Genomic DNA, 52,496 nt, shown 5'->3' on the forward strand with positions numbered 1-52,496 from the left:
CATACACCATCAGCTCGGAATCGCGCTGAGTGATGCGTTCGACCTTATAACCTGCGTTGTTTTCCAGTCGTTTGGAAACCTCGGCCCAGTCGACCTGATTGAGCGGCGTAGTCGGCGCGTGTGCCGGAAGGGCTTCGACAGCGGGGTCGTAGCGCTTGACCGGCGCCTTGCGGCTGGCGAAGTTGGTATGAACCGTGATACCGAACAACGCGGTATTGCCGCGCTCCCAACCCGCGGTCAAATCGACAGAGTCACTGAGCTTGTAGACCGCCCCAATGTTAATGGGGGAGTCCTGCACTTGATTATTGCTTTTCGGTTCGTGCTTGTAGTCGTTACCGTCGAACTCGAGTTTCAAGCTCAAGGGGGCCCAGGGTGTTTGATAGGCTACACCGCCAAACAACGAGGGCGAGCCGCGAAAATACGCGTTGGTATTGATGTCGCCCGCAGTCTCGCTGACTGGGCGTGTATCAAAGCGCTTACTGACGTGCCCCAAAGGGTTGTCGAAATCCCCCCGGTTACCGATGTAACCCCAGGCAATGCCCAGGCTGAAATCCAGGTTGTAGTAACGCTTGTTCGCCACAAAGTATTCGCTGGAAAACAGGCCGGTGCCACCGATATCGCGAAAGCCGAGCGCGACCTCGGGCAGCCAATGGCTTTCTTGCCAGAGGCGGGCCTTGGCATCGACCGCTTTGTCTTTATAGCTCTGGTTGCCGCTGAGTGACTCTGACCCGTACTTACGGTTACTGATGGCGGTATAACGGAAACTACCTTCCAGCCAATCGAGGGGCTGTAATGAAATGCTATAGCGAGAATAAGGGGCCGTACGGTTGGCGTTCAGGCTGAATTCGCCGGCTGGCGCCATCCGGGCGGTAGGCGTTTGCAACAAACCCACGCCACCGAAATCATTCTGGGTAAAACGCGGCTCGCCATGAGCCAAACTGCAGGGCAACAACACTACGGCTGCAAAACATAACTTCAAGGGGCCACCTCGACCAGCGGTTGGGTGGCGAGAAACTCGGCCAGCTGTTCATTCAAATCGGGCGTGGGCAGATCGGGACTATCGTTTCGCACAGGCACCAGAATCGTGCTGCCCGCGGCGGCAATCACCCCATCCTCGCGGTTCCAGGCGGCGATACCGACTCGCTTGACCTGGCCATCGGGATGAACCAGCCACAGGTAATCGGCCTCTGCATCGGCGAGTGGCAGACAGCTTTTGAGATATTCATGGGCTTGCTGCAGGGCGCGATAAGGCAGCTTGCAGGGTTTTTCCACCGCGCCCAGGACAGTGACTGTAGTCGGGCGCAGGGGGTAAATCAGCTGGTCGCCGTCATTGAGCGAGTAATTGCGGGCGAACGCGACCTCCAGCGCCACGGGGTCGAGCACCGCGACTTTGCGGCCGGTGACGGGCAGTCGGCTGACATCTTCATACAGGCGCGCAGCCAGGGCTGCCAGGCTGCTTTTTTCTTCCAGCAAGGCGCCGCGCTGGACCATTTTCAAATCGAACAGCACGCCGGCTTTAAGGCGGCTTTGCTGCTCCAACAGTGGCTGGTGCAGCCAGGCGGCGGCCAGCCAGTAACTTTCGGCGTTCGGGCGGGCCTGGCTGACGGCATCGAGCAGGCGTGCGCCTGGCACCAGCGTGAAGGATCCGGCGTTTAGTACATCACCCGTCACCGTGACCGCGGCCTGAGTCATCGCAGAACTGGCCAGCAACAGGCAAGCCGACAGCGTTTTCGAATATCTCACCGGGCCGTCTCCCGGTCAGGGCGCAATTGCACAATCTTCAAGAAAAGCTCCGGCGTGAGATGTTGTTCGCTCTGCAGGATCAAGCCATCGCCAGGCCTGACCCAGAAACGGTTGGTGGCGTGAAATCCGAGCTCAGGTATGTCGATGCGTTCGTCTATGCGCTGCAACGCATAATCCTTGTCCAGGATGGTGACGGTTTCGATGGCCTGTCGACTGAAGCGACTGTTGACCGCCAGTCCGACTCGCTGACCCTGATAGAGATCTATCCAGCGAGTACTGCTGTAACCGTCGGGCAAGCGTTGCAAGCCAAGCTTGAACGGCGACTCGCCGTCGAAGCGTGTGCCATCGAGATTGATATCCAGGCCGACGCTGCGCACAGCCAGGCCGTCGCGCATCAACAACACCTGCTTGCCGGAGGCGACCCAGAACTCCAGGTCGTCCTGCTGGCGAAGCTTTGCCATCACCCCTTCGCTAGCGTTCGTGGTGACCTTGATCTGTGCATAGGGCACAGCCTCCACTTGCGCCGCAGTTACTGCCAGCGGCTGGACGCCCAGTGCGGAGTCTTTGAATGTATCCAGCGACGCCTGCATCAGCGGATTGCAGCCACACAGTAGTAAACCCATCGCCAGGCATGAGCTGTTACGCAAAGTTTTCAACGCTTATCAAACCTTATCGGCTGCTAGCTGCACTGATGTCGTTTTGAGCCGCTGCTCCGGTACCCAGGATGGTCGCGGAGGGTACCAACTGGCTGATCAAGCGGTTCCAGCGGGTCACCCCGGCAGGGCCGACGTAGACAATATCCTGGGGTTGCAGATCGAAGCGACTGGCGAGGGCAAAAGCGGTAGGCGATTCGGCGTCCAGCTGAAAGACTTTTGCCGGCTCGGTTTCAAGGTTTTCGGCACCCCGAATGACATAAAGCGCATTGCCATTAGAGGTGGTCTGGTTCAGTCCACCGACTGATCCGACCGCATCCGCCAGATTCATCCGATTGATTTTGAACGTGAGCGCCCGTGGCTGGTTGACCTCACCCATCACGTAGATCTTTTTACGGTCATTGTAGGGAAGGTACAACTGGTCGCCGTCTTTCAAATAGACGTTTTGCAACTGCGAGCCTTTGCTGTTAAGTGCGTCCAGATCCAGCCGATATTGACGCCCGTCGCGGGTCAGCGTCAGACCGGAAAGGTCGGCATTCAATGGGTCGACATTGGCGGCGCTGATAGCCTCGACGACACTGGCCGGCGAAGTAGTAATGGGCTGTTGAGTGGCGTTTAAAACAGCACCGGAAATAACTACTTTTTGACTGGCAAACCGTAAAACGCTCAAGTCAACCTGGGGGCTGTCGATGTATTGTTTCAGGCGATCAGCAATAAAAGCGCGCAGCTCTTCGATGGTTTTACCCGCTGCCTGAACATTGCCAACATAAGGATAAAACATAGTGCCGTCCGGACGTACAAGACGGCCGTTGGCATCAATTTGTTGTTGTGGCCCCGACGGCGCAGTCAACTCCGGATGATCCCACACAGTGATGTACAGCACATCGTTGGCGCCGATCCGATAAGCCCCCGGATGGAACGCCAACAACTCGGCCGGCACCGAAACGTCCCTTTTTGTCGCCATGTTCTGAGCAATCAGTTTGGGCGTTATCGGAATCAACTCGACCCGACTGCTTTCCGGTGAGCCATCGTTCACTATTCTACTAGTGTCCAGGTGTTGACCGGGTGCGAACATACAGCCTTGCAGGGCAACGCCTGCAAGCACAGCGAGCGACAAACTACGAATCATGATGGGGGACACTTGTGGAGGGAACACATCAAAACTCAACCACCCGGATTGCTCCGGGTGGTCGAAGACTATCGACCTTGGGACGCGCTTAGCGGGTAGTACCGGTGGTTCCGGTAGTGCCGGTGGCGCCGCCATTGTTTCCGCTACCGCCACTCGATGACAGCGCAGAGACCCCGGCTACAACAGCGAGGCCAATACCAACGGCAGTCGATGTGGTGACGCCGCCCAGGACACCTGTCGGGGTGGCCAAAGGAGAGCTTGTCGAGGGCTTTGTCGGTGCGCTTGTAGAAGGAGATACCGCGGGAGGCTCAGCAGCCAAGGCGCAGGTACTTAAAGCAAGCATTAGGGCGGAAGCGAGTAGTTTGGTCATGGAAGATTCCTTTTGATGCATCGTCTGTATTTGCGGTGATACTCAGAAATGTGAGTGCAAGGCAACGAGCTTTGAGCGTCCGGTAGCTTGAAGCATAGTCATGGATTCGGGCCCAATAGAGCGCTGTTCCGGGTCTATCTTCAGTGGCATTCATTTTGCGTTTATTGCCCCTAGAATACCTGTGTAGGACGCCTGACATGTCTGACGTTTTCTAACATGTTCGCTGGTCTGCCTCTCGTTAATGGGTATGTGGTGCAGAACTTTATAGTCTGGTAGAAACCGCCAAAGCCAACAGCAGAAGACTAGGGAGCCTTGCTGCCGTGGAAAGCGCGCTAAATACACACATCGCTTTTTTGCCATGTGTGGTTTATGGATCGCTTACGAAAGAATAATCACTGAGGGTTTTTAGGGGTAGGACGTGTATGAATTGCAAGCTAGAGCTGCTTGAGTAGAGCTGTATCAGGGGCATTCGGATTTTCACAGGATTTCTACTCTATGGAAATCGCCAATGCAGAAACGCTTTCACGCCCTGCCATACTTGTCTTCAAAGCGCACTATATCGTCTTCACCCAGGTAAGAGCCGGACTGGACCTCAATCAGTTCCAGGGGAATGACTCCCGGATTTTCCAAGGCGTGGATCTGGCCAATGGGAATGTAGGTGGACTGGTTTTCCGTGATCAGATAGGTCTTGTCGCCATTGGTTACTTTGGCGGTACCGCTGACAACGATCCAGTGTTCGGCACGATGATGATGCATCTGTACCGATAGCTTGGCGCCTGGCTTTACGGTGATGCGTTTGACCTGGTATCGGTGACCATTGTCGATGGAGTCATATACCCCCCATGGGCGATATACCTCGCGATGGTTGATGTGCTCATTGCGTGAAACCGACTTCAATTGTTCGACGATCTTCTTTACGTCCTGCACATGGTTCTTGTGGGCGACCAGTACGGCATCCTTGGTTTCCACTATCACCAGGTCATCCACGCCGACTGTTGCTACCAGACGGCTATCCGCATGCACATACGTGTTGCGCGAATGCTGGTCGAGCACATCGCCCTTGAAGACATTGCCCTGTTTGTCCTTCTCACTGACCTCCCAGAGTGCCGACCAGGAACCGATATCGCTCCAGCCTGCATCCAGCGGCACCATGACCGCATCGGCGGTCTTTTCCATCACCGCATAGTCGACGGAGTCCTCCGGGCAGGCGGCAAAGGCTGTCTGGTCGACACGTGTGAAGTGCATATCCTGCGAACCACCGGCTAAAGCCTCCCTACAAGCTGCCAGAATGTCCGGTCGGTAAAGCTGCAACTCTTCCAGATAGCGGCTGGCGCGAAACATGAACATCCCGCTATTCCAAAAATAGCTGCCGCTAGCCAGATATTCTTGTGCGGTAAGCAGGTCAGGTTTTTCAAAAAAACGGTTCACCACGAAACCACCGGCATCAACGCTGTCTCCTTTCTCGATATAGCCGTAGCCGGTTTCCGGATGAGTGGGGACAATCCCGAAAGTCACTAGCTTGCCGGCCTCCGCCAGCGGCAAGGCCGTCCGGATACTGGCCTGGAACGCTTGAACATCCTGTATCAGGTGATCTGCCGCCAGCACTAACAGTATCGGGTCTTCAGTTTCGCTGTAGACCTGCAATGCCGCCAAGGCGATGGCCGGTGCGGTATTACGGCCGACTGGTTCGAGCAGGATATTGGTCTGTTCGATACCCAACAGGCGCATTTGTTCGGCGGCGAGGAAACGGTGCTGCTCGTTGCAGATAAGCTGTGGTGCCGCGGCATCGAGTCCCTCAAGACGTTTTATTGTGGCCTGCAGCATGGAAAAATCGGTATCGGCCAGCGGCAAAAACTGTTTCGGGTTAAGTTGGCGCGACAGTGGCCACAGGCGGGAGCCATTGCCACCGGCAATGATGACGGGGGTGATTTGGGCGTTCATTTAGCTGTTCTTCCTGAACTCAAAAAAATCGGCGCACTTGTCATCAACAAATGCTTTGAACTCTGTCTTGAAGCGTTCGGTGGAAAAACGCTCGGCGTGATGACGGATGGCTTCAGGGTTGAATTCGAATTCGGTTTCAAATCTCCTGACTGCCTCCTGTATTGATTGTTCGCTTTGTTCGCTGAAAAAAAGGCCAGTTTTGCCATCGATAACGGTTTCAAGGGCGCCTCCTTTGCCGAATGCAATTACAGGCGTGCCGCAGGCTTGTGCTTCAACCGGTATAATTCCAAAGTCCTCTTCTGCAGCGAAGACAAAGGCTTTGGCCCGTTGCATATAATCACGCAGCACATCAAATGCCTGATAACCCAGTATGGTTACATTGCTGGTCGCAGCCAGTTTAACTTTGTCGTATTGAGGGCCTTCACCGATTACGATCAGTTTCAGGTCAGGCATACCTGCGAACGCTCGAACAATCAGGTCCATTTTCTTATAAGGAACCATTCGAGAGGCCGTTAGGTAGAAGTCCTCCTTGTCTTTCTTTAGAGGGAACTCGCTAATTGCGACATTCGGGTATATGGTTTTTGAATCGCGGCTGTAGACTTTCCGAATGCGACGGCCAATGTAATCGCTATTTGAGACAAAATAATCTACACCGTTCGAGGTCCGGTGATCCCAGTTCCTGATTTTAAAAAGTAACGCGCGCGCTATCCAGCCTTTAATCCCCTTATCAAGGCCTGCTTCACTCAAATATTGATTTTGCATATCCCACGCGTAGCGAATGGGTGAGTGGCAATAACAAATATGTAGTTGGTCGGGGCCGGTAATGACACCCTTGGCAACAGCATGGCTGCTGCTAATTATTAAATCGTAATCGGAAACGTCTAGCTGCTCTATGGCGAACGGCATCATCGGCAAGTAAGACTGATATTTTGTTTTTGCTTTTGGTAGTTTTTGAATTAGCGTTGTTTTAGCGAACTTGCCGTTTATTTTTAATCGGTCCTGGGGGGAGAGAAAGTCGATGACCGATACTAAATCAGCTTGAGGCCAGATATTTATGATCTCGGCGAGCACTCGCTCTGCACCTGCAAAGGTAACTAACCAGTCATGGATAATTGCGACTTTCATATTTTGCCTTTCTGCGGAGTGACTCTGGATTGTTTGAACGCGTGGTTTTTTCAGGTGATCCGGAAGGATTTAGATTGGGTTCGAATTTTTATTAAATTGGTTGTGGTTGCCTAAGGAGGGTCTGAGGTGCCCACCGATTTTTGATGCCCTCTTTGTTTGAGGTTTAAAAATGCTGACTTGCTCGAAAATCAGACCTTTCCTGCCTTTAATCCAGGTTGCTTTTCTTTAATCTCGCTGCTTCAGATCGATTAGTCCGCATTACAGGTGTACCTCTCCTGTATTCAATAATCGTTTTTGCGCTATCCATAGATTCGACAATACGAATAGCGTCGCCTGCCGAGCGATGTTTTTCGACAAACCACGAAAGCATAATTTCCTATAGCCAAACTGACGCTTGATCACTCGAGGCGGATGTTCACCTTGGCCTGTACTTGCGATTTCGCATATTCGATCTTGCATCGCAGATGGCCGATCAAGCTCTTTTTAGCGTCTTTTCATACGTGCGGGGTAGTGCGGCAATCGACCAGATCAACCTTCGATGCTGATGCTCAGGACGCTGTAACCAAACCAGTTCTGCATCAAATGCACCCGCAACATGGCCATAAACAACGGATACGCCGGACCACCGCCTTCACCCCTTGAATAATGCGGCTCGATCAATTCAATCAAGCCCTTCCATGGCACGATCTGATCCATCTCGATCAGGAAACGCTCACGGTGGGTTTGCTTACGTTTGTCAGCTTACTTGGCATCGGCGGGACATCTGTTTCATCGGAGTTCAACCGTTCGATTCGTGAGGGGAGTCTTTTTCAGCGTTTGCTTGGGGCTTTTATTTCGGAGTTTTGTTTTTATCAAAAATGCCAGTGGTAGAGCTGAAATTATTGCGTATTGCCCGCCACCTGAGGTAAATAAATTTACGACAAGTACAAATGGAAGGAAGGCACTAAAGATAAGGTAGAGCGGTGTCCACATTATTTTCCTTCTATAAACTAATCGATGTAGAAAGCCTGTGAGACCTCCAAAAAACAAACTCGCTAACGCTCCACCAATTGGCCCGAAATCATACAGTATCGGCCCGAAAAACGTCGTATATACACCAGGCCTCAGTACGGATTTGGCAATTATTGGTTCAATGTCCGCTCCTCCAAAAATACTGACGATTATTTTGGCAGGTATATATAGGGTTTGAAGTCCGAACGTTGTCATCTCATCCGTGCGTGCTGCTAGATAAAAAAATTCGTACGACCCATGCAGTATGTATTGGCAGAAGTTAACGGCTGAAAATAAAAAACCTGACAGTATGTTTGTGTCTTCATGGGTCAAATAGGTTACTACTGAGTCGCTTGCTGGAGCGAACATAGCGTAACCTGATGTTTGCATTGACTTGATGGGATCAAGTCCAATTTGAATTGTTCTCTCCCAAAATATTGATCCGCCAAACCAAACTAATGCTGCTGAAAGCACGAGGCCTACTATTATTTTCTTTACGTTAATATTTAACGTTCCGGTTGTTATTATTGATATTGTAAATATACTCAGATACATCACCAGGCTACTTCTCGTCCCTTGGAAGGTGACGTCAAATAACGGATTGAGTAGGGAGATGAATATCATTGGATAGTGGGCGCGGTGACGAAGTCCCGCTGAGCGGGACAGAAAAATAAAGAATGGTAAGAAAAAAAGAAATGAAGATAATAACGACCCAATTAGTGCCACGCTGCCTGATCCGCCGGATGAGATCATCTCCCGATTAGCCATGAAGTCTGTACTTATTGCTCCACCGGATCGAATAAAAACTCTTTCAAAGCACCGTACCAATAATCCAAAAAAACCTAGAGCGAAAATTGTGTTGACTAGGCTGTGCATTTTGCTTTTGTTGAACGAGATATAAGAGAAAGACCCGCTTTTTCTTCTGTATCCAGCTATTAGGCCAAGAATAAATAATGCGTTGTATAGCGGAAAGATAATTATTGATTTTCCATCCCCTTGAAAATTAAAATCAATTGGAGCAATAACCCAAAGAAGCAGATAAATTGATAGACCTATAAGGTAGATCTTTAGTGGATGAAGAATTTTGAGTTTTGCCGGAAAATCGTTCATGTTTTTTCGCTTGGGATGACTTAAGGGTTTATGCGGTCTGCTGTTTCTTTCTAAGTACGCAATAGTCAGCCCTCTCGAGGTTGAAGTTTAGAGAAGAAAACGGGGCTGGAGATGAGGCGATTATCGTTGGTGTGGAATTTATGCTCAATCATTGTTGTTTCAGTATATCTGTGGTGCCACATCTCCAGCGTATTAGTGCACTATCTTGTTATTTTTCTTTTACGGTGTTGTCAGCGGTATTGATAGAGTCTGCGTATCTTAAGTTTATACGCATGTTTGAGCTACCTCCAATAGGGTGTTGGCTACTGAGCGGACGTTATCTGTCGCCATAACTGCGGGCATGTTTAATGGGTCCGATATTATGCCCGGGAAGCTCGTTGCATAAAGTCGCTGGATCAATCGCACACGCTCTTCATCATTGGCAAGAGTAAATTGATTCATTTCGATTCGTCGAACTACTTCGGTGATTTCTGTGGGTTTGCCGATCCGTGCACAACCCGGCCCTTCTTCTACAATGCTAGGACCAATTTGTACTAGCGGTTTTCCGGACAATACACATTCCACAGCAACAGTACCTGTGACGGTGCATATGAGATCCACTTTGTCGAATACAACTGCCATGGTTTCATGAAGGGGGATCGGCGATACTTTAGGATGGGTGTGCAGTACTTCGAGCAGTTCGTCACTAAGTTCGTATTTGGCCTTGGGATTGACTTTTACCCATAGATGCCAGCCGATGGGCAAAGCGTCCGCAAGTTGAGCAATGAGTTTGGGTTGATCACGAAACTCTTGCCCCCAGAGGTCAATGTTCGCTTCCGGCTGCAGTTGCAAGGGATAGAGTGCAAGACGTTGTCCCTTGCTCTCCTTCGCCTTGGCGGTAGCAATCCGCTGCCAGGTTTTTAATCGTTGCTGTATCTGCCGGTCAAGTGACCATTTTCGCCATGGGGCCGGTGTATTGAAACGCTCGCCAGACAGATATCCACGCAATATGGTCAAGCGATCTTTCGTTGAACGAGGCAAGGGGAGAGTCCGTTCAGGTTCTAGACCGGAAGGTGGAATCATGTAGTCGGGCACGCGTTCGCGCTTACGAATGGCCTCAGCAAGTGCAAGACAATCGGCTTCGCTCGGCAATTCATTGTTATGCTCAAGCGGTACTTTACTGTCATATGTATAGACTGAGTAACGACCACTTGGATAGCCCAGCATACAGGGGTGGAAATAAGGAATATTTCGGCGGCGACACGCGTCAATGACGATTAACTCATGAAATAGAGTGCTCTCACCGATCACCACCTCTGGTCGCTCATGATCAAGCCATCGATCAATGGCCGTCTTGTAGTAACGATAGTGCCGGTCGTCGCCGCCAAAGTAATTGATATAGCGATCGGCGCGCCTGACTCGATCTAAGCCATTTGTCTGTCCAGCATCGCTCAAGTCGGTACGGCGAGGAAAGGGTATTGTGAGTATGGCATCCCCGGGAGGCATAAATACCGGGTTTTGCACCAACCAAACGACACTGTGCCCTAGCGAACGTAGTTCATGAGCCAGAGCGATCCAAAATACTGTTTTGTAGCGATTTTCGATGAAGGCGAATTTCATTGTCCCTGATCAGCCTTTTTTGTCAGTTGTCCGAACCCATTATTGGGAGTGCAGAATAGGTACAGTGCCAAGCAGCGGTACAAGAGGAGATTTCTAGATAATTTTCTGCAAAAAAGTTTAAGTTAATCTTTCCAGTACGAACACGACAGCTTGGGCGCGTATTATTCTACGTCCTCCATACGTACTGGTGAATTTATGTTAACTGCTATATTTACCCGCTTTCCAAGCACATTTTCTATTTGCTTTGGAGAAGCACCAAAGCCTGGGCGGACACTTCGCACAGCCTCCGGAGTGATCACGTCCCCAGCTTTCAAATTCTTCACGAAATATAGTGACCGTCGGAACTTCACATTTCCCAGTTCGCTGGATTTGCGCCCGTAATCAACTTGGCCCAATGCTGCCCAAGCAGTCTTGCTGTCGCGGCACAGCGCAGCCAACTCCGCCGGTTCGAGCGAGAAGCTGTCATCCGGACCACCGCCACTGCGGTTGAGAGTGAAGTGTTTTTCGATGATGGACGCGCCCATCACTACGCTGGCGATGGCGGTAGTATTGTCCAGCGTGTGGTCGGACAGGCCTGTGACCAAACCGAAGCGGCGCATCATGTCGGGAATGGTACGCAGGTTGTAATCAGCGGCTGGCGCGGGGTAACCACTGACGCAGTGAAGAATGGCCAGTTCCTTACAGCCACCTTCGTGAGCGGCGTCGATGGCTTCCTGGATTTCTTCGGCATCGGCCATACCGGTGGAGATAATCATCGGCTTGCCAGTACTGGCAACGTACTTGATCAAGGGCAGGTCAACTGCCTCAAAGGAAGCAATTTTATAGGCCGGTGCGTTGAGGTTTTCCAGCAGGTCGACAGCGGTGTTATCGAAGGGCGAACTGAAAATGGTGATCCCCAGTTTGCGAGCATGCTCGAACAGTGTCGCATGCCAGTCCCAAGGCATCTGGGCTTCCTTGTAAAGCTGATAGAGCGTCTTGCCATCCCATAGACCACCGCGGATCTGGAAGTCTTCAGAGTCGCAATCGAGGGTGATGGTATCGGCAGTATAGGACTGCAGCTTGACCGCATCAGCACCGGCTTTTTTCGCTTCTTCGATGATCTTTAGCGCGGTTTCAAGCTTGCCGTTATGGTTAGCGGAGAGCTCGGCGATGATGTAAGGAGCGTAATCGGGGCCAATTTTTCGCCCTGCAATTGAAATGTTCGGATTCATGCGCTTCTCCCGGAGAGTTTTACCAATTTATCCAACATGTCGGCACGCTTCTCAGTCCACTCAGATGCAAGCAGGCCCAGCCGATATATATCGATAAGGTCTTCATTGATTTTGTGGTGCTCGCGAAGTATACCTTCTACGCTGAAGCCAAATTTTTGGTGCAGTTTGATGACCGGGGCATTGAAGGCGAGCACTTCACAATGAAGTTTATGAAGGCCAAGTTCACCAAACGCACAGTCCAGAGCAAGGAATTCCATTTTACTGCCGGTGCCTTTCGGTGCCTCGGGAGATGCATAGAACGCCCAGGCTGAGTTTTCGCTGGTTCTGTCGATCCCGTTAAAACCGACAATACCGAGCGGTATCTCATCTGCTTCGTACATGAAATATCGCTGGTCGTCGCGCTGCTGAATTCGTGCCCACCAAGCAAGGTGTTCGTCCATGTTGATTTCGTGGCGGGTATACATATTGGCCCGCACGTTGGGAGCATTACGCCAGCCGAGCATTAGTTCAAGCTCTTGCTGTTTAATACCGCGCAGTTTTCCAAGTAGCTGCATTACATGCTCCATTTTTCAGTATTCAGCTTGTCCAGCGTGCTTGCGACAAATTGACAGCCTGTGCCGTCTGTAATTTGCTTGGCGTGCTCAGTGATGTTCTTCATGCGACACTTGTCATGCCGAAGTACACCGATTATCTGTACCAACTCTGCTATCAGGTGCTTTCCAAGACTTAGCGTTACGACTGCCTGTGCTTTATCCAGAATTGCTGCGGCCATTTTCTGGTTATCCGCCAGAACGACCAACACGGTCGGCAGACCCAGGCAGCAGCGTTCCCAGGTGGTGGCCCCTGCAGCACCGATCGCCAGGTCACTCTCGGCCATCAGCTGGGCCATATCGCTGACGCCTGACTTGACGGTTGTGGACCACGGCATCTGTTCGGCCAGTTGGCGAACTTCGGCAAGCCACGGAGCAGTAGACCCCATGACCACGGTAATCCGGCAGTTGGCTGGCAGTTCAGTGGATTTGAGCGCTTGCAGAACTTGTCCGGTGGTGTTGTCCTTGTCCACGCCGCCCATGGTGATGAGCAGGTGTTTGAGTTGCGGTTTTTTCCGACGCTCCAGGCTGTAGGCGCGTAAGGCCGCGAACTCGGGTCGTAGCAGGGAATATTGCGAGCCGCAGAGCAGGGTGCAAGCGTCAGGGAGCCAAGGTGCGTAGTCCTTGGCGTTGCGACCGAAGGTCTGATCCAGAAGGAGATCGCACTGGTGTGGACGGTCAGCCAGATCGTCGATCACCATCAGTTTGCGGTAATGCGACTTCAGCGCAGTTTCCCAACGAGCATCGAGCGCATAGTGGTCGACGATCAGCCAGTCAGGTATCAACTCGCCGAGAATGACGGTGCATTCGGCGGCGTCTTTTTCCTGAGTGGAGCCAAGCCAGGCGGCATGTGCCAATTGCGGCTCAGCGGTCGGCACATTGACGGCAATCAAGTTCACCCCAGCCGAGTCCGTGAGAGTCAAGGCATGGACCTGGAAGCCTTTGCTGCGGATATGTTCGATCAAATTGCCGGGATGTTCGCGGCAAATAAACCGGCATTCACCGCCTTGCAACTTGAGCGCAGTGGCCAGGGTCAGGCAACGCATGACGTGCCCCGTGCCCATTTGCAGTGAGGCGTCGACGCGGAAGACGACCTTCATTGTCTGCATCTTCACTGCGTTTCAGCCTGCATGGCCTTGAACAACCATTCGGCTCGCACCCAGTCTTCGGGCGTATCGATGTCCTGTACGCGGTGCCGCGGCAGAACTACGGGCATCGAGCCCGGGCTGAAGATCATCCGGCCTTGCAGCCAGGCATCGGCCTGGCCCCAGTAGAACTGCCCGGCGTCGTGCCAAGCGTCTTCAAGATCCTGAGAGCGGGTGTTGAAATGCTCCGGACTGAACATTTCGACCCGACCCTCGGCATTCAGGCGAATCGCCCTCTGGATCGGGAAGGCGTAGCTGGTGACCGAAAAGGCGTAATCGCAGCCGGCATCGTTGAGAGTGCCAAAACCGCGGCGGATATCTTCGGGGCTGACGAAAGGGGCGGTGGCATACAGGCAGCAAGCGTGCTCGACGGGTTGACCTTGGGCATTGAACCATTCAATGGCGTGTTGAATGACCGGAATGGTGCCGGTATGGTCGTCCGACAGTTCCGCGGGGCGCATAAAGGGCACCGTGGCTCCATAGTAACGAGCCACTTCTGCTATCTCTGGATCATCGGTGGAAACAATCACCTGATCGAAGCAGCCGCTTTGCAGCGCTGCATCGATAGACCAGGCGATCATCGGCTTTGCGCAGAACAGCTTGATGTTCTTGCGCGGGATGCGCTTGCTGCCGCCTCGAGCAGGAATTACTGCAATTTTCGTAGTCAACTATTGTTCCTCGGCTTGATGACGAGGTTGGGTGAGCTTCCGAAGACCAAGGAGTTTGCGGGTATATCGGTATCTTTTATATAAGTATTGGCCGAGACCACGACATTGTCGCCGATTAAGCATTTCCCCAAAATCTTCGATCCCGAAAACATTTGGACATTTTTGCCAATCTTCGGGAACACGCCTTGGTTATTGCCCACCGTACACAACTGAGCGAAAGTGAAGTCGTTTCCATAGCTTGCCCGTCCCATCACGCTGCCCACCGGGTGGTCTAAATGGAAAACCTCTGGCATCAAGACCTCATAATACAAGTCCACCCCATTCAGGGTCTTGTTTAAATAATAAATCTTATCGGCCAGCACTGGGTTTGTTGGGTTATCCAAAAAAACTTGGCGGGAGAGGAAGTACAAGAAGATGCAGTATTGCCCGGAGTGATAGATGGAAAAGAAAACCCTTCCGTCTTTCATGTAGTACTTGTTTGAGGACTGACTAAAGCATTTTTCAGTTTTGCTCAGGGCTTCGGCTAGACATCTAGATAAAGAGTCGCTTTCGGCTTCATCCAGCAGAAACAAATTATGAATCTGATGTTGAATCAATCTGTTCAGCACTTCGAGTGATGGCGAAATGATCATCTTATGCCTCTAAAGAGTATTTAAGGGCCTGGAGCACTTCATCTTGCTGAACATCACTCATGGTCTGGAACATTGGGATGCTGATAGCTTCCCGGTAGTAGGTTTGCGCCTGCGGAAAGTCTTCAGGCTGGAAGCCCATGCGTTCATAGTGAGGCTGGGTGTGCACCGGGATGTAGTGAAGATTGACGCCGATACCCAGCTCACGCAGAGACTCAAAGACCTGGCGGTGAGTCTTCTGGATTTGATCCAGCTGCAGGCGGATAACGTACAGGTGCAGGCCGGAGTAGCTGTCCGGGTGCTGCCAGGGTGTACTGACCGGCAGGCTGGCCAGCAGGTCGTCGTAGCGGCGGGCCAGTTGATGGCGGCGAGCCACATACTGATCCAGGCGCTCCATCTGGGTAACTCCCAATGCGGCCTGCAGTTCGGTCATGCGGTAATTGAAGCCCAGATCAATCTGCTGGTAGTACCAGGGGCCATCGGCCTCGTGCGTCATCTGCGCCGGATCACGAGTGATGCCGTGGCTGCGCAGCAGGGCCATTTTGTTCGCCAGTTCGCCATCGTTGGTCAGTGCCATGCCACCTTCGGCGGTGGTAATGATCTTCACAGGATGGAAACTGAATACGGTGATATCGCTGTAGCGGCAGTTGCCGATGAACTCGCCTTGGTACTTGCCACCGATGGCGTGGGAGGCGTCTTCGATGATCTTGAAGCCGTAGCGCTGGGACAGTGCATGAATGGCCTGCATGTCGCATGGCTGGCCACACAAATGCACCGGCACTAGCACTTTGGGCAGCGTGCCCTCGAGTTCGGCCTGTGCCAGCTTGAGCGCGAGCGCTTGCGGGCAGAGGTTGTAGGTACGCGGGTCAATATCGACAAAATCGACCTCGGCGCCGCAGTACAACGCACAGTTGGCCGAGGCCACGAAGGTGATCGGTGTGGTCCACAACCGATCGCCCGGGCCAAGCCCAAGGGCCAGGCAGGCAATGTGCAATGCCGAGGTGGCACTGTTCACTGCCAGGGCATGGCTGGCACCGACGTGCTGCGCGACATCTTGCTCGAAGCGAGGCACCATCGGTCCTTGGGTCAGGAAATCGGATTGCAGTACACCCACGACCGCATCGATATCGGTTTGGGTGATTTCTTGGCGGCCGTAGGGAATCATGTATCAGATGCTCCCGATCTTTTCGCGGTTGATGTCGATCCAGTTTTCCAGATCGGCGTCGCTCATCCACTCGCTGTTGTTATCGCTGGCGTAGACGAAGTCTTCCGGCACTCGAGTACCGTCCTTGATGCGCTTGGCACAGGTGGCCCAGCCATTGATCGTCGGCAGAATCTTGAAATGCTGAGGGTATTCGTAGGTGTAATAGGCGTCTTCGGCGCTGATCATCTGCTCGTGGAGTTTCTCGCCGGGACGGATACCGACGACTTTCTGCTCCGCCTCCGGGGCAACCACTCGAGCGAGATCTGTCACTTTCATGGACGGGATTTTCTTCACATAAATCTCGCCGCCTTCCATGTCTTCAAAGGCATGCCAGACCAGCTTTACCGCTTCCTCGAGCGAGATCATGAAACGTGTCATGCGCTCGTCGGTAATTGGCAGTACACCTTTGTTCTTGATCGACATGAAGAACGGGATTACCGAACCACGTGACCCCATGACGTTGCCATATCGAACCACGGCGAAGCGTGAGTCATGAGCGCCCGAATAGGAGTTGCCTGCGACAAACATTTTGTCTGACGCCAGTTTGGTCGCGCCGTACAAGTTGATTGGGCTGCTGGCTTTATCGGTGGACAGGGCAACAGTGCGACGCACACCTTTATCAATACACGCGTCGATCAGGTTCATTGCCCCATTGATGTTAGTTTTCACACATTCAAACGGGTTGTACTCGGCAGTCGGTACAATTTTGGTTGCGGCGGCGTGCACCACATAGTCGACACCGTCCAGTGCCCGGTACAGGCGGTCCTTGTCACGTACATCGCCGATGAAAAAGCGCACCCGCGAGTCGCCTTCGAACTTCTTGGCCATGTCCCACTGTTTCATCTCGTCACGGGAGAAGATGATGATCTTTTTCGGGTTGTATTTTGCCAGCGTCATGGGCACGAACGTATTACCGAAAGAGCCGGTGCCGCCAGTGACGAGAATAGTTTTGTTAGTAAGCATTCAACGGGTTCCTTTGAAAAGCGTTATAGGTGTAGATGAAATCGATCGGTACTGCGCCGGGGTCAAACGGATAAAAGCCAAGCACTTCCACAACAGGATCAGCAAGAAAGCGGCACACAGACCCAATGGCACCGCTTGTAAGGGCCAGTGTCTGGAAAAGAGCCAGGTTGTTGGAAGAAAGATCAGCAGGCTGGCTATATGGCTATGAATAATCGGCCGGTCGAGCCCTTGTGCATACAGCGCATAGTGCGGAACCATGCCCAGCGAATAGAGCAGCGTGATTAGCAGGGTCCAGGGAAATAGACCTTGGTTTTCAAGGTATAACGGCTTGTTAAGCCAGATCAAAAGTGGATCAATAACCAATAGCGCAATTATCGCAAACGCACCTGAAAACATCAGGGTCTGCAACAGTAATGCACGCAGCTTAAGACGAAAAGAAACAGCGTCCTTGTTGTGATACGCACTGATCAGGCCGGGGTAGATAAAGGCGAATACGCCGGCGTCGAGAAATGACAGAAGCGCACTGCTGATTCCCATAAACAGCACATAAGCGCCCAGGGTTTCCAGGCTCGTCAGGTCCGCAAACCAGTAGCGATCCACTGTAAACACGCCGCGGATAGCCAGAGTGGCTATCAACAAGGGGATGGCGACTTTCAGGCCTTTACCAATCCACTGCCAATCGACCTGCTTATGCCAACCGGAAATATTTAAACGCTTTAAGCGATAGATACCCAGAAACAGTGCTGCCAGGCTGCCAAGCGTCCAGCCGCCAAGCACAAAGTCCAGATCGCGAGTATCAGGCTGAACAAACATGACCGACGTAACGATCACCGCCCAAATGCCAGAACGGAGAAACAACACGACGCTAGCGAGCAATTGCTCCGAGATCGCTATCAGCAGGCGACCCAGCTCCTGCGTCAAATGCTCTAGTACCAGCAATATAAAGAACCAGCCCGCGACGCTCCAGGGCAGGAGTCCCTCTAGGAAAATCAAGCTCAGCAGCGGTAGGACTATGGCGTAAAGTACCAGCGAAAGTGCGCCTTGGTCCTTGAACAGTCCACCCCATTCGTGGCGCTCTCGTTTAAGAATTTCCCGTGTGGTGAACGTGTAGAAGTCGAACCCCAGCAGATAAAGTGCATAGCCGATAGTGACGGTGAGCAAGCCGTAGAGACCCAGCTCCGCCGGCTCGAGAAATTTCGCCAAGAAAAATATCAACAGAAACTTGCTGGCGAGTGTTATACCGCGCAGTGCGATATTAATAACGCGTGTGAGGCTTTGTTTCGGCATTGGATGTTGTGTCTTTTACAATTGGCGAAGGGGGGCTATGGCCAGGCTTAACGGAATTTGCAAGGCTACTTATAAGGCCTTTTTCGACAATCAATCAGTAGCAGTAATAACTATGATTTGGGCACGCTACCGCCCCAGGATTAGACGCTAGTCCCTGAGAGCGGCTTGAGTTATCAGTGGCTCTGCATCTTGTGTTGCTGATGCAGAGAGTACGGTGCTATGGGTGCTGTTAGAGGGTTTGCGCAGCTATCATCAGGGCTACTGTGTAACTTTAAACTTTCTCTGACTTATATTCGTAGTTGTAATAACCATAATCGCTATAGCCATATTTGGCTGAGGCGCGTTTTTCAACGCCATTGAAAATCGCGCCTTTCAAATCAATGCCATTTTGTGCAAAGCGACGCATGGTCAATTCAATTTCACGAGCCGGGTTAAGCGCAAAACGCGCCACAATCAAGCTGGTGCCCGACTGGCGGCCGACAATGGCCGCATCCGTCACCGCCAGCAATGGCGGGGTATCCAGAATCACCAGGTCATACTGGGCGCTGACTTGCTCCAGAAAGGCACTGAAGTTCGAGTGCATTAGCAGCTCTGAAGGATTGGGCGGTATTTGTCCGCGGCCGATAACGTCAAGGTGTTCGAATTCAGTTTTATTGATCGCGGTTGCAAGGTCGCAACGCTTAACCAGTAAGTCAGAAAGCCCATTTTCAGCGGGGACTCCAAATATTTTATGCAGATACCCTTTGCGCATATCCACGTCGACCAGCAATACCCGTTGGCCGGTTTGAGCGATGACGGCGGCAAGGTTGGCGGAAATGAACGTTTTACCGACCTTGGGGCTTGGGCCGGAGATCATCAGGCGATTATTGCCAGCTTCAAGCATGGCGAAGTGCAGGCTGGTGCGCAGGCTGCGCAATCCTTCCATCGCCAGGTCGGTGGGGTGACTGCTGGCCAGTATGGGTGCGGTCTTGTTGGCGCGGCCCCGGGCATGGGGGATTTTGCTTTCTTCAACTTTCTGCAGCGTGCTGAATGGAATAGATGCATACACCGGCAATCCCAACTTTTCAATTTGATCCGGATTTTCCACGCCGCGGTTAAGGGCCTTGCGGAAAAGCACCAATGCAATCGCCAGGCAAGTCCCGAACAGGGTGGCGAGGAGTACGATCAGGGCCTTCTTCGGTTTAATCGGCTTGCGCAGATCCACATCGGCGGTATCGATCAAGCGCACGTTGCCCACGGTGCCGGCACGCATCACATCCAGTTCCTGGGATTTATTCAGGAGCTGGGTATAAATTTCGGTGCTGACTTTTACATCGCGGGTGAGGCTAAGGAGTTCTTGCTGTGTTGAAGGCAGGCCCTCGACTTTTTTGGCCAAGCCATGCTGCTTGCCTGTGAGCTCGGCTAATTGGCTGAGCAAGGCCCGATAGGCGGGATGCTGAGGGGTAAACTTGCGGTCCATTTCCGCTTGCTGCAATTTCAGTGCGGAGATGCTGGTGTCAAGCGCCACGATCTGATCGAGAATGGCTTTGGCTTCCAGGCTGATATCGATGGATTTACTACGAATCTGATACTTGTTCAGGGCGTTTTCGGCTTTCTCCAGATCTTGACGGACCTGGGGCAGTTGATCTTTTAGAAACTCCAGGCTTTGAGCGGCTTCGGCCGACGTCCGCTCAACATTTTGCCGTACATAGAGCCTGGCGATTTCATTGAGGATTTGAATGGCCTCAGTCGGGGCCGTGCTCTCAAGAGCAAGTCCAATCATGCCGGATTCTTTACCACGTTCTGCTACATCCAGCACCTTTTGGTACTTCAAGATACTGGTCAGGCGTGGCTCACGTACAATGCTGAACGTGGTGCCAGGATTAGCCTGCAACACTTCGATCTGCAGTTTGATGCCATCCTGGTCATAGGCTTGACCCACTTGGCTTTGGACCAGGACATTGTCGTCTCCATCCAGCAACCTGAAGTGGCCGTTTTCACCGCTGACCAGCGTCAGCTCCTGACTCAGGAGCGCTTGTGGGAGCTCGAGCTGAAATACTTTCAGCTTTTCACCACCCCAGGCAAAGCTGTTCATGCCAAGCCATGGCGTCGCGACCGTATTTATAGCGTCTGGTTTGAACCGACGAGCAATAAAGTCGCCGATCACCGGAAAGCGGTTCGGCTCGACGCTAAGATCGAGCGTTAGATTATCGACAACTTTGCCGATGATTGCGCGCGACTTGATTAGTTCAATTTCTGTGGCGGAAGGCGACTCTTTACCCAACATGCTGCCGATATCGGAGAAACCAAGCATGTCATTTTTTTTTGCCTCCACCTGTATCAAGGCAGTCGCCTGATAAACAGGAGTGGCCAACACCGCATATGCAGTTCCAACGGCCATAAAGGCAGCAGTGATCCCGCCAATCAACCATTTATGATCGACCACTGTCCCGAGTAGACCCATCAAGTCGATTTCATCATCATCGTCATGTGAGGTTAATGTTGGAGCTTGCTGCATAAGTGGGTTCTTTTTTAACAAGTATTCGAGGAGTGGTTTAGCGTGCGAGACGCCGTGCCCAGGCGTTTACTGCTTCTTCAATCAACGCGTATGCGTGCACAAAGGCCGGTTTGCCTTGACGGTAGGGGTCGTTGATTTCGCGGTCGTTCTGCCACTTGCCCAGCAAGAAGACCTTTCCGCGCGCTTCAGGCGCAAGCTTGAGAACACGGTCTATGTGGTGCTGCTCCATCACCAGGATCAGATCCGATTCGCTGATGGCGGCGGCGGTCAGTTGATTGGCTTTGTGGTCTTTTGGCAGATGGCCATGCTCCTCCAGTACGACCCGGGCAGTGGGTTCGATGGGGCTGTCTTCAAGCGCGTGAAGACCCGCGGAGCTAACTTCGATGTCGGATGGATTAAGTGCGTCTCGCAACAAATTCTCTGCAGTAGGACTGCGGCAAATGTTGCCAATGCAAACGATTAAAATCTTTTTAAACAAGGCAACCTCCATTGTCGCGTCAACTATTTGCAATAGTGTCGAAAATCATAACTGTGAAATTGCGAAGACTTCAACCTTTAAATGCCGAGCGGTGATAGGGCGCTGCACTTAAAAAACTATCCATTGATTAATGCGGACAAAAAATAACATTTTCAGATCTGCGCAGACAAAAAATAACATTTCTTGATTGTATTCAGACAAAAAATAACATTTTCGGATTTTCTTGTGCCGGTCGTTATAAGGTTGTTTTTATAGTTAAAATCCTCAAGCCCGACACCGCGAGCGTAAGAGTCTTGCCCGGCGTTCAGGGTTTTCTAACATTTGGTCGTTGGTTACAGGTTTTGGGTGTTCTGAATAGGCGAAGCTTTCATGATTCGCCTATTCCTTTCCCCTCGGTTGGCTATGGCACTGGTTAGTTGCCTGGCCCCTAAGACCGTACCCAGGGAAATACTGCTGGTGGTTAACAAGTCGCTGATCCAGTACATCAGGCTTTGAAAATGTAAACCCGACGATGTCGTAAGCAGGCGTTATCCGAATGCGCTGACCAGAGCAGTGCTGGGGCTGTTTTTTTGTATGGGCGAAGCCATGATGAGTAATTCGAAGTTTAAGGTAGATGAAGCAGAAGGGGCTCATTGTGTTCGCCCATAATGGAACAGCTGTTCGAAACAGCGAGCGTGAGAACCTCACCGCTAGCGCCTGGTATTTGGTCCAGTGCAAGGCGAGCCAGGACGAACGGGCGGTGACCCATCTGGTGAACCAGGGATATACCTGCTTTCGCCCCACGCACCGGCGCGAGCGTGTTGTACAGGGGCGGCGGCGGATTGTTTGCGAATCGCTGTTTCCAGGTTACCTGTTTATTCAGCTCGGTTCGGATGATAACTGGGCGCCCTTGCGTTCTACCCGCGGCGTATCGCGAATTGTCAGTTTTGGAGGCAAGCCGCTTCCCGTGGAAGATGCCTTGATCGCAGAACTTCGCGAGCACGATAGCGGAGCTCCGGTGGAGGTTCGGTTTGCCTGCGGAGAACGGGTGCGTATCAACGAGGGGCCGTTTGTCGAATTGGAAGCCATCTTCCTGGCGATGGAGGGAGAGGAGCGAGTGGTGCTGCTGATGAAACTCCTGCAACGTGAGCAGAAAATCACGATGCCCTTGGCTGGGGTGAGTAAGCGTTGAGAAGCGCTGTGTTCCGGCACCTGCTGGAAAAACACCCGTTGGCCGCAAAAAATCCTGGCCGTGATCAATGGTTATTTGCAAAAAAAGGTTTTCCCTTCGCCAGGGGACGATCATCGATACCACTCTCCCTCATTGGCGCTTCGATGTTAAAGGGAACGATCCATGTTACTGACTAAACCCGAGCAGGACCTCAAGCGTGACCTTCAGGGCATCGCATCAGACCTGAAATGGTCTGCGGTGGAACTGCTGCGGATTGCCGAACGTCTGGGTATGGCCGGGAATGACGCAGATGCTCAGGCTGTGCTGCGCATGACGGCGGTGCTGCGTGCGGGCGAAAACAAACTGGATGTCTATGCTGAAGAGGTGAGGTCCGGGCGGTTTGGCAGTCTGGCGTCGAGCGGTGAGCGTCTTGAAGCGCTTGGGCATCGCAGCCTATGAGTCGCGCCTGCCTGCGCAGGACGGTGCAGCGACGCCAGTGCTTGAGTTGAACGACAGTGTCACGGGGCAGGAGATTGCCATGTCAGCCATTTTAAAACTGGCAACGGGACTGGTTGTGTTGTTCGTGCTGGCACTGTTGGCTGTTGCGGCTGCTGGCTGGAACAGCAAGGTGATGAGCTCGCTGGAGGGACGATCTGAAGGGCTGAAGCATTGCCCGGAAAGCTCCACCGCAGCCTCCGCGGATTCTTTCGCCAGAACACGACCGTCATGCGGTTCAGATCAGATGGCATCCAGTATTTGAAGGTGTTGCAGGTATGAGGTTGGTGGAAATCGCTCAGTACGCAGGCATCTCAGTGATGATTCCCGCGGCGTTGGTTGTTGCGGGTTGGCTTTGCGTGTCCAGGTCAAGAAAGTCGGCACTGCTATGGGGCGTGATTTTGCTCCTTGCCTACCTCATTGTTGGCGCGAGCAAGATCCTTTTCAAAGGCTGGGGCATTGGCTGGCAAAGCCTCGATATCGCGGTCATTAGCGGTCATGCGACGAATTTCAGCCTGGTCGTGCCGGTCATGCTGAGTCTGCTTGCCGGGCAGATACAACCACGGTTTCGATGGCCGGCAGCCGGTCTGGGCCTGGTGGCCAGCTGGTGGTTCACGGTTAATTGTGTGGCCCCGTATGTACACCCGCTGTCAGAAGCCATTGCAGGCGGGCTGCTCGGATCTTCCGCCGCCTGTGCATTCCTTTATTTCACCAGGAATGTCGATATCAGGAGCATTCACTCTGCGGCATTGGTGGGTGGTCTGCTTTTTATCGGCTTTTGTTCAACGCTCGAGAAGTATTCAGCGGAAACGACGCTGGGTCATATTGCCGTATCGCTTTCTGGAGAGGAAAAAGCCTTTCGCCAACCCTCTTGGCGCGTGCTGCCAAACCGGTCATAGGGTCTGACGTTCAGCCCTTGACCTTCACTCCTGTCGCCCCCTTTGCTGAACGGGTGCCACACTGATAGTCATCGGATGTCATCAGGAGGTTGCAATGCGAACGCTCGATCTGGCAGGCGTATCCGTCCCGGTCATCGGCCAGGGGACCTGGCGCATGGGTGAGGATCCGCACCAGCGCGCTACTGAAGTGGCTGCGTTGCGATCAGGCATTGAACTGGGCATGACGCTGATCGACACCGCGGAAATGTACGCCGAGGGCGGCGCTGAAGACGTCGTCGGTGAAGCGATCCGTGGTCAGCGTGATCGGGTGTTTCTGGTCAGTAAAGTCTACCCGCACAATGCCAGTCGCAAAGGCATCCCCCTGGCGTGTGAGAGGAGTCTGAGGCGTCTGGGCACTGACTATCTCGATGCGTATCTGCTGCATTGGCGCGGTGAATATCCCCTTGAAGAAACGGTCGAGGCCTTCGAGCGCTTGCGCGAGGCGGGCAAGATCGGACGTTGGGGTGTCTCCAATTTCGACCTGGCGGACCTGCAAGAACTGGCTGGTGCGGCCTGTGCAACCAATCAGGTGCTCTACAACGTCGAAGAGCGTGGCATCGAGTTTGATCTGTTGCCCTGGGGGCAGCAGCATCATCTGCCGCTAATGGCGTACTGCCCGATTTCCCAGGGGGGAGAACTGCTCAACAGTCCGACGCTCAAGCATATCGCCAACCTTCATGGCGTGACTCCGGCGCAAGTGGCGCTGGCCTGGGTGCTGCGTCAGGACGGGGTCATCGCCATCCCCAAAGCCGTCAAGCCCGAGCATGTCCGGCTGAATGCCGAAGCAGCGACATTGAAACTGGACACCGAGGACTTGCAGGCGATTGACCGGGTGTTCTGCGCTCCAAAGCGCACGCACCCACTGGCAATGGTTTGAACCCATGCATGATGCCTGAGGTGAGTGTACTGATATGAACAGCACCGACCAGGATGATCCCTTTCACCTGCAGCGCTTTGTCCAGGCGCAGGACCCGGTTTTTGATCGAGTACAGGCCGAGCTGCGCAGCGGGCACAAGCGCAGCCACTGGATGTGGTTTATCTTCCCGCAATACGCTGGCCTGGGGCACAGCGAGGTGTCCCGGCTTTACGCCATCAGCTCCCTTGAGGAGGCCGCGGCGTATCTGCGTCATCCGCTACTTGGTCCACGCCTGGAAGCCTGTACCCGACTAGTCACGCAACTTCAGGGAACATCCATCCGGTTGATATTCGGGACTCCGGATCACCTGAAATTCCACTCTTGCATGACCCTTTTTGAGCTTGTCGCTGCCGACGGCAATATTTTTCGTGCAGCGCTTGAGCAGTATTTCGATGGTCAACCCGATCAGCTCACGTTGTCGCTGATATAGAAAATCGATTTCATTGCCTTTCAGGCTTTGGTTATCAGTTGTCATCCAGAGCGAAGCGGATGAGTTTGTCCTATCCTCAAAACTGACGAGAAATCCTTAAGGACAGGAGGTAGGTATGGCCACTGAAAACAAACCCCGAGAGCCAAATGATCCGTCCATGGAAGAGGATGAAGAAGAAGCTACAGAGGAAGAAAATCCGCCGCCGCAAACCTGGAAGCATCCAGACGATGGTAAAAGCCTGTCGGAACTGGATGAAGAGCGGCCACTCAAGCCCTGATTCGTGCGCCGGGCAAAGCTGCCCCGCCAGTGTGCGGGGCAGGCCGGGAGGTTGCCATGAGATATCAATCGATAACGGAAGAGCAGTGGGCCACGGTCACATCCGCCGCGCAAGATGCGCAGCAGCTTGAAAACTATGCGGTCGGGTTGACGAGAAGGCTCAAGGCGCTTTTCGATGACGAGCACCCCAAAAATAGTTGGGGGGTGACCTTTGAGATGCTTGAGGACGGTACTTCATGGCGTATTGAGTCGCCGTTCGGTGTGGCTAGAGCCCGGCTCGGGATTTTCACCAGTGAAGCCGGGATGTACGGGAAATATGCCATAGAAAGACAGCACAAAAACCCTGAGGATCAGCCAATCTGGCTGCCGGTATGGGCCCTTCATCTCACGCTGCAAGGCATGGTCCACCCAGGGGAAGAAGGTGGAGAGCCGATCAACCTCAGGACTTCGTCTTTCAGCCATTCGGACGATGCAATCGTGCATTTGGGCCTGTCCTTGCTCTATGCGTTAGGACAGGAGTAGGGCTGAACAATCAAGACCGGCTACCCGGGATGTGGGCTTTATTGTCGGCAGGATTTTAAAAGGATCCCGTCATAGCGTTGCCTGCTACGCCATAAGGCACTCGTGGTACACCCGGCAGGCGACTTTCCAGTACCTGGGTCAACGATTCTCCAGGATTGAGGTAGTCATCGCCGAAATCGGCGCCCAGCAGGTTGGGATGGGTGATGACCTCAAGCACGCCGCTGCTCGGTGGTGGGGCATTACGCAGATCGGCCGGGGTGCAGACATGGTCGGCGGTGGTACCGGCGAGGCTGCGAAGACGCCGGTTGAGCAAGGTCTTGAACAGGCGTTTACCGGGCCCGATATTTTGCCCGAGGTTGCGTGCCAGGCGTATCGCGACACCTTGGCTTGCGGCAAAGCGCGCAACGATTTCGCCGATGGGCCAGATATTGTGCACGTGCTGGTGGGAGTCCAGGTGACTGGGTTGCAGGCCCAGCTCCAGACAGCGTTGCCATTGCGCCTCCAGCTCTTGCAGCACGGCCTCGCGGGCGGAGCGGGTAAGCCACAGGCTGCGGCGAGACAGGTCCAGGTCGAACTCACCACTTTCGGTGCAGAAGATCGGTTGTTCGAGTATGGCTTCGCTGAGCGGACGGCCATAGGTGAGGTTGAAGTGCAGGCCGATTCGCCCCAGCAGCAAAGGGTGTTGCGCCATGGAACAGGCGGCGGCAAACGCCGGCATGTTGGCCATCGCGGTGGCGGAGCTGATCAATCCGGTCTGGAAGGCCCGCAGGATCACCGCGTTCTCGCATTCGCTGAGTCCGAAATCGTCAGCGTTGACTATGACGTGCTGAGGCATCGTAGCCCTCCTGTGTGGTTGGGGTACTCGTGTCACGCTTGTCGGGCGCCGCCGCACGTTTGGCCCGCAGCCTTTTCAGATGCGGTTTGAGTGTTTGCCAAAGGCGCAGGGCCAGGCCCATACAGAGGCCGCCGGGACGCCAGGAGTAGAAACTCCAGCGCCAATGTTCCACTTCTCCGGTCATGCGTTCATGCAGTTGATGGCTGGAATTTTCCAGACTGACCCGAGACGCGTCGACCCATTGCCAGCCTTCGTCCAGCCCCCAGCGAATCCACTCATCGAGCAACACCCGGCCACTGCCCAGATCGGCGTACTGCGGCAGGAACGCCAGGTTGTAGTCATAGAGCCGACCTTGTTCCAGCAACCCGAGACGGTAACTGATACAACGCCCATCGAGCTCCAGAACCACTACCCGCACCATGCCTTGGGCGGCGAGGGCGGTAAAGGCCCCGTCCATCCATTGTCGGTGCCGGGCGTCGGAGAAAATCCCGACCCCTTCCTCGCCCTTCCAGCTGACCGCCTCGACCTCGCTAATGACCGCAAGCAACGGCCCCATGCTCGTGGCATCGGGTGAAAACCGTCGCACCACGGCACCACAGGCGGAGATCCGCTTGTGCGCGCGACGCAGTTTGTAGCGTGTATCGCCGCAGACCTCCTGGCGGTCAGCTTCGCTGATCCGGTGCACGGGTGCCCGGCAACTGAGGCGCTGTTCGCCGGTAGAACTCAGGCGCCTCCACTGCGCCAGGACATTGGTCCGGCCTTCGGCTTCCGTCAGCTCGTTAAGTTGTAGCAGAGCGTGCGGCAGTCGGTGACGAATTTCTCGCAGCGCTTGCCGCGCGCTGTCGGCTTGCAGGGTGGCGAGCAGGGCGATACGGTCGCTGAGGGGGAAGCCCAAGTGGTGCAACACCCGAAACGGCAGCCCGGCGAAGCGCTCGCGGGACGCCACCAGCGGCAGACACAAACACAATTCCCCGGCCTGCCACGCCAGCAGCACATGCAGGTGCTCGTCGGTACGCAGTGCACGCTCGGCCGGGCACAGCCAGGCCAGCGTGTTGAACGGCGTACTGTCCGCAACCCGTTTTCGCAAGGCCTCGTAGGCCGCGGTCGGGAAGTCCGCGGCGCATAGCGAGGTGCACCACTGGAAACGCACCGACATGGCGCTCAGACCGCAGGTGCAGCAGCGGTGGGCGTTGCGGGTTTGCGCAAAGCGTCCAGTCGCGAACCGCTGTAGCGGGTTTCGCGGAACAGGTGCCAGCGCCCGAACAGGCCATACACATGCATGACCCGGCCTTGCTCTTGATACCCCATGCGGATGTGCAGTTTCAGGGCCGGGATGTTATGGGTTTCGCAAACATCCACCACCTTCGTACAGCCCTGCGTTTGCATGGCCTGCCACAGATTGAGTTGCAGATCGACCGAGAGGGTGGTGCCCCAGTAAGCGCGAGTCAGTTCACCACCAAATTCGAAAAATTCACCTTTTTTTACCGGGAACCAGCAGCCGTAATAGTGCCGATCATGGTAGTTGCGTGCGCTGCCCCAGATAAAGGACACGGCATCGCCCTGGTCGTCCAGGTACATGTGCCCGGTGTAGCCCTCGCTGGCCAGTTCGCGCATGGTTTCGACACGATCACCGAAGTACTTGGCGAAGGCTTGCGCATTTTGCCTGGTGATGGTTTCCAGGCGTAATGGCGGATAGGGTTTGAGGTTGTGCGGCGGCACCGGGCTGACCAGGTCGCGCTCCATCCACAGCAGTTCCCAATGGAAAAACACATAGCGTTTCCACAGCGTGTTGAGGGTGTGACGCAGGCCTTTTTGTCGGATTCGTTCACCGAGCTTGTGCAATGCACTCATGTTGCCTCCTGATGGAGCTGGCCATGTGAAAGGGCAGTGACGACGGGGCTACGCAAGGCGCGGCAAGATGCCTGCGCGGCAAAACATTCGGGTTCATGAGGCGTTCCAGCTCAGGACGAACAGTGTTTCGCCGGGCAGCTCGAAGCTGACCCGGCCTTCCTGACAGTGAAACGCTGCCGGCCGGCTCTTGCTGTCGGCGCCGAAATACACCAGCGCGCCTGACGACAACGGGCAGGACGCTTCTACGCCTTGCAGGCTGACATGCTGCAGACGCGAGGCCTTGTTGACGCCCAGCAGGCTGCGTTGTTGACCGGTGGTCATGGCCAGTACGTCAACCTCGAAGGCGTCGTTGTCCAGGCGCAGGACCTTTTCCAGCCAGTGCCCGGAGATGAACTGTTGGGCGAGGCCCACTGGTTTGAGTTCGAAACGGTCGTCGCCGAGCACCCGCAGCATGCCCTTGGGGTAGTTCGTCTCGTCGTCGACCTGGAACCAGTTGAGCATGTCGAGCAAACCATCCTGGGCCGAGTTGATGACCACCGAGGCCCACCACAGCGAAGCAAAATGGGTTTCCTGATCGTAGGGACTGAGGCTCGAGCCGCTGGACATGTTGGTCTGATCCAGTAGCAGCGCCTTGCGCGGCCGGCCGTGGGAATCGAGCCCGACCAGTTCGGCGGCCCGGCGCACGCTGTCGCGGTAGACGCGGGTGGCCAGCAAGTCGCGGATCATCCATTCGTGCCAGGCCAGGGCATCGATCTTCTCGCCCGACTCGCTCAGCAGTCGCCGCGCCCAGTCGATGCCGCGCCGATCGGCGGCACTTTCGGCAAACGGCCCGTTGATCAGCCGTGAGCTGGCGGGCATGGCGATGCGTACGCCGGCCTTGAAGTTACCGGGGTCGTTGCGCACCTGCCGCGCCATGCTGTTGAAGAGGCTCTGATAGCTGGCAAAGTCGTTGTAGTTGAGGTTCGGCTCATCGGCGAAGGCAATGTAGTGCACGCCTTTGCCGCCCAGGGCGCGGGTCGCGGCGAGCCAGGCGTCGAGGCCGGCATTGCTGACCGCGTCGGCGTGCAGGTCGGCCCTGCGTCGAGTGTCGGCGAGCAAGGTGATGTCCTGGTTGATCCTGAAACGGTCCTGGTACAGCCGCCGGAAGCGATCCTCGTAGTGCGGGTCGGTGTTCAGTTTGTCGACGAGGCTGTAGTAGGTGCCCGCCCGGGGCTTGAGTGCATCGAGCACCGGGTAACTCGATTCCGGCGGCACTGCGTAGGGCAGGGCGGTTCCCAGATTCGGAGTCGGGCCCAGCACCTCAGGGTGCAGGGTGAGCCGTGCCTGGCCAGCGTCCTGACGCAACGGCTTGAGTTGCTGCACCTGCTGGGCGAACAGGTTGGCCGTACCGTCGAGCCAGAACGCCACTTTGCCGCTGCCTTGCAGGCGCAGGCGCCAGACCTGTTCGACGTTGGCGCTCGGCAGTTCGACCTGATCGAACTGCCAGTACGCGGGGTAAGGGTTGAGCGTCAGCCGGATCTGCTTGCCATCCGCCACCCGCTGCGCTTGCAGGGCGCCGACGCCACCGTGGAATTTTCCGGCAAGTATCGCCTTTTCACCGGCAGCGACCTTGAAATACAGCTCGTCACCGTCCCGGGTTTCGGCGCTGAAGTGAACCTTGGCCGGGGCGAACAGGGCCACCGTACGGTCGTCATGTTCAATTCGATAGCGGCGGAAACTGTAGCCCGGGATCTCCAGTCGATAGCTGGTGACGCTGGGAGGCAATGGCCAGCTCTGACGACCGCTGCTTTCACTGGCGGCGATCAGGCGTTCGCCATGCAATTGTCCCCGACCGTCCAGCAGGTACAGGTGTTCTTCGTTGGCGTCGGCCTGCCAGGCCGGCACCCAACTGACGCTCAAGGTATCGGCTTTGTCCGGTTGCAGGTAAAGGCTGCCGTCGCGAATATCGGCCCAGCGCATGGGCGCGGCGTGCGCGCTCAGGCCCGTGTTCAGACTCAGACCCAGGCTCAACAGCAGCGCCAGGCGTTTCATGCGGACTTCCTTAGCAACATCTCGCGCATCGGCGCCAGATCGCTGGGCAAGATAATCAGGGTTTGCCACACCGGCACACCGCTCAGCCGGCAGTACAGAATCAGCAAGGCGAGGGTCACGGCCAGATAAGCGATGGACGAGGCCAGGGCGGCGCCGACGATTCCATAGGGTGCAATCAGTAGCAGATTCAACGCGAGGTTGAGTACCGCGGCCAGGCCCATCCACAGCGAGATGCTCCCCGGGCGATTTTTGCCCAGCAGGTCCAGACGCAGGATGCTGGCATAGCACAGACCCAGCAGGCCGGGCAGTAAGGCCAGTAGCGCCGGATAGGCAGGCTGGTAGGCCACACCAAACAGCGTCACGATCAACCACTCGCCGATCAGCGCCATGCTCAGGCAGGCGCAGATCATTACCGTGGCGGTCAGGCGCAGGGCCAGTGGCGTCAGGCGTTCGATTCCCTGTTGCTGTTGCAACAGGCGCTTCATCAGCGGCGTGGTCACAGCTTCCGGGACTATCAGCAGCAGCTCGGCGGCCGCACTGGCCATGGCGTAATGGCCCAGGGCGGTGGTGCCGAGGATGGCGCTGATGAACAGGTAGTCCGAGCGCAGAATCACCTGCTGAAACAGCAGATCCGGATGGCTCTTGGCGCTGTAGTGCAACAGTTCCTTTTGCCCGGCACGGTCCCATTGCAACGTCAGTGGTTGATTGCGCCCCAGCCAGAACCAGCCAACCAGCACGACCAGACTGATGCCCGCCAGCCAGCTGATCAACGCCGCTTCCAGCGCCGCGCTTTTCCACATCCAGAACAATGCGAGAAACAGCACCAGCGGCGCCAGCGACTCGATCAGCCGCAGTGCGTTGAACGCCACCACACCGCCGCAGGCATTGTGCAGGGTCAGCAGGCCGCTCTTGAGTACGGTCAAAGGCACCGCCAACAGCAACAACCAGGCGAGTAATCCAAGCTGCGCGGTAACCTCAAGGCTAGTCCCGAGTTCGCGCAACAGGGCAACGCTGATCAAGGTCAGCAGGCCTGCGAGCAAGCAACCGAATACCAGCACCTGGCTGAGCAGCAGGCCCATCGAACGCTGTTGCGCCGCCTGATAACCAACCGCTGAATTCAGCCCGCCGCTGGTGGCGGCGCTGATCAGCTCCGGCAAGGTGCTGAGCAGGGCGAACAGGCCGCGCTCGCTGGGGCCGAGAATGCGCGCCAGCAGCACGTTGCGCAGCAGGCGCAGGGCGATCATCGCCAACCGTGTGCCCACGCTCAGCACCAGGTGGCGCACATAATGATTGCGGTTCATGTGTGGCCGCCCCGGCTGATGCGCCAGGCCAGCAGCGAAGGGCGGCTGGCGTTGCGCTGGCTGACGCCGATGCGCGGCAGTGCCATCGGGTCGCCCTTGCCGCGATAGATGCCGGCGCTGGTGCTCAGGGCGTAGATATAGCGGTACGCGGCAAGACGTTGGCGGACACGCAGGTCATGGGCGCCATTGGGGTAGCAATAGACCGGCAGGGGATGCAGACAACCCTGCAGCAAGGCGTCGTGGCTGCGGCTCAGTTCCTGGTCCAGGTGAATGTCATCGAGCCCGGTGAGGATCGAGTGGCTGGCGCCATGTGGACCGAAGCGGATCAACCCGGTTTTTTCCAGGGTGCGCACCTGCTGCCAATCCAGTGCCTGGGGCAGCGACTCCTTTGGGCAATTGTCGGTGAGGGTGTCGAGGTCCTGCAGCGACAGGCCTTTGAGACTTTCCAGGTAATTGGCCAGGGCCAGGCTGCGCTGTTGTTCGTTGCCGTTGCGCAAGAAAACAGGTGGCAGCGGCCGGCCGATCCGCTCCAGGTGTTCGATCATCCGTTGACGCGGGGCGCAGCCATAGATGCCCCACAAGGTTTCACCCAGGCTTTCCCACCAGAAGCGCTGGTGACTGCCAATGAAGTCGGTGGACAGAAAGATACTCGCCGGCACCTGGTGCTGCAGCAGCAGCGGAAAGGCATTCAAGGCATTGTCACGCCAGCCGTCATCGAAGGTCAGGGCGACTTTCGGGCGCGCCGATGGGGCTGGATGGGCGTCGGCTTGCAGCAGCTCCATCAGGGGCACGCAGTCGAAATGGTGCTTGAGCCAGTGCAGCAGTTGTTCGAAGGCGTGTGGGCCGATACACAGCTCGTTGCGATGAGGCAGCTCGGCACTACGGTCGTCGGCGAGCACCCGATGCAACATCAGGATCACCCCCGCACCGCGCAGCTGGCTGCGTCCCAACGGCGAGTTGAGGTAAAGCCAGCCACGGGTGCGCTTGAACATTTGCTTGATCGACATGGCGCGACACTCTTATCGATTCTGCTCGGGACTCCATTGGCTATAACGCTGGCCACGCAGAAACTGCCACAGACCGACACTCATCCCGGCGAGGGTCACCAGTACAAAGGCGGCAAGGCGAAAGGGTTTGGGTAAACGGTGCTGCACGTCGAGCAGACCGGCGATGGCTATCGCGTAGCCCAGCAGTTGGGCGATCAACGCCAGGTTGTAGACCCCGTGGTCGCCCCACAGCCAGAGACTGCTCAGCAACAGTGGCACCAGCAGTACTGGCGCCAACCGGCGAATCAGTTTGTGGCTGATCAACGCCAGCGCATACAGGCCGTGACGCAACGGATTGAGCAGTTCACTGCGCTGCGCGAGGCTTTGCAGGCCACCGACGGTCACCCGCTGGCGGCGGCGAAATTGTTTGTCGGCCTCATCCACGCCCTGGTCGATCACCTGGGCTGATTCGACATAAACGATACGTTTGCCGGCCACCGGCGCGCAGGTGCTGAGAAAGAAGTCATCGCTGACTTGCGCCGGTATGACCTGGAACAACTCGCGGCGCAGGGCGAGCAGGGCACCGTCGGCGGACACCATGCAGCCGGTCCGGTTTTCCACCCGACGCAGCCAACCCTCGTAGTGGCGGTAGAGGCTGTCTCCCAGGCTCAGGCCTTTACCTGTAATGGGAATCAGCATGTGCCCGGCGCAGGCACCGACCTGCGGATCGTTCAGCGGCTCCAGCAGTTGGCCAAGGGTATCGGTTGACCACTGATTGTCGGCGTCGGTGAACACCAGGATGTCGCCGGTGCTGAGCGCGACGGCGGCATTCAGTGTGGCGGCTTTGCCCTGGCGTGGCAGGTCGAGTACCTGGATGCGCGGGTCGATCACCCTTTGCGCGCACGCCACGGTGTCGTCGCTGGAGCCATCACTGGCGAGGATGATCTGCAGCGTACGCGCCGAGTAATCCTGAGCGAGCAAGGTCCGTAATTTCTCCTCGACATGCGGGGATTCGTTGTGCGCGGCGATGACGACGCTCACCGACAAGGGTTCAGCCGCCGGGTAGTGAAGCTTGGCAAAGCACGGCGCCAGGATTGTCAGCATCACTGGGTAACCCAGATAGGCGTACAACGGTAACAGCAGGCACAGCCAGAAAATGAACTCAGCCACGCGCAGGTCTCCTGGCTTTCCAATGACAAAGACTGAGGATGAAGGCGGCTCCGGCCAGGTGCAGGCGTAACCAATGCAGACCCCAGAGTTGCAGGGTCAGACCGGGGGCACGGTGTATCAGACTTTGGCGCAGGCTCAGCGCCAGCGCCGGCAGGCTGGTGATCAGCAACAGGGACAGGGCCAGATGAGGCGGGCCGTCCAGCAATGCCAGGATAGTCAGGCCGTCCAGTAGCCAGGCGCCCATCGACAGCAACGGGAAGCGCAGCAAGCGCAGACTGACGCCGTTGCTGTGCAGCAGCTGCAGGTGGCTACCCTGGCGCCACAACTCTTTGCCCAACCACTCGCGCCAACTGTCTTCGTAGCCCCAATGCAGGGCGACACACTCATTGACGCTCACCAATCGGGCGCCGGCCCGGCTCAGGCGCATTGTCAGGTCCTTGTCTTCAGCCGTGCGCAGGCTCTCGTCGAAGCCGCCGACCCGTGCGAACCACTCCTCGCGCAACAGTAGATTGGCCGTCGGCAGCCATTGCACCGTGCGCATGGTCTGGCTGCCGGATCGCAACAAGCGGCGCTGCCAGGCGCGGGCAAACCATGGCGCTTGAGCGGGGGCGTGAAGCTCCAGCGCGAGGACATCGGCCCGACCACCGGCCTCAAGTTCAAGCAGCAGCGAGAGCCAGTTCTGCGGCATTTCAATGTCGGCATCGAGGAATGCCAGCCATTCCCCACGCGCGTTGGCGGCACCGTGATTGCGCAACGCACCGATGTTTACGCCGGGCAGAAACAACACCTGAGCGCCCAGTTCGCGGGCGATCTGCGGGCCCTGATCCTGCGAGCCGTTGTCGACTACCAGCAGATCGCACTCAAGGCCCGCGACCTGGGCCGCCAGACGTGCGGCCTGCAAGGTGCGGCCGATGTGCCGGGCTTCGTTGTACATCGGGATGATGATGCTGATGAGGATCATGTTTGCGGCTCCGGCAGCGGGCTTTGTTCAGCCTTCAGGCGTAGCACGCTGGAGAGCGCGAGCATGATCCACAGGTATTTCTGGTTCGGCGTGCTGAGGAACATCAAGAACAGCGTCAGCGACAGCAGGCTCATGGCCAGATGCGTGACCATGTCCGCTTGCTCCCGGTTATCTCGCAGTAACCAGGCGCGGCGGGCACGCTGCATGTTGTACAAGCCCATGCCGAGCATGCCGATGAACAACAGACCCGCGGGGATGCCAATCTCGCTGAAAATCTCCAGGTAGGTGTTGTGGGCGCGCCGGTACAGGTCACCGGCCTTGCGGTTGGCCGAGAACGACATGGCGTAGCCGGTGGTTGCGTAATGCCGCGGGAAGGTTCCGGGGCCGGAGCCGAGCAGCGGGTGTTCGCCGATCATCCGGGAACCGACCACGATGTACGAAGCGCGGCGTCCCAAAGACTCATCGTTGTGGCCGCTGGCGCCGGCGGTGAGCACGCTGAGCGACTGGATGCGCGCGATGTAGCCCGCCGGCAACGCGTAGATCGCCAAGGGAATGAAGATCGCCAGGCCGAGCATGGCCAAACCCAGGTGGCGTGGGCGAATCCGTGGCAATTGCGTGCGGTAGTGGTAGACGCCGATGAGCAGGCTCAAGAACAGCACCACCAGTCCCGAACGTGATTCGGTTTTGGTCATGCTGCCCAGCAGCAGTAAGCAGCAACCGGCCCAGAACAGCCGCTGCAACAGATTCGGACTCTTGATCACCAGCAGCAGCGCCAACGGTATGGCGAAGGCGATCAACAAGGCAAAAGCGTTCGAGTCTTCGAGCAGACCGGACGCTCGGCCTTGATCCTGATACTTGCTGGAAAATATCGCCAGCATGCAGGTCAGGGAGACGCTGAGGGTCACCAGCCGGCAGAACAGGTCCTGGTTCAGCTCGCGGCCGATCAGCAAGGTGATCACGAAGAGCACCAGGCCCACGCTCAGCTCCCGCAGGTTGCCGAGGGACATGCCCAGGTCATCGGATACCAGCATGCTCAGAAAGTACAGCACCATAAACCACGTCAGGAACCGCCAGACATTGCTGCGCAGACGCTCGGACGGGAGCTGGTGCAGGGCCAGTTGCAGGCAGAGGATCAGGGCCAGCGCGGCGCCGAGGAATTTTGCCCCGGAAACAGCGTTGTCCTTGAACAGGCCTTCGAATGGCACCAGGGCGACGATGCCCAGCAGGCCCCAACCGGGACGCCGGTACAGCACCGCGACGCCGACCAGGACCAGCACGACGCCAGGCGCCAGATAAGGGTAGGGGCTGGCCAGCAGCCCCAGGCAAACCAGCCCTAACAGGCTGACTATCGAGAGTGGAAAAATCACGCGCGAGCCTCCCGTGCAGTACGGATGTATAGCTGCGACCAGCGCTCGGCCAAAGCCTGCAGGTCGTAGCGATCAAGCTGTGTACGGCGAGCGTTTTGCGCCAGTAGCCGAGCCAGCTTCTTCTCGCCCAGCAGGATCGCGATCTGGCGGGCGAGGGCGGCGCTGTCAGTCGGTGGGGCAAGCAGGCCGTTGTACCGGTCCTCGATGACATCGGGAATCCCGCCCACAGCGAATGCCACCACCGGTACGCCGGCTTGCATGGCCTCGAGCAGAATCATCGGTGTGCCTTCGGTACGCGAGCTGATCACCAGTGCATCGAGCTTCGTCCACCAGGTGCGCATCTCGGTCTGGTAGCCCGGCAGCTCGATGCGCTCGAGCAGTCCGGCAGCGCTGATCCGTGCGAGCAGGCTGCTGCGTTCGGGGCCGTCGCCGAGCATCACCGCGTGCAACTCGGGATGTTGCTGGCAGAGCGGGATCAGCGCATCGAGAAACAAATCCGGGCCTTTCTCGCTGCTCAGCCGTCCGACATAGCCCGCCAGCCAGAGCTGGTGGTTGTCCTTGTGCTGGAGCAGGGCGGTGGCGGCCGGCAAACCATTGGGGATCACTTGCAGCTTTTCTGCCCGGACGCTGGCGCGTCGATGCAGCACAGCGATGCTTTCGGCGACACAGACCACCCGATCGACCGAGGCGGTACGGCACAGTTGCAGGCTCAGCCAGGTGTAGAAGCGTTGCTTGCGACTGCGCGGGGTAAAACCGTGTTGGGTGATGACCAGCGGCAGGCGCCACAGTGTGGCCCCCACCCAGCCAAACAACAGGCCCTTGAAGTTATGCGTATTGATCAACGGCCGTTCCTCACGGCGCTGGCGCAGGTACCGCAACAGTCCGCCCAGCCCTGTGCAGCTGCGGCAGTCGACCCCGGCATCACGAAAGCGCGCGATCAGCTCAGGCGGCGCGTCCAGGAACAGCACCTGGTGCTGTCCCGGCGTCGCCAGGCAATGGTCCAGCAACATCCGCTCAGCCCCGTAGAACCCGCCGCTGCTGAGCAGATGGATGATCGGCAGCGCAGGGTTGAGCGGCATGTTCAATTGCGCACCCAATGCACGAAGCTCGGCACCGTCCAGTTCGGGTGCGGATTGGGCTGTTCGGCATTCTGATCGTTGATCACCAACAGCACCGGCAGGCCGAGCTGATGGGTGATTTGCGCCGGGTGTTTGAAGCGATGATCGAAGAACTCCCGCACGTAGACCAGGGCGATGGCCAGCAACAGACCGGTGAACATGCCAAACGGAATGATCAACAACGGTCTTGGAAAGGCCGCCTCGGTCGGTTCATACGGCGGGCTGAGAACGCGTGCGTTCGACAGGTCGTTGTCGAGCAAACGCTGGCTGCTGCTTTCCGCAAAGCGTTGGGCGTAGGTGGAGAAAGCCGCGTGCAGTGCGTCGATCTCGGTGTCCATTTGCCGCAGCTTGCTTTGAGTCTCTTGCAACTGATGGATGCGGTTTTTGTAGTCGGCGATGCGCGCGGTCTTCTGGGAAATCACCGAGCTGATAATCTCCAGATCGTTGGTTCGCTCCTGAATGCGATTGCTGACGATCTTCAGGAATTGCTGCCGCGAACGGGAAATCTGCTCGCGGGTCATCTGCATCGGTTCGCTGCCCGGCTGGAAGACCGCCAGATCGTTGTTGTAGCGGGTCATCTGGGCCGTCAGTTGTTCGCCGATCTGCTTGATTTCCCGATCTTCGAAGGCGACGTTGTCCACCGTGGTGGTGAAGGTGTAGGGGAAGGTGTAGTCGTTGAGCTTGGCATTGTTGGCAGTCGCCAGGCTGATTCTCAGGTAGTCGAGCCAGCGTTGGTTTTGCAGCAGACGGTCACGGAACAGGTTGAGCGCTTGCTCTTCGGTGTTGATCGCGTTCAGGCGGAAGGTGATTTCTTCCTTGGGATCAGAAGCGCCGATGCTTTCCAGCAGACCCAGGCGTGTGCCTTCCAGGCCATCGAGACGCACCTGATACTGTTTTTTCTTCTGTTCGTAGAAGGCCTGCGGCAGGTCAATGGATTGCAGGTCCTGGCGGTTGGCCAAGTAGTTTTGCAGCAATTGCGCGACGAATTTCGTGCCCTGTGCCGGATCACTGAAGCTGTAGATAATCGAGATCACGTTGGAGCCGGGCAGCGTTTCGACCTTGAGGCCATCCATGGCCTGTTTGGTCAGATCATCCAGGGCGGTGTCGCGTACCGGGTCGACCTCAAGTCCCAGCAGATTGCGCACCGGGTTGATCGCATACTCGCGCAGCGGATTGATCACGACCCGGTGCAATGGATTGAGCACCAGGGTATTCAACAGACCCGGGCTGGGCGAGTATTGGCCCTGATCACGCAGCTGGCTGATGGTCTGGCGAACCAGAGCCGGTGAACGCAGGATATTGCTTTCTGTTTCCATGTCCGCCAGTGACGGCGGAATGAACTTGTCGGTGTCCTGGGTCAACGACGTCATGGCATCGCTTTGCGAGAGCTTTTTGGACTGCACGATCACTTGGGCGGTGATATCGAAGCTCTGTTTGAGCACCAACGGCAGCACGAGTGCGATCACCGCGAAGATCAGGAAGACTCGCTTCACCAAATGCTTGTTGGCAAAGAAGATCCTGAAAAACTCGTGCAGGTAATTTTCCTTTGGATTCATGGCCTTTCACCTGCGTGTGGTTAGTTGGTACTGCCTTTGTCGTCGACACGGTAGGAGAAGCCGAAGCCCACGCCCTGGAACAGCACGACATCTGCCAGTTGCCGCGCGAGCTCGCCGGCACTGGCCAGCTTGGTCTTGGGCACATAAAGCATGTCGTTTGGTTGCAGGTAGGCCATCTGCGACGCCTTGGCGCTCAGGGCTTCGTCGACGTTGTAGCGGTGGGCGACCACCTGATTGCCGTTACGGCGCATGATCACCACCGAATCGAGCCGCGCCTTGACACTCGTCCCATGAGCCAGGGACAGCGCTTCAAGTACCGAGATCGGCCGACGGATCGGATAAGCGCCGGGCTGCCCGACTTCACCGAGCACATAGATTTCATTGCCTGCCGTGGACTTGAGCAGCACGTCGACGGTCATCCTCCCCGGTAACTGCGCGTAGCGGCTGTTGAGGTAGGATTCCAGCTGGTTGACGGTCATGCCTTGCAGCGGGATCGAGCCGATTTCCGGGAAGCTCGCATAGCCGTCGGCACCCACGGTGATCTCCCGGCTCATACCGGTGGCAGGGTGGCTCAATGCGCTTTTGAGGTTCTGCTCGTTGGTCAGTGGACTGATGACCTGCACCGTCACCTGGTTGCGATTGGGCTGGAACAGCATTTTTTGCTGATAGGCACGCTGAATCGCCTGGCGCGCCTCATCGGTGGTCATTCCGGTGATTTTCACCGAAGTGTTGGCCCCCGGCAGCTCAATGGTGCCATCCGGCAATACCAACTGGTTGCCGTTGAGCTGGCTGGCCGCGGTGAAGTTAAGACCGATCTCATCACCGGACTGGATGCGATAGGCATTCGAGCCGCTGGTACTGATGTGGAAGATCACGTCGAGAACATCCTGCGGTCGCAGCGTCTGCTCGACCTTGGGCATGTCGCTGGCCTGGGCGTTGGCCGGTGCGGCGGTCAGGATCTGCACCGGCATCTGGTTTTCCGGTTGGCTGGAGCAACCTACGAGAGGCAGCAACAGCAGGGCAAGCCATTTAGCTTTCATGTCGTTATCCTTTGGCTGCTGCTCACAGGTTGTTGTAGAGCCATTTGGGCATGTAGTACTTGCGGCGGTTGAAGACACTGCCGACCAGTTTTGCGCCGGCCTGGGTCAGGCGCTGGGCCGAAGCCTGCGCCACCTCCCAGCGGGTGTCCTCGGCGCTCACCACCAGAATCACACCATCCACCAGAGTGCCGATGACCAGGGTGTCGGCGGCCGAATACACCGCATCACCATCGATTACCACGAAGCGATACAGCGCACCGAGTTGCTTGAGCAACGGGCGTAACTGCTCTGGACTCAAATGCTCGGTGCCGCGGATGTGACGACCGTTGGGCAGGATGTGGAAGGGCAGGGTCGAGACCTGCACGATGCAATCGTGCAACAGCGGCGGTGTCTCCTGGTTGAACAGCAGATCGCGAAAGCCGCGTTCCTTCTGCAACCCGAACTGCTGGGTGAGGTTGTTCTGCGCTTGGCTCGCATCGACCAGCAGTACCTGGCCGCTGCTCATCTGCGCCAGTTGACTGGCCAGCGCCAGAGCGCTGGTGCTGGTGCCGCCGTCGGTGTTGGCGGCAGTCAGGAGGAGAACCCGCAGATTCTGATCGAGCACGGTCGAGGTCAGGTTAGTCTCGCTCGGGTTCGCGATGCTCAAGCTTTTGGTAGATGAACCGTCCATTTAACTCGCTCCGTGGCCGCTGAATACTGTGAAGGGGGTTTTCAACAGGATCTTCAAATCGAGCATGGGGCTTTGTGTTGCGATGTAATTCAGGTCCAGCTCCACGCGTTGGTCGAAGTCGATATTGCTGCGCCCGGATATCTGCCAGAGGCCGGTGATACCGGGGTAGATGCTCAGCCGCACGAGGTGGCTGTCCTTATAGCGGTAGGCATTGAATGAGGTCGGGCGCGGACCCACCAGGCGCATGTCGCCGGTGACCACGTTGATCAGATTGGGTAACTCGTCCAGGCTGCTGCGACGCAGCCAGCGACCGATCCTGGTGACCCGCGGGTCCTCGTCGATTTTGAAGTCGATGGCATCGGCGCCATGTTTGTTCAGGTGGCGCACGGACTCTTTGAGTTCTTCGGCGTTGGCCACCATGGTTCGGAATTTGTACATACCGAAGCCGCGACCGCGATAGCCGGTGCGATTCTGGACGAACAGCACCGGACCGGAACTGCTCAGCTTGACGATCGCCGCCAGTGCCAGCAAAACCGGCGAGAGCAGGATCAGCAGCACCAAGGCACCCACGCAGGCCAACACGCGATTGGTTCGCGACAAGGTCCAGGGGCGACCGCCGTTGCGGCCGGTGATCCAGCCGCAGCCCTGCCTATGGATCGCGGCTTCAAGTCGCATGCGATGGTTGGAGTCCACGCGTTTGTCTCGCCGCAGCTCCGTGAGCAGCACATTTTTTGGGTGGCCGGTCATAAACTTCTCCGTTTCTGCACAAGTACTGCCAGTGACGAAGTCCCACTTTCGAGCGGTGCCTCAACAACAGGCAGTTGGTAGTAATCACGGAACCAGGAAACGAAGCGTGCAAGCCCCTCGTCCAGTTCCACCCGGGGGTAAAAGCCGATTTCTGTCTCCAGCTCCGAGACGTCGGCACAGGTGTCGAGTACGTCCCCCGGTTGCAACGGCAGCAGCTCGACCTGCGCCGGGATTTCCAGGTGTTTTTCAAGAAGAGCGAGGTAATCCTTGAGCTTGATCGGATGGTGTCCGCCAATGTTGTAAAGCCGCCAGGGCGCCATGCTGGTCGCAGGATCCGCGTGATCGCGATCCCAGTCCGACGCGGCTTTTGGTGCATGGTCGAGCAGGCGTGTCAGGCTTTCGATGATGTCGTCGATGTAGGTGAAATCGCGCTTGTGCTGGCCGTAGTTGAATAGCTTCAGCGGGCGCCGTTCGACGATTGCCTGGGCGAACTGGATCGGCGACATGTCCGGACGACCCCAAGGGCCGTACACGGTGAAGAGGCGCAGGCCGGTGCACGGAATGCCGAACAGGTGGCTGTAACTGTGCGCCATCAACTCATTGGCTATCTTGGTCGCGGCATACAGCGAGAGAGGGTGGTTGACACCTTCTTGTACCGAGTAAGGCGTGTGCTGGTTGGCACCGTAAACCGAACTGGATGAGGCATAGATCAAATGGCGCACAGGGTGATGACGGCAGCCTTCGAGGACATTCAGAAACCCGGTCAGGTTGCTGTCGACGTAGGCGTGCGGGTTGTCCAGCGAATAGCGCACCCCGGCCTGTGCAGCCAGGTGGATGACCACCTCCGGTTGCTCACGGGCGAACAGCTCGGCGATCGCCTGGTTGTCGGCCAGGTCCAGGTGAAACAGCGGGAAGTCGCCCGCTTGCGCTTTGACCCAACGCACACGGGCCCTCTTCAGGGCCGGGCTGTAGTAGTCGTTGAAATTGTCCAGCCCACACACCTGATGCCCATCGCGTAGCAGACGCAAAACGCAATGGGCGCCGATAAAACCGGCAGCACCCGTCACCAGAGCTTTCATTCGCTCGCCCCTTCCGGGACAAAGCTGCGCAGGCCGATTCCACGATAATGCAGCCGCGCGGCCGCGACATAGACCCGGTGGCCGACGTCTGCCAGTGCGGCTGCTTGAATCAGGCCAACGTAACCGGTACCGAATACGCTCACGTCCATATTGGCGTGCCTCGCAACGAGCGGTGGATGTAACTTGCATAAGACTGCTGAAGTGGGTATAGACCAGCGTGGCCAAAACGTGTCAACGAAATGACATGTTATTCGTGGTCGGTAAATCGGTAGATTCAGGCGCTCTGCCATCAGGAGCTTTGTGGCCGCGGCTTTGGAACATTCTTGAGTCAGAAAAAGCGTCAAAATTTAAGCGACGGACGGTCGTACCGCTTGATCTGTAAGGCTCTAAGCGGTAGTGGTGTGTCAGATTTGAGTCACCTTTTTTTTGACACTCTCATGGATGAAACAGCGGTTTGCACTTTGATGGTGCGATGCTAGGGTCTCAAATAATTAGTGACGGAGATGGCAGAGACGAATCATGGTCGTCAATTAATTGACTTTGTGGCGGGCGTGGTAAAGGGAGGATCGGCAATTGCACATCGGCGTTCCCTTACCTGTATTAACGGGCGTTTACAGTGATGGCGCGGGAGTTACACGCCAGCCCAAAAGAGGGATTTATGGTGAGGTACATCAAGGAACTACTGATCGTTCTGTATGTGCTGAAAAACTACGATTACTACCTTGAACGCATTACCACGATGGGCTTCGGTTTGCCGGTGCTGCTGTTTGCCGCAATGTTCATCGCCCTGGTGCTTTTTTTACTGCTGAGCGCCAGCATTCGCCAGACGCTGGTCCGTCATCTGTTCGCGCTGGTTTTCTTCATCTCAGCGGTATTTTTCGACATCTACACCAGGGTCACCGCCGATTACCTGACCTACAGCAGCTTCGTCTCGCTGGTCTATTCGGGCGGGTTCATTCAGGAGGCGGCTTACCAATACCGTCAGGTTATTCTCGGCTCGGCGGCCAGTGGGTTGTTGCTGCTGCTGGGCATCGGGCTCAAACCTCGGCGGCGCCTGCCTCTGCCAGGTTACGTACTGACGGCGGCACCGGTGCTCGGGGTGGTGCTGCTTTCGGCCGTGCTCTTCGTGCGGGCGGGCGAGGGCGCCAGAGGCTTGCCCATCATGTACACGCCGCTGGCTTACCTGACCCTGTTCGGCTATGAGACCGCGCATAACACCGTTGGCCCCCGTGAGAAGGTCAGCCTCTCACGACAGCCTCAGGCTGTCGGCCACGATATCGTGCTGATCATCGATGAAAGCGTGTCCGGCAATTACCTGGATATCAACGCCCCATTCGGTGTGCACAGCAACCTGAAAGAGCCCCGTGCGGGGGTGGACATTTACAACTATGGCTATGCCGCCTCCATTGCCAACTGCAGCGCCGATACCAACGTCACATTGCGCTATGGCGGTACCCGTAGTGACTACAGGCGGATCAACTCGACTCTGCCGTCGATCTGGCAGTACGCCAAACAGGCAGGGTTACGCACGGTGTATATCGATGCCCAGCGTACGGGCGGCCTCTTGCAGAATCTGATGACTGACCTTGAACGCAAGGACATCGACGAGTTCGTCCAGTTCGACCAGACCCGTGTGCGCGACCGGGACATGGCGGTGGCGCAAAAACTGATCGAGCTGCTCAACGACGGCCAGCCGCAATTGGTGGTCATCAACAAGGTCGGTGCGCACTTCCCGGTCCATGACAAATACCCGGATGACTTCATGAGCTATCGGCCGGCGCTGTCACGCGGGCAATATGTCGAGGTCGCCGACACCGGTTCGCGTGACGGCTTCAACGGCCAGCCCGATGACTGGATGCTCTACCGTAATGCCTACAAGAACACGCTGCTGTGGAATGTCGGCGAGTTCTTCTCGCGTATCTTCGCCAATGCGGACCTGAGTCACGCGGTGCTGATCTACACCTCCGATCATGGCCAGGACCTGCACGAACGCGGCAACCCGGGCCTGAATACTCATTGCGGGGCGGATCCGCTGGAGGAAGAGGGCCTGGTGCCGCTGGTGGTGATCCAGGGCAGTGACCTGCATACCCTCGACTGGCAAACCGCGCTTGCGGGCAATAAAGACCACTCCAGTCACTACAACATCTTCCCTACGTTGCTGCAGTTGATGGGCTACGACCTGGCGGCGATCGAGCCGGTTTACGGCAAGCCGTTGACTGAGCCCACCCAGGACGACTTTACGTTCAACATCCGCTTCAACGCGCGTCTGGGGGCCAAGCCGGTCTGGAAGCATATCGACCTCACGCAAATCGTGACGCCACCTCAGGTTCCGGCGGGTCTGGCGGCGGGTGAATAGGGGGCAAGCCCTATGCCCTGTAGGAGCGAGCTTGCTCCGGGCGGCGTTCCGACGATGAACGTTAACGATAACGCGTGTTTTCTGAATAAACGCGTTGATCGTTCCCACGCTCTGCGTGGGAATGCCTCACTGGACGCGCAGCAATCGCTTCGGCAGTGACGCAGAGCGTCACGGGCTGCATTCCCACGCAGAGCGTGGGAACGATCATTGGCAGATCTGACACCCAGTAATCAAAAAGCGGGCTTGCCCCCTCGCCACAGGCTCGGCGCTCATTGCCTCTGCGGCTGTTGAATTGTTCCGTCTGATTTAGCGAAAACTCCTACCCGCTCTCTCGAACTTCCCCGGCTTCATTCCCCCGGCATCCCCTGCACAGTCTCGCGTCCTGTACCACCCACGCGAGGGATTGCGGATGTATGACCCCACCACCTGCCGGCCCGGGACACGGGCGTTGTGAAGACCTCCATCGGCTTGCTGGTCTTCGCCGTCATGGACCCGAAAAACCCCGACATCGACACCGTCCTCAACGACTTCAAACACTGCCTCAACGATTACCCGGCCTGGGCCGAGAGCTTCTGGACCGGCTGGGCGCTGGATGTCGAACAAGTCTTCAAGGTCGGCCATGAGGTCAGCCTGGTCGCCCCGAAAGACTCCCGGGCACCGGTCAGCACGACGGTCGCGAGCTGTCCCGCCAGCGGCCCCTTGACCCTGGTGCACATGTTCCAGTCCGCCCGCTTCGTGCCCATCGGCAATACGCCGGTGCTGCTCGAGCCGGTCATCCATGGCCGCAGCGGCGAGGTGGTGGTGGGGGAGCCGATTCACGCAACCATCGGTCCTGAGGGCATTCTCGAAGTCCCCAAATGCTGGCGCGGCCAGCGCTATCGCATCACCTTTTTCCCCCACGTTTCCCCGGACCATGTCAAGGCGCTGTACGCCTCCTATCAAGGGCTGATCGGTGAGCTTGAAGGTTGGCTGCGCCACGCCTGGGCGAGCCAGTTTCAGCCGGCGTGGGCGAGCTTTTCCGAGGCCGACCTGCTTGAGCGTTACCGCGCCCTGCAGCAGGCCAATTGGCGCGGCTTCGAAAGTGCCCTGTTCGGTGTGTGGGATGACGTTCAGCAGCTCTACCGGCTGCTGGCCGACCTGCAACCGAACAGCGCAAAACTCCTCGAGTACCTGACCCCAACCGAACTCGACACCCTGCTGAGCGCGTCCAGGGAGGCCATCGCCAACGGCCTGCTGGTGCTCAGCGATGAGCCGCTGCAGTTCGTCTACCTGTCGGCCATCGTCAGTTGGCTACGGATGCTGCCACCGCCTGACCTCATCGAAGTCCTGGCCGAAATCCGCAGCGAAGTGCTGATCAATCTGCTGCTGATCAGCTGCACCGCGGGGATTGGCTTCAAGCTGCGCATGAGCACCCGGGTGCTGGGCCAGATCAAGTCCGACCGTGCTCGACAGTGGTTTGCACAGTTGGGCGAAAAGCTCGCCGAATTCACCGCCGCCCATCGCCTGGGCGCCCACGCCGACCAGCTCAAACCGCTGCTGGTCAAGGCCCGGGGCGCGCCGCTCGCGCCAACCCCGGGCGTGCCCCTCAAGATTGCCCCCATGGACCCGCATCACCCCGGCGCCACGCCGACGCTGGCGGTGAACAATCCCGCGGCCCTGGCGCGCGACAAGAGCGGGCGCATGACCCGCCTGAGCCGACACCAACCCCACGACGACGCCCCCGAGCAGGCGAAAAACCCCGCGGGCGCCAGCGCCGACACCGCCAGCCAAACCGCCACCCGCGGCTGCCCGGTGTCGATGGTCACCGGCGAAGAACTGCTGAGCCTCACCGACGGTGAACTGGACGGGGTGTTGCCGTTCAGCTGGACCCGGCTGTACCGCAGCAGCGCGGTGGAGCTCGATGGCGGGCTGGGGTGGGGCTGGAGTCACCCGCTGGCGCAGCGGCTGGAGATCAGTGGCGACTCGGTGATCTGGATCGATCAGGAGAACCGCCGCACGCGCTTCCCGCTGCCGAGTGTCGAGCGCCCGGCGATCCACAACAGCCTGGCGCGGGCGGCGATTTACCTGGGCGACGATTCAGAAGAATTGATCCTCGCCCAGGCCGGCGATGCGGCGCGCTTCTACCACTTTCGTGCGGGGCGGCTGAGCGCGATCAGCGATGCCTACGGCAACCGTCTGCACATCACCCGCGATATCCACGACCGCATCCACCGCCTCGACAACGGCGCCGGCCGCGCCTTACGCCTGCGCTATGACCGCGCGCACATCATCGCCGTCGACTACCAGAGCTTTCACCCGGCCGACACCCTCGAAGCCTGCTGGCGCACCGAGCAAACGCTGGTTCGCTACCGCTATGACGACCGCCAGCGCCTGGTCGAGGCGACCAATGCCGCCGGTGAATGCGAGCGTTACGACTACGACGATCAGCAGGTCATCCTGCAGCGGCAACTGGCCGGTGGCGCGAGCTTCTTCTGGGAGTGGGAACGCACGGGCAAAGCCGCGCGCTGCATCCGGCACTGGGCGAGTTTTGCGCAGATGGACCAGCGCTACGTCTGGGACGAGCAGGGCGGGGTCAGCGTCCGGCACGCCGACGGCCGCGAAGAGCTTTACGTCCATGACCCGCAGGCGCGGCTGCTGCGCCAGGTCGAGGCGGACGGCGCCGAGCACCTTAAGGCCTACGACGACCAGGGCCGGTTGATCGCCGAGCAGGACCCGCTCGGCGCCGTCACCGAATACCGCTATGACGAGGCCGGGCGCCTGATCGCGGTGCTGCCCGCCGAGGATGAACCGACGGCGTATGAGTACCGCAACGGCCACCTGCACCGCCGCCAGCGCGGTCAGGCGCAGTGGACCTATCGGCGCAATGCCCAGGGCGATCTCACCGAACAGATCGATCCCGACGGCCAGGTCACCCATTACCACTACGACGCCAAAGGTCAGTTAACCGGCATCCGTTATCCGGACCATAGCCTCCACACGTTGGGTTGGAACGGGCTTGGCCAACTGATCGAAGAACAGCTGCCGAACGGCGGCCAACGCCGCTATGCCTACGACGCGTTGGGCCGGCAGATCCGCCGCCAGGACGAACACGGCGCCGTCACCCAATACCAGTGGGACGCCGTCGGCCGGCTGCTGCAGACCACCTTGCCCGGCGGCGCGAGCCGCGCCTTCAGCTACAACGCCTACGGCAAGGTCACCGCCGAACGCGATGAACTGGGCCGCCTCACCCGTTACGAATACGCCGACGACCTGCACCTGGTCAGCCGCCGGATCAACCCCGACGGCAGCCAGCTGCGCTACCGCTACGACCCCGCGCATTTGCTGCTCAGCGAAATCGAAAACGAAGCCGGCGAACGCTACCGGCTCGAATACGCCGCCAACGGCCTGATCCGGGAGGAGACCGGCTTCGATGGCCGGCGCACCGCCTACGCCTACGACCTCAACGGCCAGCTGCTGGAGAAGACCGAGTTTGGTGACGACGGCTCAACGCTGGTCACCGGGTACCAACGCGATGCTCACGGTCGGCTGACCCGCAAGACCCTGCCTGACGGCAACACCGTCGACTACCGCTACGACGCGCTGGGCCGTCTGGTCGGCGTCGCGGACCGCGACACCGACTGGCCGCTGGAATTCGAATACGACCGGCACGACCGGCTGATCACCGAGCACCAGGGCTGGGGCACCCTGCGCTATCGCTACGACGCCTGCGGCCGGCTCAAGCAGCTGCGCCTGCCGGACCACGGCACCCTCGACTACCACCACGCCCAGGGCGGGGCGCTGAGCGCCATCGACCTCAACGGCGCCCGGCTGACCACGCACGTCTTTGACGCCGGTCGTGAACAACAACGCCAGCAAGGCCAACTGCTCAGCCAGTACCAGTACGACGAGCAGGGCCGCCTGCAGGCCCACGCCCTCAGCCAGCAACAACAGTCGCGGTACCACCGGCATTACACCTACGCGGCCAACGGCAACCTGGCCCTCCTCAGCGACAGCCGCCACGGCCAGCGCCGTTATGACTACGATCTGCGAGACCGGCTGCTCGGCGTGCGCCCGCCCCAGGGCGAACCCCCGGAACACTTCAGCCACGACCCGGCCGGCAACCTGCTGATGCAGGACCGCCCCGGCCCGGCCCGCGTCCAAGGCAACCGCCTGCGGATGCACGGCGACCGCCATTACGACTACGACGCCTACGGCAACCTGATCCGCGAGCGCCGCGGCAAGGCCCAGTGCCTCGTCAGCGAATACCGCTACGACGGCCAGCACCGGCTGATCGGCGTCACGCTGCCGGATGGCAGCAGTGCCAGCTACCGCTACGACGCCTTCGGCCGGCGCATCGCGAAAACCGTCGACGGGCAGAGCACCGAATTCTTCTGGCAAGGCGACCAGCTGATCGCCGAACGCGGCAGCCGCCACTACCGCAGCTACCTCTACGAACCCGGCAGCTGCCGCCCGCTGGCCCTGCTCGACGGCGAAGGCCCACGCAACGCCTGCCCGTTCTACTACCAACTCGACCACCTCGGCACCCCGCAGGAGCTTACCGACTACAGCGGCGAAATCGTCTGGTCGGCTACCTACAAGGCCTACGGCAAACTCGCCCGGCTCAAGCAAGACAGCGAAAAACACCTCGAGCAACCGCTGCGCTTCCAGGGCCAATACTGCGACGCCGAGAGCGGCCTGCACTACAACCGCCATCGCTACTACACTCCGGACAACGGCCGCTACCTGACCCCGGACCCGAGCAAACTGGCCGGTGGGCTGAACGCCTACCAGTACACCCCAAATCCGACGGGCTGGGTGGATCCGTTGGGGTTGAATACCTGCCCCGGTGGCGATGGGTGTCAGCCGTCGATGGGGGTGGAAGACCCGGCGGGTAAAGCTAAGGTTGATGAGGGCGAGCCGAAGCTACCTGCATCAAAGGGGAAAGAGGGATATTTATACCGTGGCGATGACCGACACCCAGATAAAATCTTTGAGCATGGTTTTAAGAGTAAAGGAGACAGCAATGACTTGTTGCTTCATTCCCTCGACAGCGATAACCCTCCGAGCAACTTTGTTAGTACGTCACCGTCTAGAGAGGTAGGGGTCGCATTTGCTACAGGCTTTTATATAAGAAGTGGGTATCTGTATACGTTGCGGAAAATACCAGGGCGTGATGTAAAGAAGGAGCTAAGAGAGAAATACAAGTTTGGAAATGAGGTTGAAATAGCAATACCTGAGCGTATAAATAGAGAAGATGTTCTCGGTGCAACCCCAGTGAGAGCTGATGGTCGCAGTACTGGGCCTACCATGCTGAATCCATACAGGAAGTAAAAAATGGAAACTGTAGAAATAACTATAAGCATTGATAATGAAAAGCAAAAAGCAATATTTATATGTGACACGGAAAAACTAACCATAAATTTCATTATGAAAAATGGCTTTAATAAAACCTATTCTGGAAGTAACTTCTATAATTGCTTTGGGTGTGTTAGGGAGGATAGTCCGGAGATTAAATTTCTTTGTAAAGGCTCTAAAATAAATGTTCGCCCGTCCAGTATGTCATCACAAATGTCCCTGGGTGTGAAAGCGTACGAACTGACATTGGGGAAACCCTCTTCATTAAGTGATTTGGTTAGTATTTTTGATTATGAAGAAAATGACTTAACAAACGATCCTAAGGTGCAGAAGGAGTTTTACATGCGCTGGCGAGACTCAATAGTAGGAAGTGATGATGACTAGAAGTGGAAAAAGTGACTATTTAAAATGAATGGGTAGCAACAGTTGTGTTGAATGTTATATGGCTGATTGTAAGCGGGGAGGAGTATGTGGTCGCAAGAGAAATAATATTGAGTATAAATGAAGTCAATGAGGCGGCTTACGTCGAGTGCGACAGGAAGATACCTGCTCTAACCATAATCATGGCAAACGGACTCAAAAAAACCTATACAGGCGAAGATATTTACATTTGCTTTGGATTGCTCAGAAAAGATTTCAAGGACGTAAAGTTCCTGTGCAAAGGAGCAAAGTTGAATGTCCACCCCTCTAGCATGTCTTCACAGATGTCCAACGGGATAATGGCGTATGAGCTTACTTTGGGAAAGCAAAGCAAAAGAGAAAACTTAGTGAATATTTTCGACTACGAAGAAAATGACATTACCAATGAAATACAAGAGCAAATAGATTTTTACGATCGTTGGTTTGATTCTCTTTAGTTTAATTGTTCCAATGGAAAGGAGGGGCGGATTTATTTTAGTTGTTTTCAAAAATAAATTCGTTACCTTTTCAGCCTCTGAGGAAGAGTGATCAATGACTATCAAGAGAATTTCTATAATCGTTGATAATAAAAGAGAGGAAGCTATATTGAATTTCGACGAGCGGAATCAAAGCATAAAACTCACGCTGAAAGATGGTTTTACCAAGTTTTTTACAGGGCAAGATATTTACGACTGCTTAGGTGGCATAATTAAAGAGTTTCCTCAGATAAAATTTCTCTGCAAGGGCGCGAAAATAAACGTACGACCATCCAGTATGTCGTCACAAATGACTTCTGGAATCATGGCTTATGAGCATGCTTTAGGTGTTCACGCCTCAAGAAAAGATGTGGTTAATATTTTTGATTATGAAGAGAGTGACATTGTCAGTGATCCACAAGAGCAAAAAGACTATTTTTTTCGCTGGTTGAAATCCCTTAAGTCGGAGTAGCTAATAACAAATAAGGGTGAATTTATTCTGGATTTATCGAAGAGCAACTCGTCCCCCTTTCACAGGTAGAGGGTGAAGCATGATTGAAAGAGAGATTCTTTTAATGGTTGATGGGGGCATTGAGGCGGCTGTAGTCGACTGTGACAGACAAAAAACAACATTAACCTTCATAAGAATGAATGGCTTTAGAAAAACGTATGTTGCACAGGATCTTTATGTTTGCTTGGGGTTGGTGAGGGCCGAATTTCCAAATATAAAATTCTTATGCAAAGGAGCAAAACTCAATGTTCACCCCTCTCGCATGTCCTCGCAAATGTCCTGCGGAGTAGTTGCGTATGAACTTAAATGGGGAAGGTCAAGTGAAGATGAAGATGTGGTAAATATTTTCGACTACGAAGAAAACGATATTACCAATGACATACAGGAGCAAAAAGATTTTTATCAGCGCTGGATAAAATCGTTAGTCGGGTAATTAGATCGTCAGGCCAGAGAGCATTTGTGGAGAGGGGGCTTGCCCGCGAGAAGGCGGTCTGTCAGTCGACTCTGGCAGAGGGACAGAATTATTTGTAGAAGCCGAAAGCAGGCTGACCTCTCACCACAAAACAATAATCCCTATAGGAAACCAAATGGAAACCACTGAAGTATATAGATCGTTCCCACGCTCTGCGTGGGAATGCCTCACTGGACG

At 56.5% G+C, this 52,496-nt stretch carries 48 protein-coding genes and 1 pseudogene (1 of these 49 only partly in view); 14 read left to right on the plus strand and 35 right to left on the minus strand.

What is annotated here, in order from left to right; all coding sequences use genetic code 11:
• The 19 genes and pseudogenes from AC07O1_RS16760 to AC07O1_RS16850 form a co-directional block, all read right to left on the minus strand.
• Positions 1–979: the 5' end (the start) of a YjbH domain-containing protein gene (locus tag AC07O1_RS16760; protein ID WP_495089416.1), read on the minus strand. It extends 1,100 nt beyond the left edge of the window; only the first 979 of its 2,079 coding nucleotides appear in the window; it begins with the start codon at positions 977–979; its stop codon lies off the left edge, out of view.
• Positions 976–1,743 carry a capsule biosynthesis GfcC family protein gene (locus tag AC07O1_RS16765; protein ID WP_495024803.1) on the minus strand — a complete coding sequence of 256 codons (768 nt, stop codon included), beginning with the start codon at positions 1,741–1,743 and terminating at the stop codon, positions 976–978. The genes AC07O1_RS16760 and AC07O1_RS16765 overlap by 4 nt, the downstream gene beginning before the upstream one ends.
• Complete coding sequence (locus tag AC07O1_RS16770; protein WP_495011789.1) at positions 1,740–2,399, minus strand: YjbF family lipoprotein; 660 nt, start codon at positions 2,397–2,399, stop codon at positions 1,740–1,742. The genes AC07O1_RS16765 and AC07O1_RS16770 overlap by 4 nt, the downstream gene beginning before the upstream one ends.
• Before the next feature lie 13 nt (positions 2,400–2,412).
• On the minus strand, positions 2,413–3,525 hold the full coding sequence (locus AC07O1_RS16775) for a polysaccharide biosynthesis/export family protein (RefSeq protein ID WP_495089480.1): 1,113 nt from the start codon (positions 3,523–3,525) through the stop codon (positions 2,413–2,415).
• An 892-nt stretch (positions 3,526–4,417) separates the two neighbouring features.
• Entirely contained in the window at positions 4,418–5,836 is a 1,419-nt protein-coding gene (locus AC07O1_RS16780) for a mannose-1-phosphate guanylyltransferase/mannose-6-phosphate isomerase (protein WP_495089417.1), read from the minus strand.
• Positions 5,837–6,961, minus strand: coding sequence for a glycosyltransferase family 4 protein (locus AC07O1_RS16785; protein WP_495011791.1), 1,125 nt, complete (start codon positions 6,959–6,961; stop codon positions 5,837–5,839).
• 258 nt (positions 6,962–7,219) lie between these two features.
• A pseudogene (locus AC07O1_RS16790) lies at positions 7,220–7,702 on the minus strand (transposase); the annotation flags it as partial.
• Positions 7,703–7,729: 27 nt separating this feature from the next.
• A complete protein-coding gene (locus AC07O1_RS16795; RefSeq protein WP_495011792.1) occupies positions 7,730–9,061 on the minus strand; it encodes a hypothetical protein in 1,332 nt (443 codons plus the stop codon).
• Between the two features lie 264 nt (positions 9,062–9,325).
• Positions 9,326–10,660: a hypothetical protein gene (locus tag AC07O1_RS16800; protein WP_495089418.1), complete on the minus strand. Its 1,335-nt coding sequence runs from the start codon at positions 10,658–10,660 to the stop codon at positions 9,326–9,328.
• Positions 10,661–10,821: 161 nt separating this feature from the next.
• Positions 10,822–11,871 carry a pseudaminic acid synthase gene (pseI, locus tag AC07O1_RS16805; RefSeq protein WP_495089419.1) on the minus strand — a complete coding sequence of 350 codons (1,050 nt, stop codon included), beginning with the start codon at positions 11,869–11,871 and terminating at the stop codon, positions 10,822–10,824.
• Positions 11,868–12,425 (minus strand): UDP-4-amino-4,6-dideoxy-N-acetyl-beta-L-altrosamine N-acetyltransferase, encoded by a 558-nt coding sequence (gene pseH / locus AC07O1_RS16810; protein ID WP_495089420.1) that lies wholly within the window; start codon positions 12,423–12,425, stop codon positions 11,868–11,870. The genes pseI and pseH overlap by 4 nt, the downstream gene beginning before the upstream one ends.
• On the minus strand, positions 12,425–13,561 hold the full coding sequence (pseG, locus tag AC07O1_RS16815; RefSeq protein WP_495089421.1) for a UDP-2,4-diacetamido-2,4,6-trideoxy-beta-L-altropyranose hydrolase: 1,137 nt from the start codon (positions 13,559–13,561) through the stop codon (positions 12,425–12,427). Before pseG ends, pseH begins: the two co-directional genes overlap by 1 nt.
• 11 nt (positions 13,562–13,572) lie before the next feature.
• Complete coding sequence (pseF, locus tag AC07O1_RS16820) at positions 13,573–14,274, minus strand: pseudaminic acid cytidylyltransferase (RefSeq protein ID WP_495089422.1); 702 nt, start codon at positions 14,272–14,274, stop codon at positions 13,573–13,575.
• Positions 14,271–14,906 (minus strand): LbetaH domain-containing protein, encoded by a 636-nt coding sequence (locus AC07O1_RS16825; protein WP_495011798.1) that lies wholly within the window; start codon positions 14,904–14,906, stop codon positions 14,271–14,273. The genes pseF and AC07O1_RS16825 overlap by 4 nt, the downstream gene beginning before the upstream one ends.
• Position 14,907: 1 nt before the next feature.
• Complete coding sequence (pseC, locus tag AC07O1_RS16830) at positions 14,908–16,068, minus strand: UDP-4-amino-4,6-dideoxy-N-acetyl-beta-L-altrosamine transaminase (RefSeq protein WP_495089423.1); 1,161 nt, start codon at positions 16,066–16,068, stop codon at positions 14,908–14,910.
• Between the two features lie 3 nt (positions 16,069–16,071).
• Positions 16,072–17,070: a UDP-N-acetylglucosamine 4,6-dehydratase (inverting) gene (gene pseB, locus AC07O1_RS16835; protein WP_495011800.1), complete on the minus strand. Its 999-nt coding sequence runs from the start codon at positions 17,068–17,070 to the stop codon at positions 16,072–16,074.
• Complete coding sequence (locus tag AC07O1_RS16840; protein ID WP_495089424.1) at positions 17,071–18,357, minus strand: lipopolysaccharide biosynthesis protein; 1,287 nt, start codon at positions 18,355–18,357, stop codon at positions 17,071–17,073.
• Positions 18,358–18,628: 271 nt separating this feature from the next.
• Positions 18,629–20,854 (minus strand): polysaccharide biosynthesis tyrosine autokinase, encoded by a 2,226-nt coding sequence (locus AC07O1_RS16845; protein ID WP_495089425.1) that lies wholly within the window; start codon positions 20,852–20,854, stop codon positions 18,629–18,631.
• 37 nt (positions 20,855–20,891) lie between these two features.
• Positions 20,892–21,332: a low molecular weight protein-tyrosine-phosphatase gene (locus tag AC07O1_RS16850; protein WP_495089426.1), complete on the minus strand. Its 441-nt coding sequence runs from the start codon at positions 21,330–21,332 to the stop codon at positions 20,892–20,894.
• Positions 21,333–21,945: 613 nt separating this feature from the next.
• On the opposite strand from AC07O1_RS16850, the gene rfaH reads away from it, so the two are divergent.
• The 8 genes from rfaH to AC07O1_RS16890 all read left to right on the plus strand — a co-directional run bounded on the left by rfaH (position 21,946) and on the right by AC07O1_RS16890 (position 26,059).
• Entirely contained in the window at positions 21,946–22,503 is a 558-nt protein-coding gene (gene rfaH, locus AC07O1_RS16855) for a transcription/translation regulatory transformer protein RfaH (RefSeq protein ID WP_495089427.1), read from the plus strand.
• A gap of 162 nt (positions 22,504–22,665) precedes the next feature.
• Positions 22,666–22,941 (plus strand): hypothetical protein, encoded by a 276-nt coding sequence (locus tag AC07O1_RS16860; protein WP_495089428.1) that lies wholly within the window; start codon positions 22,666–22,668, stop codon positions 22,939–22,941.
• The gene (locus AC07O1_RS16865) at positions 22,913–23,242 is read left to right on the plus strand and encodes a hypothetical protein (protein ID WP_495089429.1); all 330 of its coding nucleotides are present in this window, start codon (positions 22,913–22,915) and stop codon (positions 23,240–23,242) included. Before AC07O1_RS16860 ends, AC07O1_RS16865 begins: the two co-directional genes overlap by 29 nt.
• Before the next feature lie 13 nt (positions 23,243–23,255).
• The gene (locus AC07O1_RS16870; RefSeq protein WP_495089430.1) at positions 23,256–23,876 is read left to right on the plus strand and encodes a hypothetical protein; all 621 of its coding nucleotides are present in this window, start codon (positions 23,256–23,258) and stop codon (positions 23,874–23,876) included.
• Positions 23,877–23,970: 94 nt separating this feature from the next.
• Complete coding sequence (locus AC07O1_RS16875; protein WP_495089431.1) at positions 23,971–24,792, plus strand: aldo/keto reductase; 822 nt, start codon at positions 23,971–23,973, stop codon at positions 24,790–24,792.
• A gap of 34 nt (positions 24,793–24,826) precedes the next feature.
• Complete coding sequence (locus tag AC07O1_RS16880) at positions 24,827–25,261, plus strand: DUF1810 domain-containing protein (RefSeq protein ID WP_495089432.1); 435 nt, start codon at positions 24,827–24,829, stop codon at positions 25,259–25,261.
• Positions 25,262–25,376: 115 nt separating this feature from the next.
• Positions 25,377–25,538, plus strand: coding sequence for a hypothetical protein (locus AC07O1_RS16885; protein WP_494994845.1), 162 nt, complete (start codon positions 25,377–25,379; stop codon positions 25,536–25,538).
• Between the two features lie 56 nt (positions 25,539–25,594).
• On the plus strand, positions 25,595–26,059 hold the full coding sequence (locus AC07O1_RS16890; RefSeq protein ID WP_495089433.1) for a hypothetical protein: 465 nt from the start codon (positions 25,595–25,597) through the stop codon (positions 26,057–26,059).
• A 55-nt stretch (positions 26,060–26,114) separates the two neighbouring features.
• Here the strand turns inward: AC07O1_RS16890 and AC07O1_RS16895 are convergent, their stop codons facing one another.
• The 16 genes from AC07O1_RS16895 to AC07O1_RS16970 form a co-directional block, all read right to left on the minus strand.
• Positions 26,115–26,894, minus strand: a complete 780-nt coding sequence (locus AC07O1_RS16895) for a carbohydrate deacetylase (RefSeq protein WP_495089434.1) — start codon at positions 26,892–26,894, stop codon at positions 26,115–26,117.
• Positions 26,866–28,050 (minus strand): GNAT family N-acetyltransferase, encoded by a 1,185-nt coding sequence (locus tag AC07O1_RS16900; protein WP_495089435.1) that lies wholly within the window; start codon positions 28,048–28,050, stop codon positions 26,866–26,868. Before AC07O1_RS16900 ends, AC07O1_RS16895 begins: the two co-directional genes overlap by 29 nt.
• Before the next feature lie 5 nt (positions 28,051–28,055).
• Positions 28,056–28,745 carry a GNAT family N-acetyltransferase gene (locus AC07O1_RS16905; RefSeq protein ID WP_495089436.1) on the minus strand — a complete coding sequence of 230 codons (690 nt, stop codon included), beginning with the start codon at positions 28,743–28,745 and terminating at the stop codon, positions 28,056–28,058.
• Positions 28,746–28,838: 93 nt separating this feature from the next.
• Complete coding sequence (locus AC07O1_RS16910) at positions 28,839–30,776, minus strand: hypothetical protein (protein WP_495089437.1); 1,938 nt, start codon at positions 30,774–30,776, stop codon at positions 28,839–28,841.
• A complete protein-coding gene (locus tag AC07O1_RS16915) occupies positions 30,773–32,077 on the minus strand; it encodes a lipopolysaccharide biosynthesis protein (RefSeq protein ID WP_495089438.1) in 1,305 nt (434 codons plus the stop codon). The genes AC07O1_RS16910 and AC07O1_RS16915 overlap by 4 nt, the downstream gene beginning before the upstream one ends.
• Positions 32,074–33,084, minus strand: a complete 1,011-nt coding sequence (locus AC07O1_RS16920; protein WP_495089439.1) for a polysaccharide deacetylase family protein — start codon at positions 33,082–33,084, stop codon at positions 32,074–32,076. The genes AC07O1_RS16915 and AC07O1_RS16920 overlap by 4 nt, the downstream gene beginning before the upstream one ends.
• Before the next feature lie 12 nt (positions 33,085–33,096).
• Positions 33,097–34,233, minus strand: coding sequence for a glycosyltransferase (locus tag AC07O1_RS16925; protein ID WP_495089440.1), 1,137 nt, complete (start codon positions 34,231–34,233; stop codon positions 33,097–33,099).
• Entirely contained in the window at positions 34,226–35,194 is a 969-nt protein-coding gene (locus AC07O1_RS16930) for a glycosyltransferase family 2 protein (protein ID WP_495089441.1), read from the minus strand. The genes AC07O1_RS16925 and AC07O1_RS16930 overlap by 8 nt, the downstream gene beginning before the upstream one ends.
• Positions 35,191–36,561 carry an O-antigen ligase family protein gene (locus AC07O1_RS16935; RefSeq protein WP_495089442.1) on the minus strand — a complete coding sequence of 457 codons (1,371 nt, stop codon included), beginning with the start codon at positions 36,559–36,561 and terminating at the stop codon, positions 35,191–35,193. The genes AC07O1_RS16930 and AC07O1_RS16935 overlap by 4 nt, the downstream gene beginning before the upstream one ends.
• Positions 36,558–37,640 (minus strand): glycosyltransferase family 4 protein, encoded by a 1,083-nt coding sequence (locus AC07O1_RS16940; RefSeq protein WP_495089443.1) that lies wholly within the window; start codon positions 37,638–37,640, stop codon positions 36,558–36,560. Before AC07O1_RS16940 ends, AC07O1_RS16935 begins: the two co-directional genes overlap by 4 nt.
• A gap of 2 nt (positions 37,641–37,642) precedes the next feature.
• Complete coding sequence (locus AC07O1_RS16945; protein ID WP_495089444.1) at positions 37,643–39,235, minus strand: GumC family protein; 1,593 nt, start codon at positions 39,233–39,235, stop codon at positions 37,643–37,645.
• A gap of 20 nt (positions 39,236–39,255) precedes the next feature.
• The gene (locus AC07O1_RS16950) at positions 39,256–40,275 is read right to left on the minus strand and encodes a polysaccharide biosynthesis/export family protein (protein WP_495089445.1); all 1,020 of its coding nucleotides are present in this window, start codon (positions 40,273–40,275) and stop codon (positions 39,256–39,258) included.
• A 22-nt stretch (positions 40,276–40,297) separates the two neighbouring features.
• The gene (locus AC07O1_RS16955; protein WP_495089446.1) at positions 40,298–40,945 is read right to left on the minus strand and encodes a CpsD/CapB family tyrosine-protein kinase; all 648 of its coding nucleotides are present in this window, start codon (positions 40,943–40,945) and stop codon (positions 40,298–40,300) included.
• Positions 40,946–41,692 (minus strand): sugar transferase, encoded by a 747-nt coding sequence (locus AC07O1_RS16960; protein ID WP_495089447.1) that lies wholly within the window; start codon positions 41,690–41,692, stop codon positions 40,946–40,948. It abuts the gene before it with no gap.
• On the minus strand, positions 41,689–42,771 hold the full coding sequence (locus tag AC07O1_RS16965; protein WP_495089448.1) for an NAD-dependent epimerase: 1,083 nt from the start codon (positions 42,769–42,771) through the stop codon (positions 41,689–41,691). The genes AC07O1_RS16960 and AC07O1_RS16965 overlap by 4 nt, the downstream gene beginning before the upstream one ends.
• Entirely contained in the window at positions 42,768–42,920 is a 153-nt protein-coding gene (locus AC07O1_RS16970) for a hypothetical protein (protein WP_495089483.1), read from the minus strand. The genes AC07O1_RS16965 and AC07O1_RS16970 overlap by 4 nt, the downstream gene beginning before the upstream one ends.
• Before the next feature lie 509 nt (positions 42,921–43,429).
• On the opposite strand from AC07O1_RS16970, the gene AC07O1_RS16975 reads away from it, so the two are divergent.
• The 6 genes from AC07O1_RS16975 to AC07O1_RS17000 all read left to right on the plus strand — a co-directional run bounded on the left by AC07O1_RS16975 (position 43,430) and on the right by AC07O1_RS17000 (position 52,280).
• Positions 43,430–45,127 carry a sulfatase-like hydrolase/transferase gene (locus AC07O1_RS16975; protein WP_495089449.1) on the plus strand — a complete coding sequence of 566 codons (1,698 nt, stop codon included), beginning with the start codon at positions 43,430–43,432 and terminating at the stop codon, positions 45,125–45,127.
• Between the two features lie 486 nt (positions 45,128–45,613).
• Positions 45,614–50,437 carry an RHS repeat-associated core domain-containing protein gene (locus tag AC07O1_RS16980; RefSeq protein ID WP_495089481.1) on the plus strand — a complete coding sequence of 1,608 codons (4,824 nt, stop codon included), beginning with the start codon at positions 45,614–45,616 and terminating at the stop codon, positions 50,435–50,437.
• Between the two features lie 3 nt (positions 50,438–50,440).
• Positions 50,441–50,845, plus strand: coding sequence for a hypothetical protein (locus AC07O1_RS16985; protein ID WP_495089450.1), 405 nt, complete (start codon positions 50,441–50,443; stop codon positions 50,843–50,845).
• 107 nt (positions 50,846–50,952) lie between these two features.
• Positions 50,953–51,318, plus strand: coding sequence for a hypothetical protein (locus AC07O1_RS16990; protein WP_495089451.1), 366 nt, complete (start codon positions 50,953–50,955; stop codon positions 51,316–51,318).
• Between the two features lie 94 nt (positions 51,319–51,412).
• Positions 51,413–51,808, plus strand: coding sequence for a hypothetical protein (locus tag AC07O1_RS16995; RefSeq protein ID WP_495089452.1), 396 nt, complete (start codon positions 51,413–51,415; stop codon positions 51,806–51,808).
• A gap of 79 nt (positions 51,809–51,887) precedes the next feature.
• Positions 51,888–52,280, plus strand: coding sequence for a hypothetical protein (locus tag AC07O1_RS17000; protein ID WP_495089453.1), 393 nt, complete (start codon positions 51,888–51,890; stop codon positions 52,278–52,280).
• Positions 52,281–52,496: the final 216 nt, after the last annotated feature.

This window comes from Pseudomonas sp. GW821-FHT07G10, from assembly GCF_059418545.1.

Coding starts and splice junctions, on each gene's coding strand:
- AC07O1_RS16775 (WP_495089480.1), bottom strand. CDS start 3,525: ATGATTCGTAGTTTGTCGCTCGCTGTGCTTGCAGGCGTTGCCCTGCAA.
- AC07O1_RS16780 (WP_495089417.1), bottom strand. CDS start 5,836: ATGAACGCCCAAATCACCCCCGTCATCATTGCCGGTGGCAATGGCTCC.
- AC07O1_RS16785 (WP_495011791.1), bottom strand. CDS start 6,961: ATGAAAGTCGCAATTATCCATGACTGGTTAGTTACCTTTGCAGGTGCA.
- AC07O1_RS16795 (WP_495011792.1), bottom strand. CDS start 9,061: ATGAACGATTTTCCGGCAAAACTCAAAATTCTTCATCCACTAAAGATC.
- AC07O1_RS16800 (WP_495089418.1), bottom strand. CDS start 10,660: ATGAAATTCGCCTTCATCGAAAATCGCTACAAAACAGTATTTTGGATC.
- pseI (WP_495089419.1), bottom strand. CDS start 11,871: ATGAATCCGAACATTTCAATTGCAGGGCGAAAAATTGGCCCCGATTAC.
- pseH (WP_495089420.1), bottom strand. CDS start 12,425: ATGCAGCTACTTGGAAAACTGCGCGGTATTAAACAGCAAGAGCTTGAA.
- pseG (WP_495089421.1), bottom strand. CDS start 13,561: ATGAAGGTCGTCTTCCGCGTCGACGCCTCACTGCAAATGGGCACGGGG.
- AC07O1_RS16825 (WP_495011798.1), bottom strand. CDS start 14,906: ATGATCATTTCGCCATCACTCGAAGTGCTGAACAGATTGATTCAACAT.
- pseC (WP_495089423.1), bottom strand. CDS start 16,068: ATGATTCCCTACGGCCGCCAAGAAATCACCCAAACCGATATCGATGCG.
- pseB (WP_495011800.1), bottom strand. CDS start 17,070: ATGCTTACTAACAAAACTATTCTCGTCACTGGCGGCACCGGCTCTTTC.
- AC07O1_RS16840 (WP_495089424.1), bottom strand. CDS start 18,357: ATGCCGAAACAAAGCCTCACACGCGTTATTAATATCGCACTGCGCGGT.
- AC07O1_RS16845 (WP_495089425.1), bottom strand. CDS start 20,854: ATGCAGCAAGCTCCAACATTAACCTCACATGACGATGATGATGAAATC.
- rfaH (WP_495089427.1), top strand. CDS start 21,946: ATGAAGCAGAAGGGGCTCATTGTGTTCGCCCATAATGGAACAGCTGTT.
- AC07O1_RS16860 (WP_495089428.1), top strand. CDS start 22,666: ATGTTACTGACTAAACCCGAGCAGGACCTCAAGCGTGACCTTCAGGGC.
- AC07O1_RS16870 (WP_495089430.1), top strand. CDS start 23,256: ATGAGGTTGGTGGAAATCGCTCAGTACGCAGGCATCTCAGTGATGATT.
- AC07O1_RS16875 (WP_495089431.1), top strand. CDS start 23,971: ATGCGAACGCTCGATCTGGCAGGCGTATCCGTCCCGGTCATCGGCCAG.
- AC07O1_RS16880 (WP_495089432.1), top strand. CDS start 24,827: ATGAACAGCACCGACCAGGATGATCCCTTTCACCTGCAGCGCTTTGTC.
- AC07O1_RS16885 (WP_494994845.1), top strand. CDS start 25,377: ATGGCCACTGAAAACAAACCCCGAGAGCCAAATGATCCGTCCATGGAA.
- AC07O1_RS16890 (WP_495089433.1), top strand. CDS start 25,595: ATGAGATATCAATCGATAACGGAAGAGCAGTGGGCCACGGTCACATCC.
- AC07O1_RS16895 (WP_495089434.1), bottom strand. CDS start 26,894: ATGCCTCAGCACGTCATAGTCAACGCTGACGATTTCGGACTCAGCGAA.
- AC07O1_RS16900 (WP_495089435.1), bottom strand. CDS start 28,050: ATGTCGGTGCGTTTCCAGTGGTGCACCTCGCTATGCGCCGCGGACTTC.
- AC07O1_RS16905 (WP_495089436.1), bottom strand. CDS start 28,745: ATGAGTGCATTGCACAAGCTCGGTGAACGAATCCGACAAAAAGGCCTG.
- AC07O1_RS16910 (WP_495089437.1), bottom strand. CDS start 30,776: ATGAAACGCCTGGCGCTGCTGTTGAGCCTGGGTCTGAGTCTGAACACG.
- AC07O1_RS16915 (WP_495089438.1), bottom strand. CDS start 32,077: ATGAACCGCAATCATTATGTGCGCCACCTGGTGCTGAGCGTGGGCACA.
- AC07O1_RS16920 (WP_495089439.1), bottom strand. CDS start 33,084: ATGTCGATCAAGCAAATGTTCAAGCGCACCCGTGGCTGGCTTTACCTC.
- AC07O1_RS16930 (WP_495089441.1), bottom strand. CDS start 35,194: ATGATCCTCATCAGCATCATCATCCCGATGTACAACGAAGCCCGGCAC.
- AC07O1_RS16940 (WP_495089443.1), bottom strand. CDS start 37,640: ATGCCGCTCAACCCTGCGCTGCCGATCATCCATCTGCTCAGCAGCGGC.
- AC07O1_RS16945 (WP_495089444.1), bottom strand. CDS start 39,235: ATGAATCCAAAGGAAAATTACCTGCACGAGTTTTTCAGGATCTTCTTT.
- AC07O1_RS16950 (WP_495089445.1), bottom strand. CDS start 40,275: ATGAAAGCTAAATGGCTTGCCCTGCTGTTGCTGCCTCTCGTAGGTTGC.
- AC07O1_RS16955 (WP_495089446.1), bottom strand. CDS start 40,945: ATGGACGGTTCATCTACCAAAAGCTTGAGCATCGCGAACCCGAGCGAG.
- AC07O1_RS16960 (WP_495089447.1), bottom strand. CDS start 41,692: ATGACCGGCCACCCAAAAAATGTGCTGCTCACGGAGCTGCGGCGAGAC.
- AC07O1_RS16965 (WP_495089448.1), bottom strand. CDS start 42,771: ATGAAAGCTCTGGTGACGGGTGCTGCCGGTTTTATCGGCGCCCATTGC.
- AC07O1_RS16970 (WP_495089483.1), bottom strand. CDS start 42,920: ATGGACGTGAGCGTATTCGGTACCGGTTACGTTGGCCTGATTCAAGCA.
- AC07O1_RS16975 (WP_495089449.1), top strand. CDS start 43,430: ATGGTGAGGTACATCAAGGAACTACTGATCGTTCTGTATGTGCTGAAA.
- AC07O1_RS16980 (WP_495089481.1), top strand. CDS start 45,614: ATGGACCCGAAAAACCCCGACATCGACACCGTCCTCAACGACTTCAAA.
- AC07O1_RS16985 (WP_495089450.1), top strand. CDS start 50,441: ATGGAAACTGTAGAAATAACTATAAGCATTGATAATGAAAAGCAAAAA.
- AC07O1_RS16995 (WP_495089452.1), top strand. CDS start 51,413: ATGACTATCAAGAGAATTTCTATAATCGTTGATAATAAAAGAGAGGAA.
- AC07O1_RS17000 (WP_495089453.1), top strand. CDS start 51,888: ATGATTGAAAGAGAGATTCTTTTAATGGTTGATGGGGGCATTGAGGCG.